At 61.3% G+C, this 52,831-nt stretch carries 45 protein-coding genes and 2 rRNA genes (2 of these 47 running past the window's edge); 21 read left to right on the top strand and 26 right to left on the bottom strand.

All coding sequences use genetic code 11. The annotated features are described in order from the left end of the window. The 5 genes from NUH87_RS13375 to NUH87_RS13355 form a co-directional block, all read left to right on the top strand. A 23S ribosomal RNA gene (locus NUH87_RS13375) occupies positions 1-2,774 on the top strand; it begins 117 nt to the left of the window's first position. A gap of 158 nt (positions 2,775-2,932) precedes the next feature. Continuing rightward, positions 2,933-3,048 (top strand): 5S ribosomal RNA (rrf, locus tag NUH87_RS13370). A 212-nt stretch (positions 3,049-3,260) separates the two neighbouring features. Continuing rightward, on the top strand, positions 3,261-3,920 hold the full coding sequence (locus NUH87_RS13365; RefSeq protein ID WP_338526314.1) for a paraquat-inducible protein A: 660 nt from the start codon (positions 3,261-3,263) through the stop codon (positions 3,918-3,920). Beyond that, complete coding sequence (locus NUH87_RS13360) at positions 3,907-4,530, top strand: paraquat-inducible protein A (RefSeq protein ID WP_040070953.1); 624 nt, start codon at positions 3,907-3,909, stop codon at positions 4,528-4,530. Before NUH87_RS13365 ends, NUH87_RS13360 begins: the two co-directional genes overlap by 14 nt. Beyond that, positions 4,523-6,826, top strand: coding sequence for a PqiB family protein (locus tag NUH87_RS13355; protein WP_338526313.1), 2,304 nt, complete (start codon positions 4,523-4,525; stop codon positions 6,824-6,826). The genes NUH87_RS13360 and NUH87_RS13355 overlap by 8 nt, the downstream gene beginning before the upstream one ends. Positions 6,827-6,890: 64 nt before the next feature. Here the strand turns inward: NUH87_RS13355 and mksF are convergent, their stop codons facing one another. From mksF to mksB, 3 genes are read right to left on the bottom strand one after another with little or no spacing between them, the layout of a single operon-like run. Next, a complete protein-coding gene (gene mksF, locus NUH87_RS13350) occupies positions 6,891-9,731 on the bottom strand; it encodes an Mks condensin complex protein MksF (RefSeq protein ID WP_338526312.1) in 2,841 nt (946 codons plus the stop codon). Then, on the bottom strand, positions 9,728-10,441 hold the full coding sequence (gene mksE / locus NUH87_RS13345) for an Mks condensin complex protein MksE (RefSeq protein WP_040070948.1): 714 nt from the start codon (positions 10,439-10,441) through the stop codon (positions 9,728-9,730). The genes mksF and mksE overlap by 4 nt, the downstream gene beginning before the upstream one ends. Beyond that, the gene (gene mksB, locus NUH87_RS13340; RefSeq protein ID WP_338526311.1) at positions 10,431-11,711 is read right to left on the bottom strand and encodes an Mks condensin complex protein MksB; all 1,281 of its coding nucleotides are present in this window, start codon (positions 11,709-11,711) and stop codon (positions 10,431-10,433) included. Before mksB ends, mksE begins: the two co-directional genes overlap by 11 nt. 168 nt (positions 11,712-11,879) lie before the next feature. Between mksB and NUH87_RS13335 the strand changes: the two genes are divergently transcribed. The 3 genes from NUH87_RS13335 to can all read left to right on the top strand — a co-directional run bounded on the left by NUH87_RS13335 (position 11,880) and on the right by can (position 13,811). Continuing rightward, positions 11,880-12,653 (top strand): energy transducer TonB, encoded by a 774-nt coding sequence (locus NUH87_RS13335; RefSeq protein ID WP_338526310.1) that lies wholly within the window; start codon positions 11,880-11,882, stop codon positions 12,651-12,653. Further along, the gene (gene rimI, locus NUH87_RS13330) at positions 12,646-13,098 is read left to right on the top strand and encodes a ribosomal protein S18-alanine N-acetyltransferase (protein ID WP_040070944.1); all 453 of its coding nucleotides are present in this window, start codon (positions 12,646-12,648) and stop codon (positions 13,096-13,098) included. Before NUH87_RS13335 ends, rimI begins: the two co-directional genes overlap by 8 nt. Before the next feature lie 68 nt (positions 13,099-13,166). Further along, the gene (gene can / locus NUH87_RS13325) at positions 13,167-13,811 is read left to right on the top strand and encodes a carbonate dehydratase (protein ID WP_338526309.1); all 645 of its coding nucleotides are present in this window, start codon (positions 13,167-13,169) and stop codon (positions 13,809-13,811) included. A 149-nt stretch (positions 13,812-13,960) separates the two neighbouring features. Here the strand turns inward: can and NUH87_RS13320 are convergent, their stop codons facing one another. The 4 genes from NUH87_RS13320 to NUH87_RS13305 form a co-directional block, all read right to left on the bottom strand. Beyond that, a complete protein-coding gene (locus NUH87_RS13320; RefSeq protein ID WP_338526308.1) occupies positions 13,961-15,133 on the bottom strand; it encodes a hypothetical protein in 1,173 nt (390 codons plus the stop codon). Positions 15,134-15,430: 297 nt separating this feature from the next. Beyond that, positions 15,431-17,128, bottom strand: a complete 1,698-nt coding sequence (locus tag NUH87_RS13315; RefSeq protein ID WP_338526307.1) for an acid phosphatase — start codon at positions 17,126-17,128, stop codon at positions 15,431-15,433. Between the two features lie 188 nt (positions 17,129-17,316). Further along, positions 17,317-18,003: an autoinducer binding domain-containing protein gene (locus NUH87_RS13310; protein WP_338526306.1), complete on the bottom strand. Its 687-nt coding sequence runs from the start codon at positions 18,001-18,003 to the stop codon at positions 17,317-17,319. A gap of 297 nt (positions 18,004-18,300) precedes the next feature. After that, positions 18,301-19,719, bottom strand: coding sequence for a short-chain fatty acid transporter (locus NUH87_RS13305; RefSeq protein ID WP_338526305.1), 1,419 nt, complete (start codon positions 19,717-19,719; stop codon positions 18,301-18,303). A gap of 184 nt (positions 19,720-19,903) precedes the next feature. On the opposite strand from NUH87_RS13305, the gene NUH87_RS13300 reads away from it, so the two are divergent. Beyond that, positions 19,904-21,307, top strand: a complete 1,404-nt coding sequence (locus NUH87_RS13300) for a PLP-dependent aminotransferase family protein (protein ID WP_338526810.1) — start codon at positions 19,904-19,906, stop codon at positions 21,305-21,307. Here the strand turns inward: NUH87_RS13300 and panB are convergent. The 9 genes from panB to NUH87_RS13255 form a co-directional block, all read right to left on the bottom strand. Next, positions 21,295-22,110 carry a 3-methyl-2-oxobutanoate hydroxymethyltransferase gene (gene panB, locus NUH87_RS13295; RefSeq protein ID WP_338526304.1) on the bottom strand — a complete coding sequence of 272 codons (816 nt, stop codon included), beginning with the start codon at positions 22,108-22,110 and terminating at the stop codon, positions 21,295-21,297. The two genes, NUH87_RS13300 and panB, sit on opposite strands and share 13 nt — an antisense overlap. A 50-nt stretch (positions 22,111-22,160) precedes the next feature. Further along, positions 22,161-23,414, bottom strand: coding sequence for an ATP-grasp domain-containing protein (locus NUH87_RS13290; protein WP_338526303.1), 1,254 nt, complete (start codon positions 23,412-23,414; stop codon positions 22,161-22,163). After that, the gene (locus NUH87_RS13285) at positions 23,395-24,654 is read right to left on the bottom strand and encodes a methylaspartate mutase (protein ID WP_338526302.1); all 1,260 of its coding nucleotides are present in this window, start codon (positions 24,652-24,654) and stop codon (positions 23,395-23,397) included. The genes NUH87_RS13290 and NUH87_RS13285 overlap by 20 nt, the downstream gene beginning before the upstream one ends. Positions 24,655-24,657: 3 nt before the next feature. Then, positions 24,658-26,154: a hypothetical protein gene (locus tag NUH87_RS13280; protein ID WP_338526301.1), complete on the bottom strand. Its 1,497-nt coding sequence runs from the start codon at positions 26,152-26,154 to the stop codon at positions 24,658-24,660. After that, positions 26,151-27,389, bottom strand: a complete 1,239-nt coding sequence (locus NUH87_RS13275; protein ID WP_338526300.1) for an ATP-grasp domain-containing protein — start codon at positions 27,387-27,389, stop codon at positions 26,151-26,153. The genes NUH87_RS13280 and NUH87_RS13275 overlap by 4 nt, the downstream gene beginning before the upstream one ends. Before the next feature lie 31 nt (positions 27,390-27,420). Next, a complete protein-coding gene (locus NUH87_RS13270; protein WP_338526299.1) occupies positions 27,421-27,876 on the bottom strand; it encodes a cobalamin B12-binding domain-containing protein in 456 nt (151 codons plus the stop codon). Then, the gene (locus NUH87_RS13265; RefSeq protein WP_338526298.1) at positions 27,873-29,096 is read right to left on the bottom strand and encodes an MFS transporter; all 1,224 of its coding nucleotides are present in this window, start codon (positions 29,094-29,096) and stop codon (positions 27,873-27,875) included. The genes NUH87_RS13270 and NUH87_RS13265 overlap by 4 nt, the downstream gene beginning before the upstream one ends. Next, entirely contained in the window at positions 29,089-30,159 is a 1,071-nt protein-coding gene (locus tag NUH87_RS13260; RefSeq protein WP_338526297.1) for an LLM class flavin-dependent oxidoreductase, read from the bottom strand. The genes NUH87_RS13265 and NUH87_RS13260 overlap by 8 nt, the downstream gene beginning before the upstream one ends. A 66-nt stretch (positions 30,160-30,225) precedes the next feature. Continuing rightward, positions 30,226-31,155 (bottom strand): asparagine synthetase A, encoded by a 930-nt coding sequence (locus NUH87_RS13255; RefSeq protein WP_338526296.1) that lies wholly within the window; start codon positions 31,153-31,155, stop codon positions 30,226-30,228. Positions 31,156-31,399: 244 nt separating this feature from the next. Here NUH87_RS13255 and NUH87_RS13250 point away from each other — a divergent pair, with 244 nt between their 5' ends. The 3 genes from NUH87_RS13250 to NUH87_RS13240 all read left to right on the top strand — a co-directional run bounded on the left by NUH87_RS13250 (position 31,400) and on the right by NUH87_RS13240 (position 35,620). After that, on the top strand, positions 31,400-32,713 hold the full coding sequence (locus tag NUH87_RS13250) for an MFS transporter (protein ID WP_338526295.1): 1,314 nt from the start codon (positions 31,400-31,402) through the stop codon (positions 32,711-32,713). 68 nt (positions 32,714-32,781) lie between these two features. Beyond that, complete coding sequence (locus NUH87_RS13245; protein ID WP_338526294.1) at positions 32,782-34,185, top strand: amidase; 1,404 nt, start codon at positions 32,782-32,784, stop codon at positions 34,183-34,185. 76 nt (positions 34,186-34,261) lie between these two features. After that, positions 34,262-35,620, top strand: a complete 1,359-nt coding sequence (locus tag NUH87_RS13240; RefSeq protein WP_338526293.1) for an OprD family outer membrane porin — start codon at positions 34,262-34,264, stop codon at positions 35,618-35,620. Between the two features lie 12 nt (positions 35,621-35,632). On the opposite strand, the gene NUH87_RS13235 is transcribed toward NUH87_RS13240, so the two are convergent. Continuing rightward, on the bottom strand, positions 35,633-35,812 hold the full coding sequence (locus NUH87_RS13235) for a hypothetical protein (protein WP_338526292.1): 180 nt from the start codon (positions 35,810-35,812) through the stop codon (positions 35,633-35,635). 42 nt (positions 35,813-35,854) lie between these two features. On the opposite strand from NUH87_RS13235, the gene NUH87_RS13230 reads away from it, so the two are divergent. Beyond that, positions 35,855-37,171: a methyl-accepting chemotaxis protein gene (locus tag NUH87_RS13230; protein WP_338526291.1), complete on the top strand. Its 1,317-nt coding sequence runs from the start codon at positions 35,855-35,857 to the stop codon at positions 37,169-37,171. Here NUH87_RS13230 and NUH87_RS13225 read toward each other — a convergent pair. Further along, positions 37,152-37,643: a RidA family protein gene (locus NUH87_RS13225; RefSeq protein WP_338526290.1), complete on the bottom strand. Its 492-nt coding sequence runs from the start codon at positions 37,641-37,643 to the stop codon at positions 37,152-37,154. The two genes, NUH87_RS13230 and NUH87_RS13225, sit on opposite strands and share 20 nt — an antisense overlap. Positions 37,644-37,802: 159 nt before the next feature. Between NUH87_RS13225 and NUH87_RS13220 the strand changes: the two genes are divergently transcribed. The 4 genes from NUH87_RS13220 (at position 37,803) to ddlA (ending at position 42,386) form a co-directional block, all read left to right on the top strand. Beyond that, positions 37,803-39,410: a sensor domain-containing diguanylate cyclase gene (locus NUH87_RS13220; protein ID WP_338526289.1), complete on the top strand. Its 1,608-nt coding sequence runs from the start codon at positions 37,803-37,805 to the stop codon at positions 39,408-39,410. A gap of 73 nt (positions 39,411-39,483) precedes the next feature. Beyond that, positions 39,484-40,353 (top strand): Dyp-type peroxidase, encoded by an 870-nt coding sequence (locus NUH87_RS13215; RefSeq protein WP_338526288.1) that lies wholly within the window; start codon positions 39,484-39,486, stop codon positions 40,351-40,353. Positions 40,354-40,654: 301 nt separating this feature from the next. Further along, entirely contained in the window at positions 40,655-41,107 is a 453-nt protein-coding gene (locus NUH87_RS13210; RefSeq protein WP_338526287.1) for a carboxypeptidase regulatory-like domain-containing protein, read from the top strand. A 184-nt stretch (positions 41,108-41,291) separates the two neighbouring features. Then, positions 41,292-42,386, top strand: a complete 1,095-nt coding sequence (ddlA, locus tag NUH87_RS13205) for a D-alanine--D-alanine ligase (RefSeq protein WP_338526286.1) — start codon at positions 41,292-41,294, stop codon at positions 42,384-42,386. Between the two features lie 180 nt (positions 42,387-42,566). Here ddlA and NUH87_RS13200 read toward each other — a convergent pair whose 3' ends face one another. From NUH87_RS13200 to NUH87_RS13185, 4 genes are all read right to left on the bottom strand, one after another. Further along, positions 42,567-43,523, bottom strand: coding sequence for a cation diffusion facilitator family transporter (locus tag NUH87_RS13200; protein ID WP_338526285.1), 957 nt, complete (start codon positions 43,521-43,523; stop codon positions 42,567-42,569). Between the two features lie 387 nt (positions 43,524-43,910). After that, positions 43,911-44,582, bottom strand: coding sequence for an ATPase (locus tag NUH87_RS13195; protein WP_338526284.1), 672 nt, complete (start codon positions 44,580-44,582; stop codon positions 43,911-43,913). A 184-nt stretch (positions 44,583-44,766) separates the two neighbouring features. After that, a complete protein-coding gene (locus tag NUH87_RS13190; protein ID WP_338526283.1) occupies positions 44,767-45,159 on the bottom strand; it encodes a tautomerase family protein in 393 nt (130 codons plus the stop codon). A 74-nt stretch (positions 45,160-45,233) separates the two neighbouring features. Then, complete coding sequence (locus NUH87_RS13185; RefSeq protein WP_338526282.1) at positions 45,234-46,169, bottom strand: LysR family transcriptional regulator; 936 nt, start codon at positions 46,167-46,169, stop codon at positions 45,234-45,236. A 153-nt stretch (positions 46,170-46,322) separates the two neighbouring features. On the opposite strand from NUH87_RS13185, the gene lysA reads away from it, so the two are divergent. The 4 genes from lysA to NUH87_RS13165 all read left to right on the top strand — a co-directional run bounded on the left by lysA (position 46,323) and on the right by NUH87_RS13165 (position 49,293). Then, positions 46,323-47,561, top strand: coding sequence for a diaminopimelate decarboxylase (lysA, locus tag NUH87_RS13180; protein ID WP_338526281.1), 1,239 nt, complete (start codon positions 46,323-46,325; stop codon positions 47,559-47,561). A 78-nt stretch (positions 47,562-47,639) separates the two neighbouring features. Then, entirely contained in the window at positions 47,640-47,906 is a 267-nt protein-coding gene (locus tag NUH87_RS13175; RefSeq protein WP_040070902.1) for a ParD-like family protein, read from the top strand. Beyond that, positions 47,903-48,694 carry a type I methionyl aminopeptidase gene (gene map / locus NUH87_RS13170; RefSeq protein ID WP_040070900.1) on the top strand — a complete coding sequence of 264 codons (792 nt, stop codon included), beginning with the start codon at positions 47,903-47,905 and terminating at the stop codon, positions 48,692-48,694. The genes NUH87_RS13175 and map overlap by 4 nt, the downstream gene beginning before the upstream one ends. A gap of 269 nt (positions 48,695-48,963) precedes the next feature. Further along, positions 48,964-49,293, top strand: a complete 330-nt coding sequence (locus tag NUH87_RS13165; RefSeq protein WP_338526280.1) for a hypothetical protein — start codon at positions 48,964-48,966, stop codon at positions 49,291-49,293. 112 nt (positions 49,294-49,405) lie between these two features. On the opposite strand, the gene NUH87_RS13160 is transcribed toward NUH87_RS13165, so the two are convergent. The 4 genes from NUH87_RS13160 to NUH87_RS13145 all read right to left on the bottom strand — a co-directional run. Then, on the bottom strand, positions 49,406-50,041 hold the full coding sequence (locus tag NUH87_RS13160) for a LysE family translocator (protein WP_338526279.1): 636 nt from the start codon (positions 50,039-50,041) through the stop codon (positions 49,406-49,408). Between the two features lie 124 nt (positions 50,042-50,165). Then, entirely contained in the window at positions 50,166-51,362 is a 1,197-nt protein-coding gene (locus tag NUH87_RS13155; protein WP_338526278.1) for a biotin carboxylase, read from the bottom strand. After that, positions 51,359-52,615 (bottom strand): ATP-grasp domain-containing protein, encoded by a 1,257-nt coding sequence (locus tag NUH87_RS13150; RefSeq protein ID WP_338526277.1) that lies wholly within the window; start codon positions 52,613-52,615, stop codon positions 51,359-51,361. Before NUH87_RS13150 ends, NUH87_RS13155 begins: the two co-directional genes overlap by 4 nt. 43 nt (positions 52,616-52,658) lie before the next feature. Beyond that, positions 52,659-52,831: the 3' portion of a TauD/TfdA family dioxygenase gene (locus NUH87_RS13145; RefSeq protein ID WP_338526276.1), read on the bottom strand. The gene runs 769 nt beyond the window's last position; 173 of the gene's 942 nt are visible here — the last part of the coding sequence; its start codon lies beyond the right edge, outside the window; the stop codon is at positions 52,659-52,661.

Raw genomic sequence — 52,831 nt, 5'->3', positions numbered from 1 at the left:
AATGGGGGAACCCAGCCAGCATAAGCTGGTTATCTTGCACTGAATACATAGGTGCAAGAGGCGAACCAGGGGAACTGAAACATCTAAGTACCCTGAGGAAAAGAAATCAACCGAGATTCCCTTAGTAGTGGCGAGCGAACGGGGACTAGCCCTTAAGTGGCTTTGAGATTAGCGGAACGCTCTGGAAAGTGCGGCCATAGTGGGTGATAGCCCTGTACGCGAAAATCTCTTAGTCATGAAATCGAGTAGGACGGGGCACGAGAAACCTTGTCTGAATATGGGGGGACCATCCTCCAAGGCTAAATACTACTGACTGACCGATAGTGAACTAGTACCGTGAGGGAAAGGCGAAAAGAACCCCGGAGAGGGGAGTGAAATAGATCCTGAAACCGTATGCGTACAAGCAGTGGGAGCAGACTTTGTTCTGTGACTGCGTACCTTTTGTATAATGGGTCAGCGACTTATATTCAGTGGCGAGCTTAACCGAATAGGGGAGGCGTAGCGAAAGCGAGTCTTAATAGGGCGTTTAGTCGCTGGGTATAGACCCGAAACCGGGCGATCTATCCATGGGCAGGTTGAAGGTTAGGTAACACTGACTGGAGGACCGAACCGACTACCGTTGAAAAGTTAGCGGATGACCTGTGGATCGGAGTGAAAGGCTAATCAAGCTCGGAGATAGCTGGTTCTCCTCGAAAGCTATTTAGGTAGCGCCTCATGTATCACTGTAGGGGGTAGAGCACTGTTTCGGCTAGGGGGTCATCCCGACTTACCAAACCGATGCAAACTCCGAATACCTACAAGTGCCGAGCATGGGAGACACACGGCGGGTGCTAACGTCCGTCGTGAAAAGGGAAACAACCCAGACCGTCAGCTAAGGTCCCAAAGTCATGGTTAAGTGGGAAACGATGTGGGAAGGCTTAGACAGCTAGGAGGTTGGCTTAGAAGCAGCCACCCTTTAAAGAAAGCGTAATAGCTCACTAGTCGAGTCGGCCTGCGCGGAAGATGTAACGGGGCTCAAACCATGCACCGAAGCTACGGGTATCACGCAAGTGATGCGGTAGAGGAGCGTTCTGTAAGCCTGTGAAGGTGAGTTGAGAAGCTTGCTGGAGGTATCAGAAGTGCGAATGCTGACATGAGTAACGACAATGGGTGTGAAAAACACCCACGCCGAAAGACCAAGGTTTCCTGCGCAACGTTAATCGACGCAGGGTTAGTCGGTCCCTAAGGCGAGGCTGAAAAGCGTAGTCGATGGAAAACAGGTTAATATTCCTGTACTTCTGGTTATTGCGATGGAGGGACGGAGAAGGCTAGGCCAGCTTGGCGTTGGTTGTCCAAGTTTAAGGTGGTAGGCTGGACTCTTAGGTAAATCCGGGAGTCTAAGGCCGAGAGCTGATGACGAGTGTCCTTTAGGACGCGAAGTGGTTGATGCCATGCTTCCAAGAAAAGCTTCTAAGCTTCAGGTAACCAGGAACCGTACCCCAAACCGACACAGGTGGTTGGGTAGAGAATACCAAGGCGCTTGAGAGAACTCGGGTGAAGGAACTAGGCAAAATGGCACCGTAACTTCGGGAGAAGGTGCGCCGGTGAGGGTTAAGGACTTGCTCCGTAAGCCCATGCCGGTCGAAGATACCAGGCCGCTGCGACTGTTTATTAAAAACACAGCACTCTGCAAACACGAAAGTGGACGTATAGGGTGTGACGCCTGCCCGGTGCCGGAAGGTTAATTGATGGGGTTAGCTAACGCGAAGCTCTTGATCGAAGCCCCGGTAAACGGCGGCCGTAACTATAACGGTCCTAAGGTAGCGAAATTCCTTGTCGGGTAAGTTCCGACCTGCACGAATGGCGTAACGATGGCGGCGCTGTCTCCACCCGAGACTCAGTGAAATTGAAATCGCTGTGAAGATGCAGTGTATCCGCGGCTAGACGGAAAGACCCCGTGAACCTTTACTATAGCTTTGCACTGGACTTTGAATTTGCTTGTGTAGGATAGGTGGGAGGCTTTGAAGCGTGGACGCCAGTCTGCGTGGAGCCATCCTTGAAATACCACCCTGGCAACTTTGAGGTTCTAACTCAGGTCCGTTATCCGGATCGAGGACAGTGTATGGTGGGTAGTTTGACTGGGGCGGTCTCCTCCTAAAGAGTAACGGAGGAGTACGAAGGTGCGCTCAGACCGGTCGGAAATCGGTCGTAGAGTATAAAGGCAAAAGCGCGCTTGACTGCGAGACAGACACGTCGAGCAGGTACGAAAGTAGGTCTTAGTGATCCGGTGGTTCTGTATGGAAGGGCCATCGCTCAACGGATAAAAGGTACTCCGGGGATAACAGGCTGATACCGCCCAAGAGTTCATATCGACGGCGGTGTTTGGCACCTCGATGTCGGCTCATCACATCCTGGGGCTGAAGCCGGTCCCAAGGGTATGGCTGTTCGCCATTTAAAGTGGTACGCGAGCTGGGTTTAGAACGTCGTGAGACAGTTCGGTCCCTATCTGCCGTGGACGTTTGAGATTTGAGAGGGGCTGCTCCTAGTACGAGAGGACCGGAGTGGACGAACCTCTGGTGTTCCGGTTGTCACGCCAGTGGCATTGCCGGGTAGCTATGTTCGGAAAAGATAACCGCTGAAAGCATCTAAGCGGGAAACTTGCCTCAAGATGAGATCTCACTGGAACCTTGAGTTCCCTGAAGGGCCGTCGAAGACTACGACGTTGATAGGTTGGGTGTGTAAGCGCTGTGAGGCGTTGAGCTAACCAATACTAATTGCCCGTGAGGCTTGACCATATAACACCCAAGCAATTTGCTGACTCGAAAGAGCACCAGATTGCGGTGTGTGAAGACGAAACGAACCGAAAGTTTGTAGCTCACAAAACACCAAGCTGTCACATACCCATTCGCTGGAGCGTGATCTCGTAAGAGAAAACGACCTGGCTACCGAATTTCTTGACGACCATAGAGCATTGGAACCACCTGATCCCATCCCGAACTCAGCAGTGAAACGATGCATCGCCGATGGTAGTGTGGGGTTTCCCCATGTGAGAGTAGGTCATCGTCAAGATTAAATTCCAAAACCCCTATCTGCGACCGCAGGTAGGGGTTTTGTTTTTGCGCCGCTAAAAGTCCAGGCCCCATCGGTCCTGCTGGCTATCCGGCCGCCACTGCCGGCAGGCCAGCTACCATACCTAGACCATTTCCTGACAAATTGGCACAGTTATTTTCGAGCTGGAACACTAGAATAGGCACCGTCCTTTACAGAGCCTGAGCCCATTTATGCCGGATCCGGTTGATACCTCAAAGGTGTCTGAATTACCGCTGGACGCGTTGGTGGCCTGTCACGAATGCGACCTGCTGATGCGCAAGCCCCAGCTCGGCCTCGGCGAGAAAGCCCAATGCCCACGCTGCGGCTATGAGCTCTACGCCCATCGGCACAATGTCGTCGAACGCAGCCTGGCCCTGGTGATCGCGGCGCTCCTGCTGTACGTCCCGGCGAACTTCCTACCCATCATGAAGCTCAATCTCCTGGGCCGCTCTTCCGAAGACACGGTCTGGAGCGGTGTGCTGGGCCTGTACCATACCGGCATGTCCGGCATCGCCGTGGTGGTGTTCCTGTGCAGCATGGGCATCCCCCTGCTCAAGCTGGCCTGCCAGTTGGCCGTGTTGTTGAGCATTCGCTGGGATATTGGGCGCAGCTACGGCCTGTTGCTGTACCGCATTTACCACCATCTGCGCGATTGGGGCATGCTCGAGGTCTATCTCATGGGCGTGCTGGTGGCGATTGTCAAACTCGCCGACCTGGCGGAGCTGAGCCTGGGACTGGGCCTGGCCTGCTTTGTCGGTTTGCTGCTGACCCAGGTGCTGCTGGAGGTGATCATGTCGCCCCACCAGGTCTGGCAGGCGTTATCGGGGGAGGACGAACATGCGGGCCATTGATGCAGGCATCCTGATCTGCACGGAATGCCACGAGCTGAACCGGCAGGAAGAAGGCAGCGACGAGCAGGTCTGCACCCGCTGCGGTGCCCTGGTACACCCACGGCGCCCCAACAGCCTGATGCGCACCTGGGCCCTGCTGCTGACCTCGGCGATTCTCTATATCCCGGCCAACCTGCTGCCGATCATGACCATCAGTTCCCTGGGCAAGGGTGACCCCAGTACCATCATGTCCGGTGTCATCGTCCTGGTGCAGCACGGCATGTTTCCCATCGCCGCCGTGGTTTTTGTCGCCAGTATCCTGGTACCGACGTTCAAACTGGTGGGCATCGCCCTGCTATTGTTCTCGGTGCAGCGCCACCAGCCGCTGTCGGCCCGGCAGCGGATCATCATGTACCGTTTCATCGAGTTCATTGGCCGCTGGTCAATGTTGGATATCTTCGTGATCGCCATTCTGGTGGCGATCGTGAACTTTGGAAGAATTGCCAGCGTCGAAGCCAATCTCGGCGCGGTAGCCTTTGCCAGTGTGGTGATCTTGACGATGCTTGCCGCAGTAACTTTCGATCCCCGACTCATCTGGGACAACACGGAGTCGGACGACGACCATGAGTGATTTGCCAAAAGCCAAAATCCGCCCGGCTTCGAACTGGTCGGCCATCTGGGTCCTGCCGCTGATTGCTCTGGTCATCGGCGGTTGGCTCGGCTGGCGGGCCTATAACCAGACCGGCATCGAAATCCAGGTGCGCTTCGAAAGCGGCGAGGGCATCCAGGCCAACAAGACCGAGATCGTCTACAAGGGCATGCCCATCGGCAAGGTCAAGGGGCTGAACCTGGATGTCGAAGGCAGCTCCAAGGGGGTCATCGCCACCATCGAGATGAACAAGGACGTCGAGTCGTCCCTGCGCACCAATACCCGCTTCTGGCTGGTCAAGCCCAGCGTGACCCTGGCGGGGATTACCGGCCTGGACACCCTGGTGTCCGGCAACTACATCGCGGTCAGCCCCGGCGATGGCGAACCGGAGCGCAAGTTCAAGGCACTGACCCAGGAGCCGCCGCTGTCGGACCTCAAGCCGGGCCTGCATATCACCATCAAGGCCGATCGCCTGGGCTCCCTGAACCGTGGCAGCCCGGTGTTCTACAAGCAGATACAGGTCGGCCAGATCAAAAGCTATGCGCTGTCCCCGGATCAGAACATGGTCGAGCTCAAGGTCTTTATCGAGCCGACCTACGCCAACCTGGTGCGCAAGCACACGCGTTTCTGGAACGCCAGCGGCATCAGCATCGATGCCAACCTGTCCGGGGTGAAGGTGCGCAGCGAGTCCCTGGCCAGCATCGTCGCCGGCGGCATCGCCTTCGCCACGCCGGAGAATCGCAAGGACAGCCCGCCCACCGACCCGAGCCTGCCGTTCCGCCTCTATGAGGATTTCGACGCCGCCCAGGCAGGGATCCGCGTCAAGGTGAAACTCACCGACTTCGAAGGCCTGCAGGCCGGTCGTACGCCGGTGATGTACAAGGGGATCCAGGTCGGTAGCCTGAAAGCCTTGAAGATCGATCCCGACCTGTCCAGCGCCAACGCCGAGCTGACCCTCGATCCGCTGGCCGAGGAATACCTGGTGAGCGGCACCCAGTTCTGGGTGGTCAAGCCGTCGATCTCCCTGGCCGGCATCACCGGGCTCGAGGCGTTGGTCAAGGGCAACTATATTGCCGTTCGCCCCGGCGACAAAGGCGGCCAGCCGCAGCGCGAGTTCGAGGCCCGGGCCAAGGCGCCGCCCCTGGACCTGCGTTCTCCGGGACTGCACATGGTGCTGTTCACCGACAACCTCGGTTCCCTGGACGTCGGCAGCCCGGTGCTCTACCGCCAGGTGAAAGTCGGTACGGTACAGAGCTACCAGTTCTCCCGCACGCGCAAGCAAGTGGTGATCGGCGTGCATATCGAGAAGGAATATGAAAACCTGGTCAACGCCTCGAGTCGCTTCTGGAACGCCAGCGGTATCACCCTGAGCGGTGGCCTGACCGGTGGCATCCAGGTGAAAAGCGAATCGCTGCAAAGCCTGATGGCCGGTGGTATCGCCTTCGAGACCCCGCAGGACAAAGCGCCGCTGCAGAAACGCATTCCGCGTTTCCGTCTGTTCTCCAGCCATGACGAGGCGCAGCAGCAAGGCACCCTGATCACCATTCGGGTCGATCGCGCCGACGGATTGCGCAGCGGTACGCCGATCCGTTTCAAGGGCCTGGATGTGGGCAAGATCGAAAGCGTCGACCTGAGCGATGACCTGCAGTCGGTGCTGCTCTCGGCGCGGATTACCGAAGTGCCGGAGCGCATCGCCCGGGTCGGCAGCCAGTTCTGGGTGGTGAAGCCGGAGCTGGGACTGATCAAGACCTCCAACCTGGAAACCCTGGTCACCGGCCAGTATCTGGAGGTGCTGCCGGCGACGAAGAAGCTCGGGGTGCAGAAGGATTTTGTCGCGCTCAAGGAGCCGCCGGCCGCGGCGGTGCCGCAAGCCGGCTTGAGCCTGACCCTGAGCGCCGCTCGGCGTGGTTCGCTGAAGGAGGGCGTACCGGTGACCTACCGCGAGGTGACGGTGGGCAAGGTGACGGGCTATGAGCTGGGGGCCACCGCCGACCGGGTGCTGATCCATATCCTGATCGAGCCGCGTTATGCACCGTTGGTGCGCAGCGGCAGCCGCTTCTGGAATACCAGTGGGTTCGGTGCCGACTTCGGCTTGTTCAAGGGTGTGACGGTGCGTACCGAGTCGCTGGAGACGCTGATTCAGGGTGGCATCGCCTTCGCCACGCCGGATGACGAGCGCATGGGCGCGGCGGCGCGGCCGTTGCAGACCTTCGCGCTGTTCGACAAGTTCGAGGATGAATGGCTGACCTGGGCACCAAAGATCAGCCTCGGCAAATAACCGATACCCGAAATGAAAAGGCCGCGATCGATGATCGCGGCCTTTTGCTTTCCAGCTTCTGGCGTCAGACCTCGTCCAACTCCGGTTCCGCCGCTTCGCTCTGCACCATCGCCCGCACCTGATCGTGCCGGCGAATGTACTTCCAGTCCGCTTCGTCGATATAGATCCCGTTCGGTCCGCTACCGCCTTCCAGGTCGATGGCCACGTGCGCGGACACCTGCGGTTTCACGCTCGCCAGGATCGGCACGAAGCCCAGTTGCAGGCTGGTCTCCAGCAGCGCCGCCTGGTTGCGTTCGTCGATGTCCGCCGCCTCGTCGAGGTAGTACGGCAGGCGCACGCGCCCGGCCAGGTCGCGGTCCATCAGGTGCAGCAACAGGTACATGTTGGTCAGCGCCTTGATGGTCATGGTGGTGCCGTTGGACGCCGCCCCGTCGATATCGGTGTGGATCACCGGCTGGCCGTTGACCTTGGTGATCTCGAACGCCAGCTCGAAGAGGTCCTTCAAGCCCAACTGGTTGTGGTTCGCCGCCACCAGCCGCGCCAGGTATTCCTTGGCCTCTTCGTTCTTGTTGTCCTGCTCGGCACTCTGGCTCAGGTCGAACACCGACAGCGTCTCGCCTTCCTCGTACTGGCCGGCACTGTGGATGATCTGGTCGATGTGCTTGAGCGCTTCCTTGTTCGGCGCCAGCACGATGCGGAAGCTTTGCAGGTTGGACACCTGGCGCTTGTTGATCTCGCGGTTGAACAGCGCCAGCTGGTGTTCCAGGCTGTCGTAGTCGCTGCGGATGTTGCGCAGGGTCCGGGCGATATCGGTCACCGCCGCACGGCGAGCCTTGCCCAGGGTCAGGGCTTCGTCGGTGCGGTGGTCATAGGCGTTGATCAGCAGCTGCAGGCGACGCTCGACGTCGTCTTCGCTGTCGAACTTGGCCACGCCCTTGAGGCGTACCTGGGCGTAGAGCGCTTCGATCTGCCCGTCGACCCGCTGCAACCCCTGCCAGCTGTCCTGGTAGTCGTTGAGCAGCGGCAGCAGGTTGTCCATGGAGTCGTCCACCGGCTCCATGAACGGCGTGCCGAACGGCAGGTCGGCCGGCAGCAACTGGCGACGGCGCAGGGCGTCGTCGAGGGTACGCTGCTTGGCCTCCATGTCGCCGATCTGCCGGCCCACCAGTTGCAGCTTGGCCGACAGTTGCTGGACGCGCTCGGTGAAGGCGTCGCTGGAGCGCTTGAGCTCATCCTGCGCGGCTTCCAGTTGGGCCAGTTGTTCCAGCTTGTCGGCCTCTTCGGCGGATAGCGTCTGGGCGCGGCGGAAGTCTTCCAACGCCTTCTGTGCGTCCAGTACCTGCTGGTACAGAGCCTCGGTCTGGGTCTTGCTCGCCGCCCGGTCGGCCGCGACGGCCTGTTGGGTTTTCAACTGCTTGAGCTCTTTGTCCAGGCGCTCCTTCTGGTCGCGCAAGGCGGCGCGATCGGCCAGGGCCTGCAGCGCCGGCGGCTCGATGTGGGACAGGTCGATGGACAGGCCCGGCACTTCGAAGCGCTCGCCCTTGAAGCCGTCGAGGATCAGTTCCATCGACTTGACCCACTCGCCTTCCTCGTCCAGGGCAATGCCGTGCTCGCCCAGCGGCAGGCTGAACAGGGCACTGTTGAACAGGCGCATCAGGCGTTCGACATCCTGTTGCGAGAACTCTTCGCGCAGGCGCGCATAGCTGTTGTTGTCGGCATGATCGAGTTGCTGCTTCACCGACTTCAGGCGTTTTTCCAGGTCGCGCAGGCGCTCTTCCAGGTCCTCGGCGCTGAACTGCCGGGACTGGGCCAGGGCGCCGGCCAGTTCGTCGTGGGCATCCTTGGCCGCCAGCAGTTGCTGTTCCAGCACCTTCACATCGTCGACCAGGGCGAAGCGATGCTTGAGCACCGCCAGCTCACCGAGCCAGCGTTGCAGGTCGCTGATTTCCCGCTCCAGGCGCATCAGTTCCTGGGTGCTGCTGCGCTGGTCGTTCTGCAGGGCGTCCTGCTCATTGCGGTAATGCTCGGACTGGATCAGCAGCTCTTCCTTGCGCGCACTGGCGTAGTCCGACCAGGTGCCGAGCAGGGAGTCCAGCAGCGGCGAGATGCGGTGCAGCTTGCCGCGCAGCACGTCACGCTGGCGCACCCCCGAGGCCAGCGCCTCGACCAGGGGACCGGCGGCGACCAGGGCGTTGTAGTCCTGCTCCATGCGCCGCACGTCGCGGAAGGCTTCCTCGCAGGCGGCGATATAGTCGACGCTGCCCGAGCGCAGGCTGTGCTCGAAGGCATCGAGGAACAGCTGCTTGAGCTTGGCGGCGGTGATCTCGCGCATGTGCAGCAGGTTGATGAACAGGGCGCGGAAGGTCTTGAGGCTCTGTTCGCTGGTTGAGCGCAGCGGGATCAGCGTCAGGTCCAGCGGAATCGAGGTGTGGCCGCCAACCAGCAGGCGCCGCAGTTCATCGGGCTTGAGCTCGTAGGCTTTCAGGCCGTTGCGCTCCAGGTTGTTGAACAGCTCCTTCTGGCGCAGGCAGGTGTCGTCTTTCTGGTAGTGGGCCAGGTCCAGGCGTCCGGCATAGGCGAAGAACTGGTGGCCGAAACCGCCGCCCGGGCCGCGTCCGACCACGCCGATCACGTGCGGGCCGTGGGGCAGGGCGACTTCGACGAGGATGTAGCTGGTGTCGCTGGCGAAGTAGAACCGGCGCGACTGTTCCAGGCTGTACTTGCCGAAGCTCATGTCCGACATGCGCGCCAGGATCGGGAACTGCAAGGCGTTGATCGAGGCCGATTTACCCAGGTTGTTCGCGCCGTACACCGACAGCGGGTGTTCCAGGGGAAACAGGCCGAGGCTGTAGCCGGCGGTGTTCAGCAGGGCGAAGCGGCGGATACCGTAGCGTTCCTGGCTCATGCGTCCATCTCCTGTTGCTCGTCGGCAATGGCCCGGGCCAGCGCGTCTTCTTCACTTTCTTCAAGGGGCTCGGCGAATTCGCTGAGGTCCAGCGGGTCATCGGTTTCCAGCAGTTTCTCGTCGCTGTCGTCATCCACCAGCACCGGCGTCGGCAGGGGCAGCACGCTGTGCAGGCTGGCGGCCATGTCGCGGTCCTGCTGGACCGACAGGCAGACGTCGAGGAAACGGTGCATCGGCGGCAGGAAGCGGAACAGGCCGGGCTCCTCGAGGGCGAAGCCGAGCTGGGTCATGCGGCGCATGATCTTCTCTTCCAGTTCGTCCTGGGTGGTAACTTCGGCCTGGACGAACAGGTCGCGGTACTTCTCCAGCAGCGAGGGCAGTTCATCGCGGCCGAGGCTGCCGCCGTCGAGCACGGCAATCGGGTCGCGGCCCTGGTCGGCCAGGTGTTCCACCAGGATGAAGGTGAACAGCGCCAGGCGTTGGGCGGTCTTGTTCACCTGGGCGGCGGCGTTGTCCGGGACGAAGTAGTAGAAGCCGCGGGTGTCGCAGACCAGTTCGAAGCCCAGGGCCCTGAACAGGGTGCGGTACTGGTCCTGGCAGTTGGACAATTGGGCGTACAGCTCCGGGTCGCGGCGGCTGACGTGGTAACCCTTGAACAGCTCGCGAAAGATCGGCGCCAGCTGGGACAGTTCGGAAAGATCAAGATGCATGGGAAGTACTCGCGCTATTTTCGCCGGCTTCTTCGGTACGCGAGAGCAGGGCGAAGGAGCGCAGGCTGACCTGGTGCTCCTGTGTGTAGTAGTCGCGGCGTTCGAGGCGCTCGCGCTGGAAACGTTTTTCCCGCGACAGGCGCGAGAACCAGTACAGCAATTCGTCGGTGGCGCCTTCCGGCTCCTGCTCCAGCAGCCAGCTCATCAGGTCCGGCATCGGCAGGGCGTCGGTGCAGCGCTCGAGCATTTCCTTGACCGTGCGCGGGGCCCGCGGCGGCTCGCCGCCCTTGGACGACTTGTGCGCCTTGGGGAAACGCGACGGCTTGGCTTCGAAACGGGCCAGGGCGTAGACATACGCCTCGACCTGGCCGGAGCTGCCAAGAAAGGTACTCTGCGGGCGGGTAAACATCGGCATGGCCGCCTGCGGCACGGCGTCCAGGCCCTTGCGGCGGATCACCGACAGGGCCAGGGCGGCACCACGGGTCACGGCGTTGTGCCGGCGGGCTTCTTCACGCAGCGGCAGCAGCAGTTCGCGGGCATGGCGCAGGGTCAACTGGGCGCTGGTCTGCATCTCCAGGATCCGCGCGTGGGTGCGCAGCAGCATGTCGTCGTCCACCAGGTGGCCGAGGCGCTGCTGTTCGCTGAGCATGCGCAACAGCACGTTCTCGACCTTGCGCACGCCCTGTTCGAAGGCGCCGTCGGCGTTCACCAACTGGATCATCGGCTCGACGTATTCGTCCCAGGTCGCCAGGACCTCGGCGTAACGCTGGCGCAGCGGAATCTGCCGGTCGCTGGTCTTGGCCCGTTCGGCGACGGCCACCAGGGCCTGTTCGTCGTTGGCGAGCTTTTTCAGCACGTCGCGCACGCGCATGTCGAGCAGGCGTAGCTGGCGGGCCAGGTCGTTGCCGTCGCGGATGTCGAAGGCGTCCTGGATGTAGCCGGCCAGGCGCTCGAGGTGGCGCAGGTAGGCTTCGATCTCCAGGCACAGGCCCAGGCGGTGCTCGCGGCGCAGGTAGGCGAGGAAGTCGTGGATCTGGGCATTGAGCTCGAAACGGTTCGGACTTTTCGCCACGGGCACCAGGATGTCGAGGCGAATCCATACGTCCAGCAGGCTGGTAATGTCCTGGGGCGTGCTGTCCAGTTGCTGGGTAGCCAGTTGCTGGCGCAGTTCACCGAGGCTCAGGGTGCCTTGGTCGAAGTGTTCGCACAGAGGCTCCAGAAGGGCCCAGTGCTCGGCGAGGGCGCGCAAGACGCGCTTGGGTTCGATCATGGGAGAGGCCGGCTGGTTGGCAAATTAAAGGGAGCGATTGTACTGCATCAGGCACCGGATTGACCCGCAGCTGATCGCTGGCTTGGCGTTCTTGCGATCAACTGCGGGCGATCTTCGCCGAAGGACGGTAGAATCCCTGTTTTCAACTTATCCACAGATGGCCGACCCTTGCTTATCGAGTCCCGCCGCCGCGCTTATCTGACCGCCATGCAGGTGGTCCACTGGCTGCCCCGCACCGAACTGCCGTTCGCCGCGCCGTCGCGGCCGGAGTTGTTCGTCGAGCCGGAACCGTTGGTCGAGGCGCCGCTGCCCGAGGTGCATAAAGCCGCGGAGCCGGTGGCCAAGCCCGTCGAGCGGCCGAAGATCGAAGTGCCACGCCCGGCGTCGGTCAATCGCGCCGAAAGCAAACCGGCGGTGGCCGCCGAAGACGCGCCGGCCCCGGTCAAGGTGGCTCAGGTCCCGCCGCCGCGCTTCTCGCTGCAATTGTTGCGGGCCGGGCGTTGCCTGGTGCTGGTGGAGTTACCCACAGGCGAGGCGTTCCAGAGCCGCGATCCGGCCTACCTGCTGCTCAAGGACATGCTGCGCGCCGCCGGGCTGCCGGACAGCCCGCAGCTCATCGGCGAGCCGGTGCGCTGGCCGCTGCTGGTGCGCGGCAACCTCGACCAGGGCCCGGAGGCCGCGCGGGAGTTTGTCCAGGGCTTCGTCCAGGCACGTCGGGAAGAGGGCGAGTGCGCCTGCCTGTGGCTGATCGGACTGCCGGCGGTGCGTTTTGCCGGTGTTGCCGACGCCGAGTCGTATAATCGTGAATTGCAGGTCGAAGGCCTGGGATCGGCCTGGGCGCTGCCTGGCCTGGAATTATTGATGGATGAGCCGCAGCGCAAGGCTGATGTCTGGCAAGCCATGCGCCGGCTGATGGCGCGATGGAAACCTAACGATGAGTGATGCGGTAAGTTTTCGCCCGATGACCGAGGCGGACCTGGATGCGGTGCTGAAGATCGAATACGCGGCGTTCAGCCATCCCTGGACCCGCGGGATTTTCCTCGATGGCCTGGGCAAGTACCAGATCTGGCTGATGTTCGAAGGCAGCCAGCAGGTTGGCCATGGCGTGGTGCAGATCATTCTCGATGAGGCGCACCTGCTCAATATCACGGTCAAGCCGGAGAGCCAGGGTCGCGGCCTGGGCTTGCGCCTGCTGGAGCACCTGATGTCGCGGGCCCATGCGGCCCAGGCGCGGGAGTGTTTCCTGGAGGTGCGCGACAGCAATCGCGCAGCCTTCCGCCTGTATGAACGCTATGGGTTCAATGAAGTCGGGCGCCGTCGCGATTACTACCCGGCCGTGGGTGGGCGCGAGGATGCGGTGGTGATGGTGTGCACGCTGGTTGACTGACGATTCCCCACGTGACCCCAAGCCAGGCACGTGTGTCAAAGCTTCGGACCCTCTTGAGGCAGTAGAGCATGAACGAACTACAGGATCTGATCGATAACAACGAGCGCTGGGCCGCTGCGATCAAGGAAGAAGACCCGGAGTTCTTCGCCAAGCTCGCCCGCCAGCAGACTCCGGAATTCCTCTGGATCGGCTGCTCCGACGCCCGGGTACCGGCCAACGAGATCGTCGGCATGTTGCCGGGCGATCTGTTCGTGCACCGCAACGTGGCCAACGTGGTGCTGCACACCGACCTCAATTGCCTGTCGGTGATCCAGTACGCGGTGGATGTACTCAAGGTCAAGCATATCCTGGTTACCGGCCACTACGGCTGTGGCGGGGTACGGGCCGCGATGCAGGATCGCCAGTTTGGCCTGATCGATGGCTGGCTGCGTTCGATTCGCGACCTGTACTACGAACACCGCGAAGCGCTCGCGCAACTGCCCACTGAAGAAGAACGGGTCGACCGCTTGTGCGAGTTGAACGTGATCCAGCAGGTGGCCAACGTCGGCCATACCAGCATCGTGCAGAACGCCTGGCATCGTGGGCAGAGCCTGTCGGTCCATGGCTGCATCTACGGGATCAAGGATGGGCGCTGGAAGAGTCTGGACGTCACCATCAGCGGCTTCGAGCAATTGCCGCCGCAGTACCGGTTGCGGCCGGTGGGTGCGCCCTGAGGCCTGACTGACACCGCACGAATCCTGTAGGAGCCGGCTTGCTGGCGATGGCGTCCGTATGGACGGCGCAAGGCTCAAGGGCCTCATCGCCAGCAAGCCGGCTCCCACAGTTACGGTGCCAGGATCTACCGTGAGTGTTGCAGCGTTCGTCAGACGGTTGGCAGCGCCGTCATGGGTGCCGGCACCGGTTTCTTCAACTGATCGAGTTGCGTCTTGATCTCCGTTGTCGTGCATTTTTTCTCGGCATCGGCTTCAGACAGGTTGCGCACCGACTCATAGAACAGCACGCAGGTTTTCTGCTTGTTGGCCACCTGCCAGTTGTCGGTGCAGCTTTTCAGTTGCGCCGCCGGATCGCTGCCCGGTTTCTGGCCCATGCCAGCCTGCCAGCAGGCGGCACTCAAGTCCTGCCCCATCACTTTCAAGCCCGCCGCATCGGCTTTCGCCTGGTCGCCGCCATAGCTGGCCGGGTCCGCCGCGTACCAGATATAGCTCGGGTGGTTGGAGCCCAGCACCGGCACCTTCACGTTAGCCACCGGGCTGATTTCACCCAGCTGCAGGACGTCGACGGTTGCGCCATATTGCTGCTTGACCCAGTTACGCACCGGCGCGCCGAAGGCCACCATCGGCAACGCCGCGCCCTTGGGCGTGACGCTGACTTGTTTGATCATGGTGGTCTGGTAGTCGGTGAAGTAGCTGTAGACGCCTGCAAGGGTGCCGCCTGCGCTGGCCGGAGCGGCAATCGGGGCGATGTCGATGATGGTCTGGTAGCCCGGCGTCTGGTCCTTGGGAATGCCGTTGTTGCTCAGCAGCGCGGCCCAGCGGTCGGTGGTCTTGGACTCCAGGTAATCCTGGGCCTGGGTCAGCGAGTAATCCGGTGGGAAGTGCAGCAGCTCGACGCTCTTGCGGTTGTCCAGAGCCATGCCCAGCGGCAGGAACAGGTACCAACTGTAGTCCCACTTGCCGTCGGCATTGAGCTTGGAGGCGCCTTTGTAGGCCAGCTCGCCAGTATCGAGCAGTTGCGCCAGCGGTTTGCCATAGCCGTTCGGCACGCCGCTGAAGTTCGCATAGAGTTGATCGCCATCGGCTTTCACCGTCACCTTGGCGTTGGTATAGCCGTCGCGCTGCACGCTCTGGTTCAGGTAGTGCGCGGCGGTCTGTTCCAGGGTCCAGTTGCGATAGCAGATGACGCTGCAGTTGTTGGGCGCGGCGAAGAGCTGGGTGACACGCTCCCGGCTGCCCAGTTTCATTTCGACATCGGCGTGGGCGAGGGTACTCAGGGTGAGTGCGGCTAAGGTACTCGTCAATACGGCGATTTTTGACATGCTCAGATCCTTTTCAGCGTTGGCCCCACCAATGCGGGGGCAGAGCAATACTGGATCAGGTTTGGCGAGTAGAAAAGCCGGTCGTCGATGTTTTTTGTGTTGTTTGACGCAAGTGAGAAAGCCTGTCGCCATTGGCCGATCGGCCCGTCTGAAGAAGGGTTGAAGATTAGGTAGGACAGGGGCTGCGGACGGCGTAAGACAAGTTTGCTGCCCGTCCGCAGATGTTCAACTCGAGCGGTAACGGCCGTTTTGCAGGAGCGCTGGCTCCCCGAGGGAGCCAGCGCTACACGGTGTCAGTCAGGCCGTAAAGCGCAGTGCATTGGTCAGATCGCCCATCGGCTTCTGGCCACGGGCGACCATGGCGTCATCCCGCTGCTTGATACCGTCGAGTTTCTCCAGCTGGAACACCCGGGTGATCAGGCGCAGGATCGAGGCGGTGTCATACACCGTGTGATCCACCGTGCCCTTGCGGGCGAAGGGCGAGACCACCAGGGCCGGAATCCGCGTGCCCGGGCCCCAGCGATCACCTTGCGGCGGCGCCACGTGGTCCCACCAACCGCCGTTTTCGTCGACGGTGACCACCACCACCATGTTTTTCCATTGCGGACTTTCGCGCAGCACTTTCAGGATACGGTCGATATGCCGGTCACCGGACGCCACGTCGGCGTAACCGGCGTGCATGTTCAGGTTGCCCTGGGGCTTGTAGAAGGTCACTGGCGGCAACCTGCCAGCCTGGGCATCGGCGAGGAACTTGTTGCTGCTCGGGTCCTCACCCAGCCCGCCATCGCGCAGGCGCTTGGCGCGCTCGCCGGGGTTTTCCGGCCCTTGCTGCTTGAAGTAGTTGAACGGCTGATGGTGGTACTGGAAGTTCGGGATCTTCGGAATGCCGCCCGAGTCCTTGTACTGGTCGAGGGTGGCCTGCCAGGCACCGGCGTACCAGGCCCAGTCGATGTTCTTCTTCGACAGCTTGTCGCCGATGTGTTCGTGGACCTGGGGGACCAGCACGTTGGGCAAACCCGGCTTGGAGTAGTCCGGATGCTCGGTGTCGCGGATCCAGGTCGGCCAGTAGGGCGGGGCCATGGTGTTCACCGCGTAGCCATCCGGGGTCAGGGCGCTGGGGCCGAATTGCGGCGCGCCGCTCATGGCGCTGGCCGGGGATTTCTCCAGTGGCTTGAGACGCGTGTCGAGCGGGTTGTCGCTTTGCAGCGTGGCGATTTGCGGCTTGGCCACCGAGTTGGCGGCGTCCGGATAGAACGGCACCGTCGCGCTGATGAGGTATTGGTGGTTGAGGAACGAACCGCCGAAGGCGCCCTGGAAGAAGTTGTCGCAGAGTACGAACTCCTTCGCCACGTCCCACAGTCGCAACGAGTAGCGGTTCTGGGCGTAGTGGCCCATGGTCAGGCCGCCGGAGTCGGCCCAGGCGACGAACTGGTCGTTCTTGCCGCCGTTGATCTGCATCTGGTTCTGGTAGAACACGTGCCACAGGTCGCGGGTGACCAGGCTCAGGGGCAGGTCCTCGCCATTCGGGCCCTTGAGGGCGTAGGGGGCATTGGGCAGGTTCTGCTGGAATTGGGTTTCAGCCGGATAGGTCACGCCGTCGACGCTTTGCGGGCCGATCTGCAGGACACCGCCCCAGGCCGGTGGCAGGGTCTGCAGCAGGCTGCCATCGCGATCGCGTTGCTGGTAGTCCGCGGGGCTGAGGGCCGACAAGGGTTTCTCGAGCCCCGGGAAGTCGGCGAACAGGTTGTTGAAGCTGCGGTTTTCTGCGTAGATCACCACCACGGTTTTCACCTGGTCGTGCAGGGCCTTGTCCAACTCGGCGCCCGACAGCTCGCGCACCTCCGGCTTGCCGGGCTCGCTCGGGGAACCGCAGGCGGTCAGCGTCGCGCCAACACCCAGCACCGCCACGCCACCGAGGAAGCGGCGGCGACTGGTGTCGGTGGGGGAATCGGTTTCGCGCGCTTGCGACGGGTCGAGGTCTTTCTCGTCACTCATCCTGGGTTCCTGCTGGGTGGGTTTGACGGATCAAAATATTCGCATCGCAACTTAGCAATGCAAGATGACGGAACAGCGACAGATCCTTTCTGCCGCGGGCAGTATGCCAATTGTCTCGGGTGTGGGGCAGGGGTTACGTTACGGAGTTTTTCAGGCGGGGGGTGGGAACGTGAGTTTTCCTGCTGACCTTACAGGGCTCCGCACTGAATCGCCGCCGCCACCGCCGCGACCTTGTTGGTGGTGCCGGTCTTGCTGATCGCGTTGGCGATATGGAAGTTCACGGTGCGCACGTTGAGTTCAAGCAAGAGGGCGATTTCCGTTGCGGTTTTACCTTCGGCCGACCACTTCAATACCTCGACTTCCCGAGGTGAAAGCAGGTGCGAGGGCGTTGTCGGCAGGTTACGGGTGGCCGCCGCATGCAGGACATTGCACAACCACAGCACATATCCGGCATTGTGGTAGAGCTCGTCGCGACCGATTTCTCCCTCCGGGCGGGCGACGCACAGGATGCTCTGGTGACCCTGAATATGCTGTACCGCCTGCGACCAGCCATGGCGCATGCCAAACGATTGCTTTTTTGCCCAGAACGCGGGGGCCTTGGCAAAGGTCTCCGGCGACCAGAACATGGGCAGGTGCGAATGTCGGACACGCGTCACTATCGGGTCGATCTCGTGGAGGTTGTGTTCCTGATAGTGCTGGTTCCACGCCTCGGGATAATTGTTCTTTATCCAGGGCTCGGCGCCGTGGCTCAGTCTGACATAGCGGTAATAGGGGTAGCCTAGTTGCCTGACCAGGCCGGGCAAGAGTTCGAACAATTCCTGCTCGTCTTGCGTTGAACCCAGAAGCCGTAGTTGCTCTTCTTTCCATTGGTCCATGATTCATCCACCTTGCAGCACGACGGGTGGGGCGGGGCACGTTATGAGAAAAACGCAATGGTACGATCGTGCCTGATTTCTGAACAGCCTAATACAGGATGCGAATCATTGACCACTGGATTTTGTTTCCAGTGCGCTTGTTCAGCATTTATTCAGGATTGTGACGATTAACGTCGTCGTTTTTGAGATGGAAACTGCCTTGATGGTTTTCAGGTGCGAGGCGCACTCACAAAAGAGCGCTGACAGCAGCGCTCTTGAATGGGGTTGCAGGCCTTGCGCGCGAAAACGCGCCGCAGGTTACGGCATCACCGGCCCGGTGTACGCCAGGGTAGTTCCCAGCGCCCAGAGCAGGAACAGCACCAGCGGCGCATGCACCAGCAGTTGCACGAAGGAGAAGCCGATCAGGTCCCGCGCCTTCAGCCCCAGCACGCCCAGCAGCGGCAGCATGTAGAAAGGGTTGATCAGGTTCGGCAGCGCCTCGGCGGCGTTGTAGATCTGCACTGCCCAGCCCAGGTGGTATTTCAGGTCATTGGCCACCTGCATCACATAGGGCGCCTCGATGACCCACTTGCCGCCACCGGAGGGAATGAAGAAGCCCAGCACCGCCGAGTACAGCCCCATCAGCACCGCGTAGGTGTCATGGGAAGCGATCTGGGTGAAAAAGGTCGAGATGTGATGGGCCAGGGTCAGGGCATCGCCGCCCTTGACCGTGGTCATCAGCGCCGCGATGGAGCCGTACAACGGGAACTGGATCAGCACGCCGGTGGTGGTCGGTACCGCACGGGCCACCGCGTCGAGAAAACTGCGCGGGCGCCAGTGCAGCAGGGCGCCGACCATCAGGAACAGGAAGTTGTAGGTGTTCAAGCCGGAAATGGCGCTGATCGCCGGTTTGGTCGAGAACTCATGGAACAGCCAGCCGGCGGCCAGCAGGGCCAGCAGAATCGTCAGCAGCGGGCTGTATTCCAGCCATTCGCCGGGACGCGAGCGGTTGCTCAGGGGCGGCAGGTTGAAGCTCGGATCGACGCCGCAGGCCTTGGCATCCCGAGCCGAGTCGGGCCCCGGAGCGGTGGCGTAGGCAATCACCAGCGAGACCACGATCAGCGCCAGCAACAGGGCGCCGGACTGCCAGAGAAAGATGGTCTGGGTAAAGGGAATCATCCCGGTGATCGACAGGATCGACGGCGGCAGGCTGGCCGGGTTGGCCTGCAATTGCGCGGCGGACGAGGACAGCCCCAGTGCCCAGACGGCGCCCAGGCCCAGGTAGGCCGCGGCACCGGCGGCGCGGTAGTCCATGTGCAGGTCGGTGCGGCGCGCCAGGGCGCGGACCAGCAAACCGCCGAAGACCAGCGACAGGCCCCAGTTCAGCAGTGAGGCGACCATGGAGATCAGCGCGACCCAGGCCACCGCCGAGCGACCGTTCTTCGGCAGGTGCGCCAGACGGTCGATCAGTTTCACCGCCGGGGGGGAACTGGCGACCACATAGCCGCCGATCACCACGAAGGCCATCTGCATGGTGAAGGGGATCAGGCTCCAGAAGCCGTCGCCGAAGGCCATCGCGGCTTCGCTCGGCTTGGCGCCGATGGCCAGGGTTGCCAGGGCAACGGCGATCACCGCCAGCGCGGCGAACACCCAGGAGTCGGGAAACCAGCGCTCGGCCCAGTTCGAGCAGTACAGGGCAAAGCGGGCGGAGCGGCTGGTTTCTATAGCAGCGGCCATTGGAACGTCCTCTTGTTCTTGATCTTATTGGGGAGCCACGGGCAAAGCGTTGGGGACGCAGCGTGTGGGCAGGTGTTCACGATAAATCAATCTGATGGCATTTTCCGATTCTCTTTTATCCGAGCGCGGTCTTGCATACTCTGGTGTCCCTGACAGGGACGCGCGAGAATGAACGCCAGTGAACATCGGTACCAACAAGGATTCCTCCTTCTCCTACCAGGCGGTTTATCGCTACCTCGTCGAGTTGATCGAGACCGGCGATTCCACGAGTGAGCAGAAACTCCCCTCCTTGCGACAGTTGGCCCTGCGCCTGAATGTATCGGTGTCGACGACCAAATACGCCTATTCGTTGCTGGAGGACGAGGGCAGGATCTATGCCCGGCCGAAGTTCGGCTATTTCACCAAGGCCATGCCGCTACCGCTGCTGAACGAGGGATCGCCCAATCTGCTCGACAATGTGTTCGCCAATGCCCGCCAGCCGGGAATGCTGGCCCTGAGTAGTGATGCTCCGGCGATGTTGCTGTCCCTGGAGAGCCCGCTGCTGATGATCGAGCGCGAACTGACGCGGCAATATCCGCGCACCCATGCGCCGCTGTATCAGCCCTTCGGGGAGCCGGAGTTACGCAGTGCGATTGCCGATCGCTATACCCGTTCCGCCCATTGCTATTGGCAAGCCGAGCATGTGTATGTCGGTTCGGATCTGCGCAGCGTGCTGGAGTTGTCGCTCGAAGCCCTGGACTTGAAAGGGAGTGTCGCGCTGGTGGAGTCACCTTGCTCCTGGGCGATCCTGCGTCAGTTGCAAGCCGCCAGGATCCGCGTCATCGAGTTGCCCCTGGGCGAAGATGGACGATTCAACCTCGCCGACTTGCAGGATCTGCTCAGGCGCGAACCGGTGGGGCTGGCGGTGCTGTCATCGACGGTGAATATCCCCCAGGGCACGCTGATGCCGGCACAGGACAAGCAACAGATCTGCCGCTGGTTGGCGGAGCGGGATATCTGGTTGTTCGAAAACGACAGTTACGGCGAGTTCTGCTTTTCCCCACAACCGCCTCGTTACCGCGATTTCGCCGATCCGGAGAAACTGTTGGTCTTCTCCACGTTCGACAAGATCATCGGCTCGGAAGCCCCCTATGGCTACCTGTTGTGCCGTCGGCACGGGCTGTCGCTGCACCGGCTGTTTCTGGAGCGGGCGTTTCGCTTGTCGCCGATTCGTCAGAAGGCGATAGCCAAACTTTTCAGTTCGCGGCGTATCGACCAGCACCTCGTGGTCTTGCGCGCCATGTTGCTGGACCGGATGCAACGTATGCGGGGGCTGTTGCACGAATACGCTGAGGGCCAGTTGCGGGTGACGGCGCCGGACGGCGGAGCGACCTTCTGGCTCGAGGCCGCACGGCCGGTGGACATGCGGCGGGTTTTCGAGCGTCTGCTGGCCAGGCGTATCGTGATTGCCCCAGGTGAAATCTTCAGCCTGCATGGGGCCTGGCGGCACTACCTGCGGCTGAGCTACACCGTCGATTGGAGCAAGGATATTGCCCAGGCCTTGAAGATCCTGGTCCAGGCGATTGCCGATGAGGATCAGAGGCCGTAGCAATGCCGTGCTTCAGGGAAATGGCCGTTGCGTACTTCGTCGGCAAAGCGTTCGCAGGCGTCACGAATCACCGCGCCGACATCGGCATATTGCTTGACGAAGCGAGGTACGTGTTCGCTACCCAGCCCCAATACGTCTTCGGTCACCAAGACCTGACCGTCGCAGGCCGGTGAAGCCCCTATACCGATGGTGGGCATCTTCGACTCCAGGGTGATCTGGCGAGCGACACCTTCGGCCACGCCTTCGAGCAGCAGGCTGAAGGCGCCGGCCTCCAGGTTGGCCCGGGCGTCCAGGGCAATCGCCGCTGCAGTTTCAGGGCTCAGGCCCTGGGCCTTGAAGCCGCCCATGATATTCACGAACTGTGGCATCAGGCCGACGTGGGCCATCACCGGGATACCTCGGGCCACCAGGAACTCGACGGTACCGGCCAGGGCTTTATTCGCTTCCAGCTTGACCGCATCGCAGCCGGTGCGCGCCAGGACCTGGGCGCAGTTGCGAAAGGCTTGCTCGTTGGATTCCTGATAGCTGCCGAACGGCATGTCGGCGATGACGCAGGACAACCGCGTACTGTCGACCACTGCCCGGGTGTGACCGATGATTTCCTCAAGCTGCATGCTGAGCGTCGAGGCGCGACCGTAGCCCACCATCGCGGTGGAATCACCGACCAGAATGAAATCGACGATAGGGTCGATCAGTCTGGCTATCGGGCTGGAGTACGCTGTCAGCGAGACGATTTTCTGTCGACCTTTCATGGCGACCAGTTGGGGGACTGTCAATCGCTGGGTGCGGGTATGGATGCTCATCAGTGTCTTCCTCTGGTGATTGATGGTCCCGTTTCCGGGGGGGCCTGGGGTTACAGCCAGTCTTTCTCCCATTCGCGCCAGGTCTGATGGTCCTGGCAGATTCTGTCGACGCTTGGGTGAATCAGGAACACGGCTCCGGGTGAGCTGTTGAGGTCGATGGTTGGCGTGACCTCGCGACCATCCGCGAGGCGCAGGCGCGCACTATGAAAACTGGGTAGGGCCGCGAGGCGCCGACGTACCTCGGTTTGCGCGAAGGTTCCGCGGTGACGGGCTATCAAGTTCATGCCCCGGGCGTGTTGCAACAGACGGTAGCGTTTAGGCTGCAATGCCAACCTGTGCGGTTCCAGATAGCTGGCACAGGTCAGGGCGACCTGATCGTTGCCGGTCGCCGCCTGGAGCGCGGGCGGGTTTGCCAGGCCCGATAGACGTGCTCCGGTTTCCAGCAGTCGCGGTCCCTGGGCGGTGAGAATCACTTCGGTATGGGCCGGGCCGTGGCTGATCGATAGCGCATCGAGCACGCCTTCGACATAACGGATCAGGGTGTCCAGTTCCGGAGCATCTGCGGGCAGCAGGTCTTCGCGGTCGTAGATTTTGCGGCCCTCGGGGGTCAGCGCCTTGGTGCACTTCCAGGCATCGGTGATCCAGTGCTCGCCGTTGTGACTCACACTGTTGATGACGTATTCGTCGCCCTCCAGATATTCCTGCAACAGCATGGCCAGGTTGTTGCGCATCATCAGGTTGGTAGACCCGAGAATGCAGTCGATAGCCGCGTGCAGTTGCGCCTCGTCGGTGCAGATGAACACGTTGTCCGAGCCCGCGCTGTCCAGCGGTTTGGCCACCACGGGTAGTGCGCCCCTGGCCCGGAACCAGGCCAGGGCCTCTGCGCTGGATGCCGTGCGCAGCTGTGCCGCCACGGGCAGTCCGGCGCTGGCAACCTGCTCGGCCATCAGTGATTTGTCGCGGCGGGCGGCAGAGTATTCAGGATCGTTGCCGGACAAGCCGAGGCGGGCGGCCAGCAGATCGGCCAGTTCGACTCCGAACTCGCTGCCTGTCAGCACGGCTGCGGGTTGCTGGGCCGCGAGTTTCTCCAGCAAGACCTCAAGACCCTCCTCGTGCAGGCTGTAGTGTTCGCGAAACAGCGCCAGGGGGCAGCTCGCTGCGAAGGCCGGCGGCATATCACTGCGCGAGCTCACATGCAGCAGTGGCCGTCGTTCGGCCAATGCCTGGGCCAGCAAGGCACCGGTGGAATAGGCATCGACCAGAATCAGCGGCGCCAGGGTGGGGTCAGTGCAAGGGTTGGTCATAACGGTTCACCGTGTAGTACAGCATCTGGAACAATTCGGACGAACTGATGCCCGGTCCAATGACGGAGGTTGCGCAACTGCGCGGCAGCGCCAAGCTGCCGACATTGCCCCAGCGCAGGGCACCCTGGTCATCGATACGGGTGGTCGCGCGCCCGGGGTTGTCGGGATGCAGGCAGTAGGGGATATCCAGCAGTCCTCGCGCGAAGGCCTGGAGCAGCGCGACGCCGATGTCGGCATGCAGATCGAGTACGCTTTCAATGAGTTGTCGGGCTTCGAACAACACTTCCTGGCGATAGCTTTCGCTGTGGGGATCGAGGATCAGTGGTGGCCCCGCCGCGGCTTTGGACGCCATCTCCAGGGCTTCGAGGTTGTCGGTGACCGAAGGGATTTGCCGGGACTCGGCAACCGTCTTGACGATCAGGCGCTCGCAGCCGGCGGCCTGGGCCAGGCGCGCACTGTCTCTGATCAGACGGCGCGCACCCTGGCCGGTGGTGGGGAACACACCCATGTAGGAGTAGACCACCACGTGCCAGTGGGCACCGTCCAGATACTCGGCCGCGAGCTCGCGTAGCGCCTGCAAGGCGCCGAAATCCTGAGCCATGGAGGTGCCCTGGGCATAGCTCAGGGACACGCTATGGATGCCGTGCTGACGAAAAAACAAGGCTTCGAGCAGTGTCATGGCGATCAACATCGACGGTGGACACAATTGCCCCAACAGGCAACCACCAAAGCTTTCGATGTGCCCGAAGGGGGTCGAGTCCGCCAACAGTCGGCAACTTTGTGCCCAGGCATCGACGGCTTGGCCCAGCGGCAGGCGGCTGTAGGGCATGCAATAGGAAACCGGCCCACCTTCGGTGGCATCCAGCCCGAGGGCTGCCAGCCGCCTGAAGACATTCTGCGGCTCGGCGGTACCGTGGCGGACCTGGATCGGAAAGGAGTCCCTGTAAATCCCGTTGAGCATGCCGCGCACCGCCTCCAGTGGATGGCTGATGATCGGAAAACCGTTGAGCGGGCTATCGCTGTTGAGGCATTGCAGTGCGCTCTGGTAGTCGCCTACCCGGGTGTAGCTGTCCAGGGTGATGGTTCCGATCGTGGCGCAGGGTAGCCCGGCCACGGCGGCCAGCCCGGCGCGCATCGCCGCCAGGCCGCCGAATCCCATGCGCGGCTGCACGACCAACTCCTGTCGGTGCCGAGCCTGTTCGATGAAGTGCTGGAAATGACCGGCTGTCATGTTCGACATGGTTTAGCGGCCCGAGACCAGTTCGGTCACGGTTTCACCCGTGGCCGGATCGAAGCGGGTAATGCGGCCTTTGTGCGGGTCGCCGGCACGGACCCGGGCGATCAGGCTGTTCTCGCTGTCGAAGTCGATCGACGAGTGGACGTAGAGGCTGCGCAGCGCCGCCAGCGGCAGGCCGCTCACCTGGGTCAGCCACACGCTCAGGTGGTTGTGCTCGAGCTGGGCGGCCAGGACCTGATGAAGTGTCTCCAGGTCCACGAGACGTTGTGGGTGACAGCTACCGAGGAAACTGGAGAGCTCACGGCCGGCGTTGACAAATGGCGCAAACTGCATGCAGGTCAACTGGGCTTCGGCGAGGCCGAAAGCGTCGTTGGCAAAGCGATTGGCCAAGGTTCGGCGGGCCTCCTTGCCCTCGGTCCCGGCATAGGCCGATAGAGCGAGATCGATCAGGCGCTGGGGCATTTCTTTCTTGCGCATCAACGCCTGGGCCAGCTCCAGGTACTCCTCGATACCGTCATGGTAGTGGCGCCCCTGGACGTACTGTGCCTTGAGGCCGCGAAAGTGGGCCATCAGCATCGGGTTGGCACAGTCCGACTCGGTAAAGCTGAAGGCCAGTTCTTCGAACCGAAAGTCGAGAAATTCGGTGATCAGTTCCCAGTGATCCTCCACCCGGTAGCTCACCAGGTCGTAGATGCTGATAAAGTCCGGGTCGGCACTGTGACTGCCGCTGGCCACGCGACGTTCGGCACGTTCCTGGTCGAAACCCTCGCCGAACAGCTCGATGAAGTACGCCTGGGCCACTCCGTCCAATGCCTGGAGCAATCCGCGAAAACCCTGGCGGCGGCATTCCTCTACATCCAGGCCCAGGCGCTGCGCCAGGCGCATGATCCAGGTGAAGTAATGTTTTTGCTCCTTGCGCGAGTCACCGGTGACCACCGCGTTGACCCCGCCCTGCCACCAGGCTGCCCGTCCGTAGAAGTCCGCGACGGCCAGGTTGCAGCTGTTGCAAAAGGTCGGGCGACCGTCGCCGGCGGTGCGATGGCCATTCATCAGTACGTCGAAGCGGTTCATCTGACGGACCTGTTCGGGGAACGGCAGGTGGCGTTCGAAGGGGCGAATCTGCTGGTGATCGACCACCAGCATCTCGACCCGCTCATCGTCGTATAGGTGCAAGGCCCGGTAGACACGATCGATGTTCGCCATGACCGCGTCCGGAACCCCGGCGTGGCGCATGTTGGCGATGCGCAGGAAGAAGGTATGCCCGTACAGCACGCTCAGGTGCAGTTGTACGGCGCGAATCAGAGAGACCGTATAGGAGCTGTCCTTGCCACCGCCGTAGGCGACCATCAGTTTGTAGTCGTCCAGCCGTTCCAGGCCGCCAGCGGCCTCGACCAGGCGTTCACCCAGGGTGGCGACGGCACGTCGGTCAACCGCACTGAGGTAGCAGTTGAGCTCACCGAGCAGCGGCGCGTCGGAGATCGGGAGAGGGAGGGCCGTGTTCATACCGGTTCAGCCTGGAAGTGGAAGGTATTGATGGCGTGGTGGATATCGCGTTCGATATCCGCTTCGCTTGCCTGGATGAAAATGAAGCGACCGCTGTGCAGGGCGTCGTAGCTGCCGCCGGCTTCGAGGATCTGTCCGGGCTGCGGTAACAGCTCTCGCCACAGCGAGTCGAGTTGTGCACGCAGGGAGCGCGCCTCGATCACGCGGCAGGGCAGTCGTGCCGGTTTTGGAATCACCAGCCAGCCGCCGCTGGGGTCGCGCTCGGTACGTGGCACTGCCAGCGTGTCGCCGGCCAGGCGCTTGAGCCAATGTTCGTAGAGGTTCACGCCGAAGACCTTGTTGATCAGGTGCGGCACTTCACTGCCGCCGACCCTGGCGCCTACTTCGAGGAATACCAGGGAACCATCCGGTTCGACGAAGATTTCCAGGTGGAAGGCGCTGGTACTCAGGCCCAGCGCCTTCAGGCAGCTCTGGCTGAAGGCCTCGATGCGTGTGCGCAACTCCGACGCCTGGAGGATCACCGAGCCCAACGGTTGGGCGCTGGCGAAGTCCAGGCAACTGTTGATGTAGCGCGATACCACCTGGAATGACACGCTGCCGTCGGCTTCGGTAAATCCGTCGATGTGGTAGGTCTGGCCCTGGATAAAGGCTTCGACTTCATAACGATGCAGATCCACGTCACTCAACAGTGCCCGCAGGGCCTGGGCATTGTCGGCTCGGGCGACACCGATGCTGGCGGCACCGTCCACGGGTTTGACGATCACCGGATAACCCACTTCATCGGCGAAGTGCAGTGCCTGTTCGAGAGAGGCACAACGGGTAAACGGCGGTACGGCCAGCCCGTGCTCCTGGAGTATCTCCTTCATCCGGGCCTTGTCCCGGTAGACGGCCACCTGTTCAGGGCCATGGCCGGGGATCGACAGGGCCTGGCGGACCCGGGCGGCGATTTCCAGGGTGAACTCCGACAGCGCGATCAACTGATCCACGGGACCGACCTGTTCGATGATCTCCTGGACAGCTGCCAGCAGCTGAGGGTACTGATTGACGTCGTCGACCTGCACCTGATGGGCGATCTGTTCCCGTGGGGCAAGGACACCTTCGGCACCCGGGCCATCCACGACGTAGCTGATCCGGTGGCGTTGATGGTCGAAGAATTCTTCGTAGCGGGTCAGTTCATTGTCCCAGCGAGCCGGGTCCTGAAAGCGCGGCCAGCGATTGACGATCACGATGTGCATGGATTCGATCCTTTGAATGGGGGGGCCGGACTCAGGTCCAGCATGGCGCTGTGCCGGTACCTAGAACGAGCGCCGGACTCCTGCGCTCGAAGGTGTTCAGGTAGCGCTCGAAAGCGTTGATGGCATCGTCACCGATGAACACCTGGTTGTAGCCGGCGGCCAACAGCTCCTGGCAGACCTCCCGGGTCTGGTCCTCCGAGGTGGTCAGCTTGCCGCCAATGACACAAGGCAGGTCCGGATGGCGTTGGCGTACCTGGCGAATCAATTCCAGGCCCTGGAAATGGCCGTGACCGTTGACGCTGCTGACCACCAGCAACTGCGTTCGGTGCTGTTCCAGGGTGGTGAGGATCAGGTCCGTTGGGGTGCAGCTTCCCAGGTTCTTGACGCTGAAATCGTGCTCGGTCAACCACAGTTGCAGGTAGACCAGGTTCCACATGTGCGAGTCGGATTCGACGGTTGCTAACAGGCAGTGCGGCGAACCTTTCATTGCGTAGCCTCCATGGCGGGTGATGGGAAATCCAGGACCGCGCGAAAGCGCCGGGTCGTCAGGGCGAATAACAAGGCCCCCGGAACAGTGAGCAGCAGGGCAAGGCCCAGGATCAGCGGCTGGATGCCGTATTCATGGCCGACACTGGCGGTGAGCAGGCCACCCAGGGGGTAGGACAACAGATTGACCAGATAGAATGGCCCCATGACCTTGCCCAGGTGGTCGGCGGAAATCGCCTTGATTCGTTGGGTACGATTGAATACGTTGAACAGCGCGCAACCGGCCATCGCCAGGAGAAAGCTGGCGGCGTAGAACATCACGCCATTGGCGGCGCCCATGCAGACCAGGCCCAGGCACAGCAACGCGAACCCCAAGGCCCCCAGGCGGTAGATCGACATCCGCGCCAACAACCGCGGGACGAGGATGAAGTTGAGCAGTCCCAGGGCGCCGGCGCCTGCGTTCATCAGGCCGAAGGCACCATCGGTGGCGCTGAATACGCCGCTGATGACAAAAGCGTTGGCGCTCAGGACACAGGCGAAGGCCAGGTTGATGGTGAAGTTGAGCAGCGCGAGGGACAACACGGGCGGGTTGTTCAGCAACAGATGCCATCCCAGGGACAGGTCCTTGAGAATGCTTTTGGGCGCTTTGTCCGACTGTCGGGTGGGGAGTCCTTTCCAGCAGACACCGGCTACGGCGAAGGCCAGGGCCGCGAGCGCCAGCAGGACACGCTTGTCGGTGTACATCGCCAGTAGTGCCGCCAAGGCGGGGCCCAGTGCCATGGCCAGCAACTCCATGTTCTGCACCAGCGATTGGCAGTTTGCCAAGCGCTCCGGGCCGGCGACCAACGGGACGCTTTTCTCTACGGCCATACGCACGGGAGCCATTAGCAAGGAGAGTACCGTGCCGTTGCCGATCAGTGCCCAGACAGTGAGTGCGGGGGCGTACCAGCAGATGCCCACGGTCACTCCCAGGCTCAGTGCCCGGGCTGTGTTGGCGTAGCGAAACAGCACACGTCCGCCGAAGCGATCCGCCAGCAGCCCGGCGAATGGATAGGCCAGCAGCGCCGGCAGCCATTCGAGGGCGAACGCGACCCCCGAGTAACTCACGTTGCCGGTGATCTGGAAGATCATCAGCGGGACGGCGAACAGCACCGTCTGTTCCGCCAGCAGGGCGAACAGCAGGCCGGCACCGAAGCGACGTAGACGCGGGGCATCACGCATGCTGATTTTCCAGCGCGGCTTCAAGCTTGCGTAGCCGTGGCAGTACATGGCGACAGAACCCGCGCATCTCGTCACGGGTCGGCCAACCGGAGAAGATGAACTCGCTGACACCGACTTTCTTGTACTCCAGCAAGTATTCGGCGACTTCCTGGTAGCTGCCCACCACGCACAACGCCGGGCCACCACGGTAGGCTACGGCTCCGGACCAGAGCATGGGTGAAAGCCAGTCGTGTTCGGCCTTGTCGGCCAGGCGGAATGAGGTCTTGACGGCTTCGGAGTCACACCGGCCGACGAACTGGCGCACCCATTCGCGGTGCTGTTCGTCAGGATTCTCCATCATGTTTTCGACGGCTTGCAGGGCTTCGGCTCGGGTTTCACGCGCCAGTACATGCATGCGGATCCCCACCGAGCAACCCGCCTGTAATACCGCCCGGCTGGCCTCGGCAATACCTTGCGGCGTGTCTCCGTAACGCAGCCAGCAGTCGCTATGCTTGACCGCAATCTGCTGGGCAATCTCCGAGGCTCCGCTCAGATAGATGTGCGGGCGTTCGCCATCCTTGTAGGGCAGCCCCAATTGCGCCTGCTCGATGCGGTAATGGGCACCGTGATGGGTCAGGGGTGTTTCGCCTTTCCAGAACCGATGCAGGATCTCCAGGAATTCGCTGGTGCGCTCATAGCGGCCGTCATGCGCCACGAAGTCGCCATAGAAGGCTTGCTCGTCAGGGGAAATGCCGGCCACCAGGTTCAGGGCGATGCGCTTGTCGGACATCCAGGAAACGGTATTGACGATCTGGGTAAACAGCGTCGGCGGCAGCAGGCCGGGACGGTAGGCGAGGATGAACTTGACCCGGCTGGTTTCGCGAACCAGGGCGCCGATCATCGGCAGCGGATCGGGCATGTGATAACTGATGCCCATCAGCAAGGAATCGATACCCAGTTCATCCGCTTCCTGGGCGAAGTCGACGATGCCGGCAAAGTCCAGCGCGCCGGTGTTGTACTTCTCGGAAGCTTTTTGCTGGCCGCTGTCGAGCGGCGAGCACCAATGGATACGCAACGCAGGCATGGCGTTTCTCCAGAACGGCACTTGCCCGCGCCAGTGGGGCGAGCAAGTACCCAGGGTGAGGGAGGGTCAGAACAGGAAGCTGGTGCCGACGGTTCGGTCGAACAGCGCGACGTCACGAATTCGACGCTTGCCGCAGATGAACTTGAGCAGTCGTTCTATCCCCAGGCCACCACCCGCACTTGGGTGAAGCAGACCGCGCCTGGTGACTTCCAGGTAGTTGGCGAAAGGGGTGAGGTCCATGGACAACTCGTTCATGCGGTAGAGGATCTGCTCGTACTCGAACTCACGTTCGGCACCGGACAGGGCCTCGCCGTAGCCGTCCGGATAGATCAGGTCATAGTTGTTGTACTGGCCGCGCTTGCCGGGTGTTTCCCGGTCATAGAACTCGCGGCGATAGTTGGTCACGAAGAACGGAGTATGGGCCTTGGCCGACATGATCTTCTCGAAGTCGTCGCCGTATTCGGACCGCAATTCGTCCGAGCTGTAGATCGGAAAGCTGACGTCGTAGTGCGGCAATTGACGATTGAGTTGGGCGAGTTGGGCCGAGCAATGCTGTTTCACCTCGGCGAAGGTGTGCTTGATCAAGCCTTCGATCAGCGCCATCACCTGATGCATATTGCCGTCGCGTACTTCGAAGTCGAATTGGGAAAACTCCAGCAGGTGGTTTTCCGAGTCCTTGATTTCGGCTTTTTCCAGGCGAATGTTCGGCGCCACGATGAAGATCTTGTCGTGTCCCTTGGCGGTCAGGGCCAGCTGTTTATGGAAGATCATGCTCGCCGTCAGTTTCAGGCGCCGTTCCTCGTATTGAACCTCGGCCGGGTACACCGCATGGTTCAACGGATCGGTAATGGGCGACATGAGAATCGGCATCAGCTGCTTGAAGTCACGCTCCAGCAAGTACTGTTGCAGTGCCTGCAGCACACGGCCGCGGATGATTGCGATTGCCTCAACGTCCGGATGAGAAAAATCGTCGAAATTACGCTTAATTTCTTCCATGTTGCGCTCAATGTCAGGGGAGAGGGAGCCCCGATTATTGGTTAAACCCGCTAAAACTCAATGTACAGATTTGCGCTAAAAACCAACCCAGATGCATTGTCAGGTTGTCCCTTTCGGTAATTCGATGGACCATTACTGGCTATATGTAATCGCGCGATTGGAATCGAGAGGCGCCTTCAAGGGCTCCATCAGGCCGTCTGGTTTCAGTCGCGGGTTTTCCGAAAAGTCTGCTCAGGGTCCCTTGATGAAGGCCAATAACTATCCTCACTCTCGGCGCTTTTCCCGGGCTGACTACAAGACCCTTGGCCTGGCGGCGCTGGGCGGCTCGCTGGAAATCTACGACTTCATCATCTTCGTGTTTTTCGCGCTGACACTCAGCGAGCTGTTCTTTCCGCCGCAGATGCCGGAGTGGTTACGGCTGCTGCAAAGTTTCGGGATCTTTGTCACCGGCTATCTGGCCCGCCCGCTGGGCGGCATTCTCATGGCGCACTTTGCCGATCGTGTGGGGCGCAAACGGGTGTTCAGCCTGAGCATCCTGATGATGGCCCTGCCGTGCCTGCTGATCGGCGTCATGCCGACGTATGAGCAAATAGGTTACTGGGCGCCTCTGATCCTGTTGCTCCTGAGAGTCCTGCAGGGGGCCGCGGTGGGGGGCGAGGTGCCCAGTGCCTGGGTCTTCGTCGCCGAACATGCGCCCCTTGGCCACCGGGGATATGCGTTGGGGGTGTTGCAGGCCGGGCTGACGTTCGGCTACCTGCTGGGGGCATTGACGGCCACCCTCCTGGCGCGGATCTACAGTCCGGCCGAAATCCTCGATTTTGCCTGGCGTTATCCGTTCCTGTTGGGTGGCGTGTTCGGGGTAATCGGTGTCTGGCTGCGGCGTTGGCTCAGTGAGACGCCGGTGTTCATGGCCTTGCAGGCCCGACGGGAAATGGATGCGGAGCTGCCGTTGCGGGAGGTTTTGCGCAACCACCGTCGGGCTATCCTGCCGGCGATGCTCCTGACCTGCGTGTTGACCTCGGCCGTCGTGGTGCTGGTGGTGATCACCCCGACCGTGATGCAGAAAAGCTTCGGCATGAGCGCCAGTCATACCTTTGCATTGAGCAGCCTGGGGATCGTCTTCCTGAACATCGGCTGTGTCCTGGCCGGCTTGCTGGTGGATCGGATCGGCGCCTGGCGTGCGGTGCTGCTTTACAGTCTGTTGCTGCCGTTGGGCGCGTTCGTACTCTACGGTTGCCTGATCAGTGGAGCCGAGTGGATCAGTGTCGCCTATGCCCTCGCGGGGTTGGCGTGTGGTGTTGTGGGGGCGGTGCCTTCGGTGATGGTGGGATTGTTTCCGACCCGGATCCGGGTCTCCGGCATCTCCTTTACCTACAATATCGCCTATGCCATTTGGGCCAGTACCACGCCGCTGTTACTGATCGGCCTGATGCCGTGGAGCCCTTGGGTTTGCGTCGGTTATGGCGTGCTGATGGGCAGTGTCGGTGCCCTGACCGCGTTGTGTTTTGGCCTGCGCTCGTCAGCGGCGGTGGATGTTTCAAGCGTTCCCGGCTCCTGAGCCGTGCACGTCAGCGCCGCCCGTCGCGGCATTCGCCCTTTCATGAGCGCCAGGGACGATTAATTGGCATGAGTTGTGTTGACGATTTACATGATTTACCCGCGGTGCAACTGCTGGCGTTGTTCGCCAGCCGGGAACTTTCACCGCTGGAGTATTACGAGCACCTGCTGGCCCATATCGAACGCTGGGAACCGCATCTTCACGCGCTTTACGCCTACGACCCGCAGCGCGTCCGGGATCAGGCGATGGTCGCCAGCGAGCGCTGGAGTCGTGGACAGCCGCGGGGCTTGCTGGACGGCTTGCCGGTCACGCTCAAGGAACTGATCGCCAGTGAAGGCGATTGCATACCCCTCGGTTGTGCGGCCACTGAATTGACGCCGGCTATTGCCGACGCCCCACCGACGGCCAGAATGCGCGAAGCCGGAGCGATCGTCCTGGGCAAGACCACCGTTCCGGACTACGGGATGTTGTCTTCGGGGCTGTCGAGTTTTCATGGCATCACGCGAAATCCCTGGAACCTGGACAACAATCCGGGAGGTTCCAGCGCCGGGGCGGCGGCCGCAGCAGCGGCGGGTTACGGTCCTTTGCATGTGGGGACCGATATCGGCGGCTCGGTCCGCCTGCCCGCCGCCTGGTGCGGGTTGGTGGGGTTCAAGCCGACACTCGGGCGAATCCCGATCGATCCTTATTACACCGGACGTTGTGCCGGGCCCATGACCCGGACCCTGGACGATTGTGCCTTGCTGATGCGTTATCTGGCTCGCCCTGATGCCCGGGACGCGACCAGCCTGCCGCCTGAGTCCGGCGATTGGGGGCTGGGCCGTCCAGAGGTACAGGGGCTGAGAGTTGGTCTGATGCTTGAGCCGGGCTGTGGTCTGCAACCGGATGAGCAGACACTCGCGGCAGTCAGGGAGGCCGCGCGTCTTTTCGAGCAGAACGGTGCTCGCGTGCGGGCAATCAAACCTCTGATGGATCGTGCATTGCTCCAAGGGCTGGATAATTTCTGGCGGGCACGCCAGTGGAGCCAGCTACGCGGGCTTACGCCCGAGAAGTTCGAGCAGGTCCTCCCGTATATTCGCGACTGGGCCGCCCCCGCCGAGGGTATGAGCGCGGTGCAGGCCATAGAGGGCTTCAACCGGACCTTCGAGATCCGACAACGGGCCGCAGACATCTGGCGCGAGTTCGACCTGGTGTTGTCACCGACCAACCAGGTCAGCGCCTTTCCGGCAAGCTGGGCCTCACCCTCCAATGATCCTGCCCGGCCATTTGAACATATCGTCTTTACCGTGCCCTGGAACTTCGGGGAGCAACCGGCGTTGTCGATCAATTGCGGTTTCACCGACCAGGGCATGCCCATCGGCTTGCAGATGATAGGCCCGCGTTTTTCCGATCAATGGCTGCTTCAAGTGGGCAAGGCCTACGAGTCCTGGCGCGGGGCGATCCCCTGCTGGCCCGTCCCCCCATCGCGTTGAGACAACCTGTCACGCCAGACCGGCATGCCTGGAAGGCTTCGTCCGTCTGGCGCTTTCTTTCTAGAGACTTATCGAAATGGATATTCGTATTTTTCTGATAGCCAGCAGCATCGCCGGCAGTTCCCTGCTGGCCGTGGCCGCTGAGCCGGTCCCGGGACAAGCCGACGCGAGCGGCTTTATCGACGGCAGTCAGTTGGGGCTTAACCTGCGTCACTACTATTCGAATCAGCATACCCAGCGCTCGACATTCCTGGCCATCAAGAAGCCCGAGGGGGTGGAACCCACGCGTCAGCGCGAAACCTGGGTGCAGGCGGCCATGCTCAACTACAGCTCCGGCTATACCCGGGGAACGGTGGGGTTCGGGGTCGATGCCGCATTTTTCGGTGTGGTCAATCTGGAGCGCGGACATGGGCGCGTTGCCAACGGTGGCGACCGCGTACTCGTGGATAGCCAGGGCGATGCGGTACCTACCTGGAGCCGGCTGGGTGTCGGCGATTTGCGGTTGCGTTTCTCCAGCAGTGAAATCAAGGTCGGGCGCTTGCAGACGGACAATCCGATCCTGCGCTACAAGGACAACCGTGCATTGCCGTCGAGCTTTCAGGGCGTCGGCCTGTTCAGTAGCGAACTGGACTGGCTGTCCTGGCAGGCCGGTAGTTTCGACCGCGCCATTGGGCGGACGGAGACCGGTAGCGAAAGGCTCACCACCACGTTTGGCAACCGTGCGTACTCCGGCTCACGCATTAGCTACATCGGCGGGGTGGCCAGGGCGCCTTACGGGCTGGACGTCAGCCTGTACGCCTCGCGGTTCGAAGACATGTGGGAACAGACCTATCTGGGGTTGACGCACCGGGTCGGTGACTCTGCCCAGCTGGCATTCAAGAGTGCGTTGAATTACTACCACACCCGGGATCAGGGCGATCAGAACCTGGGCTACATAGATAACGATGCCTTCAGCCTGGCATTGACTGGATCCCATGCCGGTCACAGCCTGACGGTGGCCTGGCAGCAGGTATTTGGTGACGAGTACTTTGACTACGTGTGGGAGTCCACTGGAAACTACATGGCGAACTCGTTGTACTCGGACTATAACGGTCCGAACGAGAAGTCCTGGCAACTGCGTTACGACTTGGACTTGGCACCTTACGGCGTACCAGGCCTGACCGCTGGCCTCTGGCACGCCAAAGGCTGGAATATTGACGGTACAGGCTACCAGGGCGATCGAAATGGCCGTCATACCGGCTATAACGTGCGTGGCCTGGATGGCGCCAAGCACGATGAAAATGGCTTGGTGGTGGCGTACGTTGTGCAATCCGGTTCGCTCAGGAACGCGGTGTTTCGCACCATCGTCTACAACCACCGGGCGGTCGGCGGTCAGATCGACGGCAGCTATGACGAAGTCCGCCTGGTGGCCAATGTGCCCGTGTCGATTTTCTGAGGTCAGCGTGTTTCAGAAACCATCTTGAAGCGTTGTTGCGCTGATAAATCCGAGAATCCTCCCGGCGATTCTTTTCCATTGTTCTAGAGTGATCCCTGGACGCGGGAAAAACTCGGTCGGATTGTCAGCTGGCTTCTCGTTGGAAATAGCGCGGAATTTTCCTTTAGAAAAAACCGCCAGGGCCGATGCCAATGACAGATTACCCGCACTTTCATTCGCCCATCGGTGCCGCCCATGTTTAACAAACGCTTGAAGCAGGAGCTGACGGCTCTTCGTGAAGAACTCTCCAGCCTCCAGCAGGTCAAGGACAGCCTGGAAATGGAAATGCTCGCGCTGACCCTGGACCCCGATGGCCGTATCGAATCGGTCAATCAGAACTTCACCCAGGAAATGTGCTACCCGAGCAGTTCGCTGGTCGGACGGCACCTTGAAGAGTTCGTACCGGATTACCTCAAGCATTCGGATTTTCACCAGCGTTTCAAGAATGCCCTGACCCGCGGCGAGCATTTCAGCGGCGCGGTGCGCCTGTTGCGCGGTAACGGGAAGGAAGCCTGGCTGCGCTCGATCCTGCAGCCGATTCGTAATTCCCAGGGGCGCATCCTGCAGTTTTCGATGTACTCCAACGACCTGACCCGCACCATCGAAGCCTCCCGCGAGCACGAAAACCTGATCGGCGCGTTGTTGCGTTCCACCGCCGTGATCGAGTTCAACCTGGCCGGTGAAGTGCTCACGGCCAACGACCGCTTCCTCAACGCCATGGGTTACAGCCTGACGCAGATCCAGGGCAAGCATCACCGCCTCTTCTGCGAACCGGCGGAATACAACAGCGCCGAGTACCAGGCGTTCTGGAAGCGCCTGAATGCCGGCGAGTTCGTCGCCGGCCGTTTCAAGCGTGTCGACAGCCATGGTCGCGAGGTCTGGCTGGAGGCGTCCTATAACCCGGTACTCGATGCCAACGAAAAGCTCTACAAAGTGGTCAAGTTCGCCACCGTGATCACCGACCAGGTGAACCAGGAGCGGGCGGTGGCCGAGGCCGCGAACATTGCCTACAGCACCTCGTTGCAGACCGACGGCACCGCCCAGCGCGGGACCACCGTGGTGACCCAGGCGGTGGAAGTGATGCGCGATCTGGCCGCGCACATGCAAACCGCCAGTGACGGGATCGAAGCCTTGAATGCGCAGTCCCAGGTGATCGGCAGCATCGTCAAGACCATCAGCGGCATTGCCGAACAGACCAACCTGCTGGCGCTCAACGCGGCCATCGAAGCCGCGCGCGCGGGTGAGCAGGGTCGTGGTTTTGCGGTGGTGGCGGACGAAGTGCGACAGCTGGCCTCGCGCACCAGCCAGGCCACGGACGAGATCGTCGGGGTGGTGCGGCAGAACCAGGACATGGCGCGGGACGCGGTTTCACTGATGAACAGCGGCAAGACCCAGGCCGAGGAAGGTCTTGCGCTGGCGGCGGAGGCGGGCACGGTGATCGTCGAGATCCAGGACGGTGCGCAGAAAGTGGTCAATGCGGTCGGGCAGTTCGCTAACCAGCTGACGACTTGAGCGCCACCACCATATCCACCTCGACCGAGGCGTTTTTCGGCAATTGGAACACCCCGACCGAGGTACGCGTATGCACCCCGGCTTCGCCGAACACCGAATAAAGCACCTCGGACGCCCCGTCGGCGACTTCACTCTGCTGGGTGAAGTCCGCCGCGCTCTGCACATACACGTTGATGCGCAGCACCTTCCGGATACGTCCCAGGTCGCCGTCGAGCAGCTGTCGCAAAATCGCCAGGGCGCGCATGGTGCTGATCTGTGCCCCATGCCGTGCCCGCTCCAGGGTGGTTTCGGCACCGACCCGCCCGGTCACCATCACGGTATTGTCCACCCGCGGAATCTGCCCGCTGACATAGACTTCCAGGTCGTTCTGTACCGCCGGTACATAGTTGCCGCCGATTTTCATCTCACCGTCGAAGCTGTAGCCGAGTTCCTGGGCGATGGTTTCGAATGACGCGTTTCGGGTGTGTGGCATGGTCCAGCTCCTGGTCAGAAATGTTCGGTTCGTACGGGCCTCGCGCGATCCGGCCTGCGCACGGCTTTGCCACGGTGTTCACGCAGCGTTGGGGAATATAGCGAAAAGTGCAATGTCGTCGGTTACACTTCGATAATGTCAAAAAAACATCATGCACGTTTGACCTTCGCCCGAATCTACAACAGCGTGTTGACCCGACTGCTGGTGGTGGCGCTGTGCATTGTCATTTCCGGCGCTGTCCTGCGCTATTACGTGTTGACCGACTTCTTGCGCGAGGACCTGAGCGCCGTCGTGGAAGGCCAGCAACTGGCGTTGGCGACTTATGTCGCCCACGATGTCGATATCAAGATCATTCGGCGTCGGCTCTTGATCGAGCGTCTCGCCGCCAGCGTGCCCCTCGATTTACTGGCACGGCCTGAGCAACTGCAAGCCTGGCTGAAGGAGCGTTCTCCCTACCAGGCCGTGTTCTCGAGCGAAATTCTCATCGTCGATGCCAGTGGCAAGCGGCTGGCGGGCGACCCGGCCCAGGAGGGGCGGGGCGATACGGATTATGCGGGGCGTGATTATATTCAAGCCGGGTTGGCCGGTAAGCCATTTATCGGTCGGCCGATCGACCAGGGGCAGAACGCGGAGCCCATGCTGCCGATATCCGCGCCCATCAGGAATGGGGCCGGTGAGGTACAGGCGGTGCTGGTTGGCATGATGCCACTCGCCGCTCCCGGGTTCCTCGATTCATTGCTTCAGAGCCGCGGGGGAACGGCACCGGGCAAGTTTCAGCTGGTTTTTCCGGACAGTCGCTTGCAGATCGAGTCCTCCCGGCTTGGGCTGGGTTTCACGCCGATATCGCTTGCGGGCCTCGACAGGCTGGAGGACCGGGCCATGGAGGGCGCGCGCGGTACCGGGATAGCGCTTGACGCCGAGGGCAACGAGGAGGTTCGCGCCATGGTCTCCGTACCCAGTACGGGCTGGATCATTGTCGCCAGTCTGCCGAGCCGCGAGGCGTTTGCAACCGTTGAGCGAACCCAGAGTTTCTTGATCAGGGGGGCCATCTCCTCGATTTTCCTGTTCGGTATCATCTCCTCCATCGGGCTGTACTTTGTCTTTCGCCCGTTGTTCCATGCCGCCGCGCAGGCGGACTGCATGACCCGTGACGAACTGCCCCATGCGTCCTTGCCGGTGGTGCGCAACGATGAGGTCGGTCACTTGATCTCGGCGTTCAATCGCTTGTTGTTCAAGCTCAAGGAGAAACAGGCCGAACTCGAACGGATCGCCCATCACGACACGCTGACGGGCTTGCCCAACCGGCATCAGCTCTCTGGCCGCCTGCGCCAGGTGCTGGCCCAGGCACAGCGAAAAGGGACTCAGGTCGGCTTGTTGTTCATGGACCTCGATGGCTTCAAGCGCATCAATGACACCCTCGGGCACGAGGCGGGTGACGAGGTGCTGCGTCAGGTGGCGGAGCGGTTTGGCGCCGTGGTGCGGGGGAGCGATACCCTGGCGCGCATCGGCGGTGATGAGTTCGTTGTCCTGCTGAGCGACTTGGGCGCCGATGCCGAAGAAACCGTGAGCACCGTGGCCAGCAAGTGCATCGAGGCGCTGAGCGTGCCGTTTCTCATTGCCGGTACGGTGTGCCAGGTGGGGGTCTCGATCGGTATCGCCCTGGGGAACGGCGAGAGTTCCGCCGATGCGCTCCTGCTGACGGCGGATCGAGTCATGTATCAGGCCAAGAAAACCGGACGCGGTCGTTACGTGACCCACAAGCTCTGAGGGTGATGCGCCTGTGTCGCAAGCGTAGCGGGCGCAACAAAGGTAAACTCCGGGCTTTGCCAGAGGAGTTCCCATGAGTCACTACCAGCCCGGCATCCTTGCCAAGCCTGTGCCCTCGCAGGCACGCCACCTGTTCTTCGCCCTTGAATCCGCCGAAGCATTGCCGGCGGCACTCGACAAGCTTGTCCGGCTGGTGGATGCAAAGCACGCCGTGGTCGGTTTTGGCGAGTCGCTGGTGCAGGCGCTTGGCCGTCAAGTCCAAGGGCTGCGGGCGTTTCCCGGCATCACCGGTGTGGGCGTGGATAATCCGTCGACCCAGCATGCCCTGTGGTGCTGGTTGCATGGCGAAGACCGTGGCGAATTGCTGCACCGCAGCCGTGCGCTGGAGCAGGTGCTGGCGCCGGCCCTGAAGTTGGTGCAGATGACCGAGGCGTTCCGCCACAAGTCCGGCTACGACCTGACCGGTTATGAAGACGGCACCGAGAACCCGGTGGACGAGGCTGCGGTGGCGGCCGGGATCGCCGCGGACGGTGGCAGCTTTGCCGCGATCCAGCAGTGGCAGCATGACCTGGACGGTTTCGCTGCGCTGCCGGGCCATGAACAGGACAACATCATCGGACGGCGCAAGAGCGACAACGAGGAGCTGGACGACGCACCGGAATCCGCCCACGTCAAACGCACCGCGCAGGAGAGCTTTGCCCCGGAGGCCTTCGTGGTGCGCCGCTCCATGCCCTGGTCGAACGAGCAGGGCGCCGGCCTGATGTTCCTGGCGTTCGGCCATTCCTTCGAGGCGTTCGAGGCGCAACTGCGGCGCATGAGCGGCTTGGACGACGGTATCGTCGACGGTTTGTATCGCTTCAGTCGGCCGATTACCGGTGGTTATTACTGGTGCCCGCCGTTGAGCGCGGGCCGCCTGGACCTGAGTGCGCTGATCGCCGTTTGAGTCTTTGTCCCGCCTGACCAACGCCCGATGCCGCCCATCGGGCGTTTTCATGCGGGCGTCTGGAAACGGGCAGACCTATCCAGCCTCGGCCTGACTTGAAATTGATCTAAGCCTACGCGGGTCAGTACTACACTTATAATTGCAGTCGTTGCGATATGAAGTGAAGTCAACCCTCTCTCATCCGCGCAGCTCGCTCGTCATCCACTAAACCGTATCCGCATTCGACTGCCTGATGAAATCGGGCGATAGCCCCGCGTGAAAGATGAGACTCGGGCTCCAACGGAGCCAGGGAGTGTTCATCATGACCCCTATCCGTTCTCTCCTGTTCTGTGCCCTTTCCGGGCTTGTGCTGTTGGGCGTGTCCCCGAATGTCCGGGCGGCGACCAACAGTGAACCGATCAACCAGGAGGCGGTGCAGTTATCGCCTCAAACCCAGAACGGCGTGTCTTACCTGACCGGCGGTATTGGCCTGGATGAAAGTCAGGCATTGCTGCAGACCCGCGGTTACAACCTGCATATTGTTTCGTCTGTAGGCCCCAAAGGGGAGTACCTGCCCGATGTGGACATCACCATCCAGAAGGCTGGCGGAGAGTCGGTATTGTCGCTGACTCAGGTCGGGCCGATAGTCTATGTCAAGTTGCCCGACGGCAAATACGAGGTTATCAGCCGTCGTAATGGTCACGAGAACCGGCAGAGTGTTGTCCTGAGTGGCAACGCGGGCCAGACGGTGAATGTGAACTGGCGCGTCGAATAATAGGAACCCTGTAGGAGCCTGGCTTGCCGGCGATAGCGACCTGACATTCACCTTCGCAATCGCCAGTAGGCCAGTTCACCGTTCAAAAAAGCGCAAGCCAGGGGATGCCAAACCAGCGCCTTGCGAATAGTCTGCGCAGAAAGGGAATCCCCTTGGAACACAGATTTGGACACGAGGTCGGAAGATGGGCAAGTTGCGAGTCGGGATTATTTTCGGTGGAATGGGGGCGGAGCACGAGGTGTCGCTGCAATCGGCGCGCAATGTGGTCGATGCGCTGGACCGCGAGCGTTTCGAGCCGATCCTGATCGGCATCGACAAGCAGGGCCGTTGGCACCTCAACGACAGTTCCAACTACCTGATCAACGCCGAAAACCCGGCGCTCATTGCCTTGAACCAATCCAATCGCGAACTGGCCGTGGTCCCGGGCAAGACCCGCCAGCAATTGGTGGACACCAGCAGCCAGGCGTTGCTGGAGCAGGTCGATGTGATCTTCCCCATCGTGCATGGCACCCTCGGCGAAGACGGTTGCCTGCAAGGGCTGCTGCGCATGACCGACCTGCCTTTTGTCGGCTCCGATGTGCTCGGCTCGGCCGTGTGTATGGACAAGGACGTGAGCAAGCGCCTGTTGCGTGATGCCGGGCTTGCGGTGACCCCCTTTATCACCGTGAACCGGGCCACTGCCGCGCGCCTCGATTTTGAGGCCGCGCAGGCGAAGCTGGGCCTGCCGATGTTCGTCAAACCGGCGAACCAGGGGTCGTCCGTTGGTGTGAGCAAGGTGCAGACGGCCGAGGAGTACCAGGCCGCCTTGGCCCTGGCCCTGGGTTTCGACGAAAAGGTCCTGATCGAGTCGGCGGTCAGCGGGCGGGAGATCGAATGCGCGATCCTGGGCAACGAACATCCGATAGCCAGCGGTTGCGGCGAGATTGTCGTGCGCAGCGGCTTCTATTCCTACGACAGCAAGTACATCGACGAGCAGGCGGCCGAAGTCGTGGTGCCGGCGGCGATCAGCGAAGAGGACAGCGAGCGCATTCGCGCGCAAGCCGTCGAGGCGTTCCAGGTGCTGGGCTGCGCCGGGTTGGCGCGGGTCGATGTGTTTCTCACCGCTGACGGCGAGGTGTTGATCAACGAGGTCAACTCGCTGCCCGGCTTTACCCGCATCAGCATGTACCCCAAGCTCTGGCAAGCGGTGGGGATGAGCTACAGCGAACTGGTGAGCCGCCTGATCGAACTGGCGCAGGAACGGCATGAGGCGCGCAAGCGCCTGAAGAACAGCCGCTGACAGGCCTGAAGTCGGCTAGCGCGCTTTAGGGTCTGTACGAAAACTCGCCGAGCGGCGATCAGGCAAGGCAAAAACAGGCGAGGAAGCGGAGTTTAGCCCGCTAAATGAGCATTCCGAGCCTGTTTTTAACGCAGCATGATCGTCGCGCAGGCAGTTTTCGTACAGAGCCTAGGCCTGGTTTCAGGCTCCGGATCTGGACGGCTCGAGATGATCCAGGTCCGGCCGATGCCAGGGATCGATGTGCGTCATCAGGTTCAGGACTCGATGGCGCAGCATGACATTTTCCCGCGCGGCCACGGCAATGGCATGTCCTTCTTCAACGGAAATCGAAGCCTCCACTTCGATATGCGCGTCGACCGCGAGCATATCGCCCATCTTGCGTGTGCGCAGATCATGCACCCCCTTGATGCCCGGGGTCTCCAGGAGCGTGGTGCGAATCGAGGCCACCTCTTCTTCATCGGCGGCGCTGTCCATCAGGTCATTCAACGCGTTCCAGCCGAACGACCCGCCCATCCTGGCAATCATGCCCCCGACCACCAGCGCGGCAATCGGGTCGAGAATGGGATAGCCCGCCAGGTTGCCCACGATACCGACAGCGACCACCAGCGACGACGCCGCATCCGAGCGGGCATGCCAGGCGTTGGCAATCAACAGGCTCGATTTCACCTTCTTTGCCACGGCGAGCATGTAGCGAAACAGCAGCTCCTTGGTCACCAGTGCCGCGCCCGCCACCCACAGGGCGGTCATGTGCACCTTCTGGATGGACTCCGGGGTTTGCAGCTTGAGCACGGCCGAACCGATCATGCCGACGCCCACGGCCAGCAGCAGTAGCCCGAGGATCATCGAGGCGGCGTTTTCAAAGCGCAGATGCCCATAGGGATGACCTTCATCGGCGTCCTGCTTGCTTTTATGGCCGGCGAACAGCACCACGAAGTCGGCAATCAAGTCCGACAGGGAATGGATACCATCAGCGATCAGGCCTTGGGATTTCGACAGGATCCCGACGATGATCTGAATGCAGGACAGCGCCAGATTGACGCTCACGCTGACCCAGGTACAACGGGAAGCCGCTGCCGCTCGCTCGGCAGGACTGCAGCGTTCGTCCTCGGGTTCGCCGGAGAACTTTTCATCGTTCATCAGATACTTTCCATTCTATGCAAATGACTATCAGCACGCGGCATTCAAGGCTTGCCGGCTAATTAAGCGTGCGCACCGATGTAATCGGCAATCATTGCTGTTTGCTTTGAAAGAGGTGTGTCAGAGGAACAAAGCATACTGAAAAGTTGGGTGAATACCCATGACATTTAAATAATTAGGGCGATTGAAAATTTGTTTCGCATGGTTATTTAAGCTGTTCTCAAATGCGAATCTTAATGTTTTTTCGTTTACTGTTCGTAGGCACTCGCGCGGACTTCAATCGCCTTGTATCCCGCTGTCGGCCTATGACGTTCAGCAAGGGGGGTATTGATTGGCTGGCGGGCAGAAGAGAGAAGGGGAGCCGGGCTCCCCTCAAGGGGTACGGAATCAGTTGGTCGCCACCCGGTCGGTGTCACCGGATGTCACCAAGGCTTTCAGCGAGGCATCGAATTGTTTCAGGGCGTTGACCTGCAACTCGCGTTGCTGATTGATTTGCGCGGCAATTTCCGGTGCCGCCTTGCCATGGACCCAGATCGAAGGCAGTGCCTTGCCACCGAAGCCTTCGGCCTTGCCGATGTATTGCAGGTTCGAGTCGTAGAAGGTGGCGACGAAACGCGCTTCGAACTGGATGTTGCGCTTGGTCACCAGGCGACTGTAGGTGTCGAGCATCACCACCGCATCGGGACGGGCTTGTACCAGTGCATCGAGGTTGTCGTAGACGGTCACCGAGGCGAACTGCTTCTGCAGCGAGGCCATGAGCCAGTCGATGGCCAGTTTCGGATCGGAGCTGTTGACGAACGCGTCGCTGATGCGCGAATCCAGCGCAGCGTTCTTCGCGCCGTTCAGCGCGACGGCGTGGTAGCGCTCAAGGTACTGGAGCGTACTGACGGTATTTTCGCTGTAGAGCACCCCAACCGAGCGGGCATGTTTCAGGCTGGCGGCGCTGTCGGCCACCGGCAGGAAATGGCAGGATTGATCGTCGGCCGCGTAGGCAGGGGCTGTGGCGAAGAAACCACCGGTCAATACGGCGACAAGAGCCAGCAAGGTAGAGATTCTCATCGCGTGTTTTCCTTCTGAAGTCGGTTCGGCATGACGCTATCCTCCTCCTTTTCCAGAAAAACAGAACTTGCCTTCCTTGATGGTCACTATCGATTGTACGAATGGTTGGAGGCGCTGGGTTGTAGTGTAGCCGTCAAATAGGGCGCAGCATTGAGTGCTCCACCCCAATATTTAAAATGTCATCTTATTCCGTTGGCGCGTACTGCATCTCTCCGTTGCCAAACGACCAGTCCTCGCGTTTTACATCGATCAAACTGATCCAGACATCCTCTTTGCGCAGCCCGGTCCTGACGTGAATACCTTCGGCGATCGCCTTGTAGAACGCCTTCTTGACTTCGACCGTCCGCCCCCCGTTCCAGGTCACCTGGATAAAGACGATTTTCGGCGTGTAGGTCACACCGAGGTAGCCGGCTGCGGGGTAGATCAGCTCATCCTTGGCGTGGCGATTGATGATTTGAAATTTGTCGTGCTCAGGGACATTGGCCGTCTGGACCATGGCCTGGTAAACCACATCGCTGATTGCGGTGACGGTTTCGGGGCTTGTGTCGGCAGCCACATCGATTCTGACTAAAGGCATGGGGCAATCCTTTCAAGTGGGTGGGTGGTACGGTCAAGTGGTCAACAGCACGCATCATGAGGCTAGGCTGGAGTCTACAAGTTCACACTTGAACGAGCACTGATCGCCGCCAGCCGGGCCTCAACCACCGAAACCTGTTCCCGCAACGCCTCCTCGAACCGGCTGACCAGCCTGGAAGCCGGACGATGCAAGGGTTTGATCAGACTCACGGTAAAGGGGATCGAGACGCTGAACGGGCGGATCTCCAGGCCTTGCCCGACGAAGTCCAGGGCTGTCAGCGGGTTGACGATGGCCAGGCCAACGCGCTCGCGCACCATGGCACAGACCGACGCCGCACTGTGGGTTTCCAGCACCATCTGCCGCTCTACCTGGGCCTGTCGGAAGATCTCGTCTATCTGCTGCCTGTAACTGTCGAGGCTGGACAGGCTGATGAAGGGTTTCGAGGCGAAGTCCTCAGGTACCAGAAGCTTTTTTTCCAGAAGCGGATGGCCGCTCGGCAAGACGCAGACTTCATCCACAACCATCAAGGGCGACACCTCCGTCCCCGGCGGCGCACTCGCCACTTCGGTCAGTCCCAGGTCGTAGCGCTGGGCCGACAACCACTCCTCCAGCAAAGGAGATTCTTGCGGCGTGATGGTCATGCCCGCTTTTGGAAACTGCGTAAAGAAACGCTGGCACGCCCTGGGCAGCAAGGATTGCGAGAACACCGGCAGGCAGGCGATGGACAACTGACCCTGATCGAACTCCCGCAATGACGCCGCGGTATTGAGAATCCGCCCCAGGCCGAAGTAGGCCCGTTGGACCTCCTCGAACAGAGACAGCGCCTGTGCCGTCGGTCGCAGGCGGCCGCGCACGCGATCAAACAGCTTGAGCTGGGTGAGTTGTTCAAAGCGCGCCAGTTCGCGACTGACCGTCGGCTGGGAGGTATGCAGCATCGCCGCGGCCTCCGTCACGCTGCCGGTGGTCATGACGGCCCTGAACACTTCTATATGGCGCAACGTGGCTGACATGGACCGGGCTCATCTTCCTTCGAAAGCCATATCGTAAATGAATAGCCTTGATGAATATTGATATTTTATGACTACCCTTTCTTTCCCCATCATGCTGCTGATTGCGCGATAGCCCTTTGCTGCATGCGCGTTACCTGCCTGAGACCTGCCGATATGAAATCCCTCGCTGATAACCTGCTACTGCAACTGGTTGAGCGTCATGGCACCCCTTTGTGGGTGTATGACGGCCGGTTGATTCAAGAACGTGTCCGGCAGCTCGCTGCATTCGATACGGTGCGCTTTGCCCAGAAAGCCTGTTCCAACCTGCATATCCTGCGTTTGATGCGCGAGGCCGGGGTGAAGGTGGATGCGGTTTCTCTCGGCGAGCTCGAGCGGGCGCTGCAGGCCGGATTCAGCACCGACACTGTGCAGGGAGCGGCAGGTGTCGTGTTCACCGCCGATGTGTTCGATCGAGCCACCTTGCAGCGCGTGGTAGAGACGCGGGTCGAGGTCAATGTCGGTTCGATCGACATGCTGCGCCAGTTGGGGCCGCTTTCACCCGGCCACCGTGTATGGCTGCGGATCAATCCGGGCTTTGGTCACGGACACAGCCGCAAGACCAACACCGGCGGCGAAAACAGCAAGCATGGGATATGGCACACCCAGTTGGAGGAAGCCCTGACGCTGGTACGCGACCACGGCCTGCACCTGGTGGGGCTGCACATGCACATTGGTTCCGGGGTGGATTACCAGCATTTGCAGCAGGTCTGCAGCACCATGGCCGAGCTGGTGGTGGGCCTGGGCCAGGATATCGAGGCCATTTCAGCGGGTGGGGGCTTATCGGTGCCCTACCGGGCGGGCGAACAACCTGTCGATACCGAGCATTATTTTGCCCAGTGGGACCACGCCCGGAAGCAGGTTGAGCGCCATCTGGGCCATCCGGTGCGCCTGGAAATCGAGCCGGGGCGTTTTCTGGTGGCGGAGTCCGGTGTGCTGGTGTCGGAGGTTCGGGCCACCAAGTACATGGGCGGCAACCATTTCACCCTGGTCGATGCCGGTTTCAGTGACCTGATGCGCCCCTCGATGTACGGCAGTTATCACGAAATCTCGTTGCTGACCCAGCGCGATGAGCCATTGCCCATGCAGGCCACTGTTGTGGCCGGGCCTCTTTGCGAGTCGGGCGACGTCTTCACCCAGTCCGAAGGCGGGATCGTCGAGTCTCGTCTGTTGCCCGCTGCCGAGGTCGGCGATTACCTGGTTTTCCATACGGCCGGGGCTTACGGCGCCTCCATGTCTTCCAACTACAACAGTCGTACCCATGCGGCAGAGGTGTTGGTGAATGACGGCGAGCATCGCCTTATCAGGAAACGCCAGACACTGGATGCTCTGTTGCTCCTTGAAGAAGACTGCTGACGTTCAGCACCTTTCATTTCATCCCGAGCCATGATCGACTAATATACGATTCATATGCATTTCGTATCGGGTGGGCTGATGGGTATCGTAAAAATTTCAGAGAGCATGCATGAGCAACTGCGCGTCGCCAGCGATGCGTTGAGTCGTTCGATCAATGCCCAGGCCGAGCACTGGATGCGCATCGGGATGCTGGCGGAGCTGCATCCCAACCTGGATCACCGCGACATCAGCCGCTTGCTGGTTCGTGCCGAGCTGGCGGGCGGCCTGGATTTGAAACAGCTGTGCGCGCTCGCGGATCTTTCGCAAGGCTCCCAGGTTCATGCCGCACCAGGAGCCCAGCAATGAAGGCGAACATCAAGATCAATACCCCGGCGCAAATAGCCCAGTCCGGCACGGCGGGCAGGTTGGCCGCCGAGGTGCTCGCGATGATTGCTCCCCACGTCAAGGCGGGGGTCACCACCGACGAACTGGATCGGCTCTGTCACGACTACATCGTCAACGTGCAGAAGGCCATTCCCGGCAATGTCGGCTATCACGGCTTCCCGAAGACCGTGTGTGCCTCCGTCAACGAGGTGGTCTGCCATGGCATCCCTTCGGCCAGGGTCCTGAAGGATGGCGACATCGTGAATATCGATATCGCCGTGATCAAGGATGGCTGGTACGGCGACACCAGCCGCATGTACTTCGTCGGTGAGCCCAGCCCGCAAGCGCGACACCTGGTCAATACGACGTATGAAGCCATGTGCGCCGGTATTCGGATGGTCCGCCCCGGCGCTACGCTGGGTGACATCGGTCACGCGATTCAGAGCGTTGCCGAGCGGGACGGCTTCAGTGTCGTGCGCGAATACTGCGGCCATGGTATCGGCAAGGTCTACCACGATGAGCCACAGGTCCTTCACTACGGCTGGCCGGGCCAGGGCCTGAAGCTGAAAACCGGCATGATCTTCACCATCGAGCCCATGCTGAACGCCGGCAAACGCCATGTGAAGGCCCTGGCCGATGGCTGGACGGTGGTCACCAAGGATCACTCACTCTCGGCCCAGTGGGAGCATATGGTGGCCGTCACTGATGACGGTTTCGAGGTGTTGACCCCTTGGCCAGACAGGCATGATGAGTATCCGGCGATTGTTTAGGTATATGAATGTCGTTTTATAGACGCAGAAACTTGTCAAAGTTTGATGTTGGAATGGCTGGATAAAGTCATTCGTGGGGTTGTTTTCGTTTTCATGAAACCGCTGGGCATGGATATCCGACCCAGCGCCGCTTTGAGGTACCGGACGCGATACAAACTTTACGAAGTATTTACTTGATCGCGTCGCGGATTCTCCAAAAAAAACTGTCTGAGAGGTATACCCGGAGATATTATTAAGGCCGTAGGTTCGGTGCAAAAAGAGGACTTATCATGATTAGCCGACTCTCAAGAATGAAAGTAGCCGTCTTGCTCGTGGGCGTGCTCGCCGTTGTGGGGCAAGCCGAGGCCCGTGATGGGCGCGGTTACGGCTATCATCATGGCTACGGATGGGGTTGGGGTGGTCCCGCCCTGTTGGGTGCGGTTGTCGGCGCTGCCGTGGTGGGCTCGGTCGTCGCCAACCAGCCTCCGGTTTACGTCCAACAACCGGTTTACGTTCAGCCGCAGCCGGTGTATGTCCCGCCGCCACCGGTCTACTACCAGGCACCGCCGCCGCCACCACCGGGCTACTACTACCAACTGCAACCGGTTCCGTCGCGTTAGGCGCTTGTGGGTCATCGTCACGTTATATTTTGAGAAAGAAAAAGCCCCAGAGCATGGCGAGTGCCTGGGGCTTTTTGTATGGCTGATAGCTTGTGCAAGGCCCGCTCTTCTATCAGGTCATTGGCTTGCGCAGCAGGATATCGACCGCAAACACGCCGAGTACAGTTCCGGAAAGCCAGCGCTGGGTACGCATGGCCGAGGGGCGTTTGGTCAGGTAGTTGCTGACGCTGGAGGCGGCCAGGACGATCATGCCGTTCACGGTGACGGCAATGACGATTTGTACCAGTCCCAGTTGAATGAACTGCTGCAAGGTCGATCCCGCGGAAGGATCGATGAACTGAGGAATCAGCGCGGAGTACATGAGCGCAATCTTCGGATTCAGCAGGTTCGTCACCAACCCCATCGTGAACAGCCATTTCGGCGAGTGAGGCGGCAACTCGCGCGCCTCGAAGGGGGAGGAGCCCCTGGGCTTGAGCATGTTCCAAGCCAGGTAGCCCAGATAGAACGCGCCCGCGATCCGGACGACGTCGTAGGCCACCGGCACGGCCTTGAACAAGGCCGCCAGCCCTAGTCCCGAAGCCAGCAGGTAGCACACGAAGCCCAGGGCCACGCCCGCCAGGGAAATCATCCCCGCCAACCGCCCTTGGGAAAGCACCCGCGAGGTCAGGTAGATCATGTTCGGTCCAGGTGTCAGTACCATGCCCAGGGCGATGATGGCCACACCGGCCAGGTTTTCCGGCGCCACCATCAGCGTGCTCCTTCGTCTACAGAGGAGTGGGCGGTCGGCTGCTGTCCGCGCCCGTCGAGACTGGCCAAGGTACGGTCGCACACCTCGCCAATGCCAGGATTGGCATCTGTTGCAACTGCTGTTCTCACGATTGAATGCTCCATGATTCGGTTAACTGTTCGAAAACCTTCCCCACATCGTGTACCAGCGCGGGACCATCGAAGCTGCGCAGGCGCAGGCGGGTCCTGGCGCCCTCATAGACACCGCTGGCGGAGCGCTCCAGGTCCTGCGGTTGGGCCCAGTACAGGGTCCCCAGGCCATCGCCCGGCGAGCTGCCGCGCCGGGCGATCACCCAGGCACCTCGCTCGCGGTGCAAGGGCCTGCCCTTATTGCTGCGGCTGCGCGCAAGGTCCCTGTAGCGGGTGGATGCCCCTGTCTGGAGTTCCCAGGCGATCCCCAGCAGGTCGATATCCCGCACCTCCCGCCAGAGGAACGGAATTTCGGCACCGCCGACCCGGGCACCAATCTCAAGGAACAGCAACTCGTCACCCCGGTCGAACAGTTCGAGGTGAAAGACGATTTCCCGTTCCGGCGCGAAGGTCGCCAGCAAGTGCTCGACGTGCCGGGCAATCCGCTGCTCGTCCTCGCCTTCCTCCAGTTCGATGCTGCCCAGCGGGCTGTCCGGACCGAAATCGGCACAACTGTTCACATAGCGCGACGCCGTGACCACCACGATTCGCTGCCCATCCCACCAACCGTCTACGTGCAGGATGGGGGCGGCGCAGTAGACCTGGACCATCATGGGTTCCACGGCCTGCTGCAACTGATCAAGATCCCCGGGATCGCGAAGGATCTTCACGCCGCGACTCGCGGTGCCATAGCGAGGCTTGAGTACCAGCGGATAGCCATGCTCGGCCGCCAGTTGCTCCACGGCTTCGCGGGAATCGGCGGCCACCGCCGGCAGTACGCTGATCGACGTCTGCCGGCCGGCGATCTCGAGCATGGTGAGCTTGTCGCGAAACCGCTCGGTCCAGGCCACCACGTCGCCCGGCACCGCCCATCGTTCGCGAATCGACGCGGCATTGAGCAGGTCGCCTTCATTGAGGGCGACCACCAGCGCCGGAGCGCCGTGCCGCTCGACCAGGCGTTCGACCTCGGCCATGACCGCCCCGGCATCGTCCAGCGAGGCCAGCGTCGAACTCGACGCCAGGCGCTCGCTCGGCAGCGACGCGAGGGATTCGGGCGTGCAGATCGCCCGAATCATCATGCCCGCCGGCAACTCGTATCGGTCATAGAGGGCTTGGGAGCCGACCCAACGATGCAAGCAGAGCACGTAGCTCATGCCTTGGGCTCCACGATGAAGTGAACCGCCTCCACCAGTTCGTCGCCGATCCGCACGGCGTCCTCACGCGAGCGGCCCGTTGCCAGGACATACCCCGAGACGCAGTCGGCCACGGTGTCGAGCGGTGGAATCTGGTCGCCCTCGTGCTTCTGGATGACCACGGCCCGCTCGGCCTGGCCCAGCTCGAACAGGAACGGCAGGAACACCAGCGGCGTCTCGCCCTGCCGGGTGTGACGCACGTCGACGTCAGGCTTGAGGTCGAGCTCGACCTTCTTCACCTTGCCAGGTGTCGGGACGAAGAACTGGATCGCCGCACCGGCCTTCGGCTCGGGTGATACCTCGGGCAGGGTATCGATACCCAGGGGCACGGTCAGGAACATCCGGTTCAGGTCCAGGCCGAACGCGCGCCGCACCAGCTCCGGGGCACCCGAACCGGCCAAACGGGCGTGGGATTCGAGTACCCGGGGGCCTTTCGGCGTCAGCACGAACTCGCTGTGGGAAGGACCTTCCTCCAGCTCTACGGCGTCGAGCAGGCGGCAGGTCATTTCCTTCAGCTCTTTCAGCCATTTCTTGGCCTCGGTGCTTGGCGTGCTGACCTCCCACTCGACGTACTTGTCGTTCATGCGGTACTGCGAGTAGCCGATTGGCAGGTGGCGGCGCTTGAAGGAGAAGGAGTCCACGCTGACGACCGGCCCCTCCAGGTATTCCTCGATGATGATGTGCTTGACGTCGGCGTCCTGCAGCGCTTGCCAGGCCTGGGTGGCGGAGGCTTCGTCATCGCAGGGATGGATATGCAGGCTGGCGACGCCTTCGGCCGGCTTGAGTACCGACTTGCCATGCTGTTTGACGAAGGCGATGGCGTCCTGCGCACGGGTGACATGGCGATAGGCGACCGGGCTCAAGTCATGCTTGGCCAGCAGCTCGCGCATGGCCACCTTGTCCTTGAGCAGGCGCGCGGTCTTGTAGGAAACCCCGGTGAGGCCGAAATGGTCGACCACCTTGCCCGTCGACTCGCCCGCCACTTCGGTGGTGGTGATGATGCGATCGAACGGACGTTCGCGATGCAGGGGTTCGAGCACCTTGATGATCGCCTCGGCGTCGTCGATCCGGGCATGCACCACCCGTTCGCAATGGGCGACGATCTCCTGCTCGTAGTCACCCTCCTGGTGCACCAGCACTACGTCGATACCCAGTTCCTTGGCCCCGTGAATGGGGGCGGGGCGGCCACCGACTACTGCGATACGCTTGTTCATGTGTGAACTCCCTATTTATCGTGATGGGTCTTGAAGAAAAGGTTCAGCTGCCGTACACCCTGCGCAGCCAGCGTGCCTCGCTGTTGGGCATGGGTTGGAACGCCTTGCGTCGGTGCAGCACGCGGGCGTTCTTGAAAATGAAGAAGTCACCCGGCTGCAGCACCACCGCTATACCCTGCGCATCGCGCAGGCATTGGCACAGGAGCCCGAGGGCTT

Source organism: Pseudomonas batumici (assembly GCF_036585405.1).
GTDB classification, from domain to species: Bacteria; Pseudomonadota; Gammaproteobacteria; order Pseudomonadales; family Pseudomonadaceae; genus Aquipseudomonas; species Aquipseudomonas batumici.
This window is presented reverse-complemented; position numbering and strand designations above follow the sequence as displayed.

Coding starts and splice junctions, on each gene's coding strand:
- NUH87_RS13365 (WP_338526314.1), top strand. CDS start 3,261: ATGCCGGATCCGGTTGATACCTCAAAGGTGTCTGAATTACCGCTGGAC.
- NUH87_RS13360 (WP_040070953.1), top strand. CDS start 3,907: ATGCGGGCCATTGATGCAGGCATCCTGATCTGCACGGAATGCCACGAG.
- NUH87_RS13355 (WP_338526313.1), top strand. CDS start 4,523: ATGAGTGATTTGCCAAAAGCCAAAATCCGCCCGGCTTCGAACTGGTCG.
- mksF (WP_338526312.1), bottom strand. CDS start 9,731: ATGAGCCAGGAACGCTACGGTATCCGCCGCTTCGCCCTGCTGAACACC.
- mksE (WP_040070948.1), bottom strand. CDS start 10,441: ATGCATCTTGATCTTTCCGAACTGTCCCAGCTGGCGCCGATCTTTCGC.
- mksB (WP_338526311.1), bottom strand. CDS start 11,711: ATGATCGAACCCAAGCGCGTCTTGCGCGCCCTCGCCGAGCACTGGGCC.
- rimI (WP_040070944.1), top strand. CDS start 12,646: ATGAGTGATGCGGTAAGTTTTCGCCCGATGACCGAGGCGGACCTGGAT.
- can (WP_338526309.1), top strand. CDS start 13,167: ATGAACGAACTACAGGATCTGATCGATAACAACGAGCGCTGGGCCGCT.
- NUH87_RS13320 (WP_338526308.1), bottom strand. CDS start 15,133: ATGTCAAAAATCGCCGTATTGACGAGTACCTTAGCCGCACTCACCCTG.
- NUH87_RS13315 (WP_338526307.1), bottom strand. CDS start 17,128: ATGAGTGACGAGAAAGACCTCGACCCGTCGCAAGCGCGCGAAACCGAT.
- NUH87_RS13310 (WP_338526306.1), bottom strand. CDS start 18,003: ATGGACCAATGGAAAGAAGAGCAACTACGGCTTCTGGGTTCAACGCAA.
- NUH87_RS13305 (WP_338526305.1), bottom strand. CDS start 19,719: ATGGCCGCTGCTATAGAAACCAGCCGCTCCGCCCGCTTTGCCCTGTAC.
- panB (WP_338526304.1), bottom strand. CDS start 22,110: ATGAGCATCCATACCCGCACCCAGCGATTGACAGTCCCCCAACTGGTC.
- NUH87_RS13290 (WP_338526303.1), bottom strand. CDS start 23,414: ATGACCAACCCTTGCACTGACCCCACCCTGGCGCCGCTGATTCTGGTC.
- NUH87_RS13285 (WP_338526302.1), bottom strand. CDS start 24,654: ATGTCGAACATGACAGCCGGTCATTTCCAGCACTTCATCGAACAGGCT.
- NUH87_RS13280 (WP_338526301.1), bottom strand. CDS start 26,154: ATGAACACGGCCCTCCCTCTCCCGATCTCCGACGCGCCGCTGCTCGGT.
- NUH87_RS13275 (WP_338526300.1), bottom strand. CDS start 27,389: ATGCACATCGTGATCGTCAATCGCTGGCCGCGCTTTCAGGACCCGGCT.
- NUH87_RS13270 (WP_338526299.1), bottom strand. CDS start 27,876: ATGAAAGGTTCGCCGCACTGCCTGTTAGCAACCGTCGAATCCGACTCG.
- NUH87_RS13265 (WP_338526298.1), bottom strand. CDS start 29,096: ATGCGTGATGCCCCGCGTCTACGTCGCTTCGGTGCCGGCCTGCTGTTC.
- NUH87_RS13260 (WP_338526297.1), bottom strand. CDS start 30,159: ATGCCTGCGTTGCGTATCCATTGGTGCTCGCCGCTCGACAGCGGCCAG.
- NUH87_RS13255 (WP_338526296.1), bottom strand. CDS start 31,155: ATGGAAGAAATTAAGCGTAATTTCGACGATTTTTCTCATCCGGACGTT.
- NUH87_RS13250 (WP_338526295.1), top strand. CDS start 31,400: ATGAAGGCCAATAACTATCCTCACTCTCGGCGCTTTTCCCGGGCTGAC.
- NUH87_RS13245 (WP_338526294.1), top strand. CDS start 32,782: ATGAGTTGTGTTGACGATTTACATGATTTACCCGCGGTGCAACTGCTG.
- NUH87_RS13240 (WP_338526293.1), top strand. CDS start 34,262: ATGGATATTCGTATTTTTCTGATAGCCAGCAGCATCGCCGGCAGTTCC.
- NUH87_RS13230 (WP_338526291.1), top strand. CDS start 35,855: ATGTTTAACAAACGCTTGAAGCAGGAGCTGACGGCTCTTCGTGAAGAA.
- NUH87_RS13225 (WP_338526290.1), bottom strand. CDS start 37,643: ATGCCACACACCCGAAACGCGTCATTCGAAACCATCGCCCAGGAACTC.
- NUH87_RS13215 (WP_338526288.1), top strand. CDS start 39,484: ATGAGTCACTACCAGCCCGGCATCCTTGCCAAGCCTGTGCCCTCGCAG.
- NUH87_RS13210 (WP_338526287.1), top strand. CDS start 40,655: ATGACCCCTATCCGTTCTCTCCTGTTCTGTGCCCTTTCCGGGCTTGTG.
- ddlA (WP_338526286.1), top strand. CDS start 41,292: ATGGGCAAGTTGCGAGTCGGGATTATTTTCGGTGGAATGGGGGCGGAG.
- NUH87_RS13200 (WP_338526285.1), bottom strand. CDS start 43,523: ATGAACGATGAAAAGTTCTCCGGCGAACCCGAGGACGAACGCTGCAGT.
- NUH87_RS13195 (WP_338526284.1), bottom strand. CDS start 44,582: ATGAGAATCTCTACCTTGCTGGCTCTTGTCGCCGTATTGACCGGTGGT.
- NUH87_RS13190 (WP_338526283.1), bottom strand. CDS start 45,159: ATGCCTTTAGTCAGAATCGATGTGGCTGCCGACACAAGCCCCGAAACC.
- NUH87_RS13185 (WP_338526282.1), bottom strand. CDS start 46,169: ATGTCAGCCACGTTGCGCCATATAGAAGTGTTCAGGGCCGTCATGACC.
- lysA (WP_338526281.1), top strand. CDS start 46,323: ATGAAATCCCTCGCTGATAACCTGCTACTGCAACTGGTTGAGCGTCAT.
- NUH87_RS13175 (WP_040070902.1), top strand. CDS start 47,640: ATGGGTATCGTAAAAATTTCAGAGAGCATGCATGAGCAACTGCGCGTC.
- map (WP_040070900.1), top strand. CDS start 47,903: ATGAAGGCGAACATCAAGATCAATACCCCGGCGCAAATAGCCCAGTCC.
- NUH87_RS13165 (WP_338526280.1), top strand. CDS start 48,964: ATGATTAGCCGACTCTCAAGAATGAAAGTAGCCGTCTTGCTCGTGGGC.
- NUH87_RS13160 (WP_338526279.1), bottom strand. CDS start 50,041: ATGGTGGCGCCGGAAAACCTGGCCGGTGTGGCCATCATCGCCCTGGGC.
- NUH87_RS13155 (WP_338526278.1), bottom strand. CDS start 51,362: ATGAGCTACGTGCTCTGCTTGCATCGTTGGGTCGGCTCCCAAGCCCTC.
- NUH87_RS13150 (WP_338526277.1), bottom strand. CDS start 52,615: ATGAACAAGCGTATCGCAGTAGTCGGTGGCCGCCCCGCCCCCATTCAC.